This window comes from Limimaricola variabilis (assembly GCF_014195545.1).
GTDB classification, from domain to species: Bacteria; Pseudomonadota; Alphaproteobacteria; order Rhodobacterales; family Rhodobacteraceae; genus Limimaricola; species Limimaricola variabilis.
Window position 1 is genome coordinate 163152 of record NZ_JACIBX010000002.1, and the last position, 53740, is coordinate 216891.

Consider the following 53740-nt stretch of genomic DNA (forward strand, 5'->3'; position numbering starts at 1 on the left):
AGGTCCTGCTCAAGCTCGCGCAGGACTGCAACGACGCGCATCCCTTCGTGAAGACCTTCATGATCTCGGCCGAGCGCGGCCATGGCGCCGCCGACCTCAAGGCGTGGCTGGGAAGCCAGATGCCCGAGAGCCCGTGGCTCTACCCCGAGGACCAGCTCGCCGATCTGCCGCTGCGGATGATCGCCGCCGAGATGACGCGCGAGAAGCTCACCCTCCGGCTGCACCAGGAACTGCCCTACGAGCTGACGGTCGAGACCGAGAGCTGGCAGGAGCGCGACGACGGCTCGGCCCGCGTCGACCAGATGATCTACGTCGCCCGCGAGGGCCACAAGGGCATCGTGCTGGGCAAGGGCGGCGAGACCATCAAGTCGGTCTCCAAGGCCGCGCGTGAGGAGTTGTCGGAGTTCCTCGGCCGCAAGGTACACCTGTTCCTGCAGGTGAAGGTGCGCCCGAACTGGCTCGAGGAAAAGGAGCGCTACTCCGAGATGGGGCTCGATTTCCGCGACGGGAATGGCTGAGCCGCGGCTCGCCACCGGCATCTGGGTCTCGGCCTATCTCGCGCGGCTCCGGCTGCACGACATCCCCGCCTTCGTCACCGCCAAGGGCGACGAGACGGCGGGGGCGGTGCTGGTCAAGTCCAACACGCTCGACGGACAGGGGCGGCTGTTCCAGCGCAGCCTCGACCTGATGACCGGTGCGCGGGCCTGGATCACGCTGGCCGAGGGCGAGGAGGCCGAGGTCGATGCCAGCATCGAGCGGCAGCGGCGCTTCGACCCCGATCTGTGGGTGATCGAGGTCGAGGACCGGCAGGGCCGGACGCTTCTCGACGAGCCGGGGCTGGCCGATTAACTCCGGTCCGCCGCGCGCCAGCGGTCGAGGATGTGCCGCGCCACCATCAGGTCGAGATGCGCGCCGCCGCCGTTCTTAAACAGCGTGATCTCGTCCTCGCTCCCGCGTCGGAACAGCTTCGGCTCCGAGAACTCGGCCACAACGTCCTCGCGCGCAATCGCACCTGCCTCAAGCGGGATCTTCAGCTCGCCGATATGGTCGAGCGTGGTGGCGCGCGCATCGACGAAGATCCGCGCCCGCTGCAACGCCCGGTCGTCGGCCTCGCGCATGTGCGGGGTGAAGGCACCGATCAGGTCGAGATGCGTGCCGGGGCGCAGCCAGTCGCCCCGCACCACTGGCGCCTTCGCCATGGTCGCACAGGTAACGATATCAGCCCGGCCCACGGCCTGCTCCAGATCCTCGGCGATCTCGATATCCGGATGCTGCGCCTTGAGCCGCTCCGCCCCCTCGCGCGAGCGGTTCCAGACCGTGAAACGGGCTTCGGGGAAGGCCGCCCCGTAAGCCTCGCACAGCGAGGCGGCGACGTTGCCCGCGCCGACGATCAGGATCTCGCGACTGTCGGGCCGGGCCAGTTTCATCGCGCCTAGCAGGCTGTCGGCGGCGGTCTTCCACTTGGTGACGAGGTGAAAGTCCACCACAGCCTCCAGCGTGCCGTCCTTGTCCGACAGCAGGTTCACCGCGCCGTTGATGCTCGGGCCCTGGTTGCCCGGAAAGATCGTCGCGACCTTCACCGCGATGCCCAGCCCCTCGATCCACGCCGAGCGGTTCAGGAGCGTGTCCTCGCCACGGTAGAGGAATGTGTCGGTGACCTGCGCCGGCGGCAGATCGTGCCCAGCCTCGATGGCGCGGGCCATGGCGATCCAGTCGAGCTTCGCTTCGGCCTCGAAGGGGACGATCTCGGTCATGCGGCCTCCGCCTCGCTGAGCAGACCCTCGGCCACCAGCCGTCCGGCCAGCCCCTGGGGCCCGGTGAAGTGATGCACCTGCCAGCCGCGCGCTTGGGCGGCGGCGATGTTGTCGGCGCGGTCGTCGGTGAACAGGAGCCGCTCCGGCGCCACGCCGGTGTCGCGCTCCAGCCGCTCGTAGATCGGCGCGTCGGGCTTGGCCATGCGCAGATGCCCCGAGACGAACAGCGCGTCGAACTCGGCGAAGACAGGGTAGTGTGCGCGGGCGATCTCGAAGGTCTCGACCCCGAAATTCGACAGCGCGAAGACCGGCACGCCGCGCGCCTTCAGGGCCCGCAGCAGCCGGCCCGAACGCGGGATCTCCGGGCTCGCCATCTCGATCCAGCGGTCGTGCCAGAGCATGATCTCGGCGGTCCAGTCGGGATGCGCCTCGGCCAAGGCCGCGACCTGCCCGTGGAAGTTCTCGCCCAGATCGACGCGCTCGTTCATGCCATGCAGGTCGACCGTGGCGAACAGCTCGGCCCGCCGCGCTTCCCCGATCGCCGCGTCATAGACCCGCTCGGGGTTCCATTCGATCAGCACGTTGCCGATATCGAAGACAACTGCCTCGATGCTCATGCGCCCGCCTCCCGCGCCGCCTTGCGCAGCGCCCGTTCCAGCGCGTCGAGAAAGCGCGAGCGGTCGGCCTTGGTGAAGCCCTTGCCACCGCCCTGGCGGAACGGGTCGGCAGCGCGCAGGTCGGCCATCAGGTCGCGGGTGGCCAGCACATTGCCGATATTGGCCGCGGTCAGCGGCTCGCCATTGTGCTTGAGCACCTGTGCCCCCGCCTCGACGCATTTCGCGGCGAGCGGGATGTCATTGGTGATCACCACGTCACCCATCTTGGCGCGGTCGGCGATCCACATGTCGGCCACGTCCGGCCCCTCGGGGACGATCACCGTCTCGACATAGGGGTTCTGCGACGGGCGCAGCCCGCCATTCGAGACGATGGCCACCTGCACTTTGTGGCGCGTGCCCACCGTTTCGCACTCGGCTTTCACCGGGCAGGCATCGGCGTCGACATAGATCATGACCAGAGCGCCGCGGCGTGGAAGTCGACATGGTCCTCGATGAAGGAAGACACGAAGTAGTAGCTGTGGTCGTAGCCGCGCTGGAGCCGCAGCGTGCCGGGCTGGCGCCGCTCGGCCATGGCGCGGGCGAAATGCTCGGTGCCGAGCTTGTCGCCGAACTGGTCGGCGGTGCCTGTGTCCACCAGAAGCGGCCCGTCGAAGCCGGTCTTGGTCATCAGCAGCGTCGCATCGTGGCGCGCCCAGGCGGCCTCGTCCTCGCCAAGATAGGCGGTGAACTGGCGGCGGCCCCATTCGCTCTGGGTCGGGTGGCAGATCGGCGCGAAGGCCGAGACGCTTCGGTATCGCCCCGGCAACCGCATCGCCATGGTCAGCGCGCCGTGACCGCCCATCGAATGGCCGGTGATCGCCTGCCGTCCCTCGTCGATGGCGAACTGTCCCTCGAGCAGCGCGGGCAGCTCCTCGGCGACGTAGTCCCACATCTGGTAATGCCTGGCCCAAGGATCCTGGGTGGCGTTCAGGTAGAACCCCGCCCCCTGCCCCATGTCGAAGCCCTCGTCATCGGCCACGCCGGTGCCGCGCGGCGAGGTGTCGGGAAACACCAGCGCGATGCCCTGCTCGGCGGCCCAGCGCTGCGCGCCGGACTTGGTCATCGCGTTCTCATGGGTGCAGGTGAGGCCCGACAGGAACCACAGCACCGGCACCGGCCCCTCCTGTGCCTCGATGGGCAGGAACAGCCCGAAGGTCATCTCGGTGCCGGTGGCCTCGCTCTGGTGGCTGTAGACCCCCTGCACGCCGCCAAAGCAGGTGTTCTCGCTGATCGTCTTCATGTCGTCTCCGTATCCGCCGAGATCACGGTGAGGATCTCTTCGAGCGGTTTCTTGATCATGGCTGCCGCCGGAACGGTAGCGCCCTCGGCCGGGTGGCCCACCGCGAGGATCATCACCGGCTTCTCGGAGGCCGGGCGGTCGCAAAGATCGGTGAGGAATTTCATCGGGCTCGGCGTATGGGTGAGCGCCGAGAGCCCCGACAGGTGCAGCGCACCGATCAGGAAACCGGTGGCGAGCCCGACGCTCTCGGGCACGTAGTAATGCTTGTAGCGCGTGCCATCCGGCTTGGTGCCCCAGCGCTGGGCGAAGACCACGATCAGCCAGGGCGCGACGTCGAGATGCGGCTTGGAGGCGCCGGTGCCGATCGGCTCGAGCGCGGCAATCCACTCGTCCGGCGCGCCGCCCTCGTAGAAGGCGCGCTCCTCCTCCTCGGCGGCGGCACGGATCTGCGCCTTGAGGCCCGGATCCGAGATCGCGACGAAATGCCAGGGTTGCTGGTTCGCGCCCGAGGGCGCGCGCCCGGCGGTGGCGATCGCCGCCTCGATCACCGCGCGCGGCACAGGGCGGTCGCTGAACTCGCGGATGGTGTGGCGCGTCGCCATGGCGTCGAAATGCGCGCGCGCAGCCGCGAGGATGGCCTCGTCGGTCATCTCCGGTCGCTGCGGCAGCGGCGTGGCGCGGTACCCTGTCGTCTCGATGCTCATCGTGCCCTCCCCCTGCGAAGGGGCAGTCTCTCCAAAGCCATCGCCCGGCGCAACCCGGCTCAGCCGCCGCCGATCAGCACCCCAGCGGCAAAGACCAGCGCGCCGCCCAGCACCACCTGAAAGGCGGCCCGGAAGAAGGGCGTGTCCATGTAGCGGCTCTGGATCCAGGCGATCGCCCAGAGTTCGATGAAGACGACGACGATGGCGGTGATCGTGGCGGTCCAGAAATGCGGGATCAGGTAGGGCAGCGCGTGGCCGAGCCCGCCCACCGTGGTCATGATCCCGGTGGCCAGCCCGCGCTTCACCGGCGAGCCGCGCCCCGAGAGCTGCCCGTCATCGGAGGCCGCCTCGGTGAAGCCCATCGAGATACCCGCGCCGACGCTGGCCGCGAGCCCCACGAGGAAGGTGGTGTGCGTGTCCTGCGTGGCGAAGGCGGTGGCGAAGATCGGCGCCAGGGTCGAGACCGAGCCGTCCATCAGCCCCGCCAGCCCCGGCTGCACATAGGTCAGCACGAATTGGCGCCGCGCCGCGTGATCCTCCTCGACCCGCGCCGGGCCGGTCAGGTGCTCCTCCTCGAGCGCCCGCGCGGTGCTGCGATGCTCGGCTTCGGCGGCGGCGAGATCGCCCAAGAGCCGCCGCGTCGCCGCGTCCGAGGCACGGGCGGCGGCGCGGGCATAGAAGGCGCCCGCCTCGCGCTCCATCTCGGCGGCCTGTCCGCGGATCGCGTCGAGCCCGAGATTCTCGGTGAGCCAGACCGGGCGGCGGGTATGAAACCCCGCCACATGCTCGCGGCGCAGCAGGGGGATCGTCTCGCCGAAGCGGGCGCGGTGCAGCTCGATCAGCTGGCGGCGATGCCCGTCCTCCTCCTCCGCCATGCCCTCGAACACCGCCGCCGAGGCCGGGAAGTCGCCGCGCAGCCGGTCGGCATAGAGCCGGTAGATCCGCGCGTCGTCCTCCTCCGAGGAGATCGCCAAGGCCAGGATCTCCCGCTCGCTGAGATCGTCGAAGCGGCGGCGGGAGGTGAATCCGGGAATCATCGGGCGGCTCCTTTTAGAACGATTCCAATCTACGGGACGTCGCGCCGCTGACAAGTCCGGCGGCGCTGGCCGGGACCCGTCTGGCGGGCTACTGTCTCCGACAGCCTCAGGAGGACCGATGACCGCCCACGAACCCCGCATCCGCAAGGGCCGCAAGTACGACCAGGTGCTCGACGGCGCCCGAGAGGTGTTCATGGGCGCGGGCTTCGAGGGCGCCAGCGTCGACGACATCGCTCGGGTTGCGGGCGTGTCCAAGGCGACGCTCTACAGCTACTTTCCCGACAAGCGGCTGCTGTTTCTCGAGGTGATGCGTGTCGAATGCAGCGCCCAGGCCGGCACCGCGCTCTCCGCGATCGACACGACCCGGCCGGTGCGCGAGGTGCTGTGCGAGACGGCCGAGCGGATCATCGGCTTCTACACCTCGGAGTTCGGGCTGCGAATCTTCCGAATCTTCGTCGCCGAGAGCGCGCGCTTTCCCGATATCGGCCGCGCCTTCTACGAGACCGGGCCGCAAATGGGCCGGCGCTACCTGATAGGCTTTTTCGAGCAGGCGATCGGGCGCGGCGAGCTGCGCATCGATGATCTCGCGCTCGCCGCCGACCAGTTCTACGAGCTGTGCCGGGCCGATCTCTTCGCCCGGGCGATCTTCTGCGTCTCGGACGATTTCTCGCAGGCGGAGCGCGACCGCGTGGCCCAGGGCGCGGTCGACACCTTCCTCGCCCGCTACGGCGGTTAGTCCTTGCGCCGCACCTGCAGCTGGTTGCCCTGCTTGCGGGTCTCGAAGCGCTTGAGCTCCAGCACCAGCTCCGACAGCTTGCGCTTGCCATAGCTGCGCACGTCGAAATCGGGGTTGTCGGCGGTGATGTACTGGCCGATCGGCCCGAGCGGATACCACTCGTCGTCATCCTGCTCGATCTTGTCCATGGCGCGCAGGATCAGCGGCACCGCCTCGAGCGGCGACTTCTTGCCCGTCGGCGCGGCCGGCGTCTCGCCCGGCGCGGCGTCGGCCTTGGCGGCGACCGGCTCGTCCATGATGTTCTCGATCAGCACGAAGCGGTTGCAGACGTTGCGCAGCGATTCCGGTGCCTTGGCCTCACCGATGCCGATCACGTCGAGCCCCTGCTCGCGGATCCGGTTGGCGAGCGCGGTGAAGTCCGAATCCGACGACACCAGCACGAAGCCGTCGAAGCGGCCGGTGTGCAGGATGTCCATCGCATCGATCACGAGACCGATATCGGAGGCGTTCTTGCCCTTGGTGTTGGCGGTTTCCTGATGCGCCACCAGACCCAGCGCGCGGACGTTGTCGGCCCAGCCGCGCAGCCGCTCGGCCGACCAGTCGCCATAGACCCGGCGCAGCGCCGGCTCGCCGAAACTGGTGATCTCCTTGAGGATCGGCTTGGCGAAGCGCGCCGGGATGTTGTCGGCGTCGATCAGCACGGCGTAGAGCGGGCGGGTCTCGGGCATGTCGGGCCTCCTTCGGTGATTGTATCGGCCATCGCCCTCCTGAGGCCCACCGTCAAGTCGAAGCAATCGGCAAGATCCGAACGAAACATGAACATTTTGTTTGCGAGACTCGGGCAGGCGGGCGTAGCCTTTCCGCACGGTCCTTGGCGGATCGGCAAGGAGGAATGGATCATGAGTTTCATCGACGGATTTGTCGCCGCGGTTCCGAGCGACCGCAAGGACGACTACATCGCCTTCTCGCGCGAAAGCTGGATGCTGTTCAAGGAATTCGGCGCGCTGTCGATGCGCGAATGCTGGGGCAGCGACGTGCCGGATGGCGAGGTCACCTCGTTCCCGATGGCAGTGCAGAAGAAGCCGGAGGAGACGGTGGTCTTCTCGTGGATCGAATGGCCCGACAAGAGCAAGCGGGACGCCTGCATGGCCAGCATGGAAAACGATCCGCGATGGGAGGCGATGAGCCCCGACAAGATGCCCTTCGACGGCAAGCGGATGATCTATGGGGGCTTCGAGCCGGTGTTCGAGAGCTGAGAATTGATAGGTGGCCGGCCCGAACCGGCCACCTATGCGGGATCAGTAGACCACGACCGAGCGGATGCTTTCGCCCGCATGCATCAGGTCGAAGCCCTTGTTGATCTCGTCGAGCTTGAGCTGATGGGTGATCATCGGGTCGATCTCGATCTTCCCTTCCATGTACCAGTCGACGATCTTCGGCACGTCGGTGCGGCCGCGCGCGCCGCCGAAGGCGGTGCCCTTCCAGGTGCGGCCCGTGACCAGCTGGAACGGACGGGTCGAGATCTCGGCCCCGGCAGGCGCCACGCCGATCACCACCGAGACGCCCCAGCCGCGATGCGCCGACTCGAGCGCCTGACGCATCACCGTGACGTTGCCGGTGCAGTCGAAGGTGTAGTCGGCCCCGCCGATCAGGTCGCCGCGCCGCTTGGTCATGTTGACCAGATGCGCGACGATGTCGCCGTCGATCTCCTTGGGATTGACGAAATGGGTCATGCCGAACCGCTCGCCCCAAGCCTTGCGGTCGTTGTTGATGTCGACGCCGATGATCATGTCGGCGCCCGCCAGCCTGAGCCCCTGGATCACGTTGAGGCCGATGCCGCCCAAGCCGAACACCACCGCCGTGGAGCCCACCTCGACCTGCGCCGTATTGATCACCGCGCCGACGCCGGTGGTGACGCCGCAGCCGATGTAGCAGATCTTGTCGAAGGGCGCGTCCTCGCGCACCTTGGCGAGCGCGATCTCGGGCAGCACCGTGTGGTTGGCGAAGGTCGAGCAGCCCATGTAGTGCAGGATCGGCGTACCGTCGGTCATCGAGAAGCGCGAGGTGCCATCGGGCATGAGGCCCTGACCTTGGGTGCCCCGGATCGAGGTGCACAGATTGGTCTTCTGGCTCAGGCAGGACGGGCACTGGCGGCATTCGGGCGTGTAGAGCGGGATGACGTGATCGCCCTTCTTGAGCGAAGTGACGCCTTCGCCCACCTCGACCACCACGCCCGCGCCCTCATGGCCGAGGATTGCGGGAAACAGACCCTCGGGATCGGCGCCCGAAAGGGTGAATTCGTCGGTGTGGCAGATGCCGGTGGCCATGATCTCGACCATGACCTCGCCGGCCTTCGGGCCTTCGAGATTGACGTCCATGATCTCGAGCGGCTTGCCCGCCTCGAGGGCGACGGCGGCACGTGTGCGCATGGGATGACCTCCGTGATGGGACGCGCCGAGAGGCGGCGCGCCTTTGGCGCGAAGCGTCGCGGAAAGCGTGGGCAAGATCAATGGCGCAGCCCCTTGTGCAACGGCGCGCAGCGGGTCAGGCTCGGCCCATGCGATACCTGATCCTGCCCCTCCTGCTCGCCGCCTGCGCGCCATTGGCGCAGGCTCCCGCGCCCGCTCCGACCCCTGCCCCGGCAGACCCCGGGACATGCGGCGCCGATGCGCGTCAGCACCTGGTCGGCGCGCCCGTCACCGCGCTGGAACGCGAGCTGATCCTCGGCCCGGTGCGGATCATCCGTCCCGGCGACGCGGTGACCATGGATTTCCGCCCCGACCGGATCAATTTCGAGATCGACGCGCTGGAGCGGATCGCGCGGGTCTATTGCGGCTGAAACGAGAGCGGCCCGGACGCGGATCAACCGCGCCCGGGCCGTATCGAGTTTGCGAGCAGGCGCCGCCCCGCCGCGGATCAGGTGGGGGCTGTTATCACCGCCTTGAGGCGATCGCCTGCCGCTGAACTCTTTGTGCCGGGCAAGCGCGGCGCGCATGCGGTGCACCGTGGCCACGCCGGGGGTGATTTCGCGGCATTCGCGTGGCGCCGCGCCACGTGATGCCCGCGAGGCTTGAAAAGCGCCGGCGCGCGCGTAACTCTGAAAGCATGACGCTGCAGCCGCCGACGCCGTTTCCCGGCCGCCTGCCAGAGCAGGTGGCCTTTCACCGGACCGAGCTGGGGCCGATCCTGTCGGTTTATGGCCGCATGGTCGCCGCCGGAGAGTGGCGCGACTACGCGATTTCCTCGCTGCGCGACATGGCGGTCTTCTCGGTGTTCCGCCGCACCGCCGAAACGCCGCTCTACCGCATCGAGAAACGCCCCCGTCTGCGCCATCGGCAGGGACAGTTCGCGGTGCTCGGCCCCGACGGGCAGGTGCTGCGCCGGGGCGACGAGCTGGCGCAGGTGCTCAAGGTCTTCGACGCGCGCCGCTTCCGGGTGATCGACTGAAGGCTCAGAGCCTGCGGCGATGGGTCACCGGCCCGCCGCCCTGCGCCTCGATCCTGAGCGCGGCCTTGCGCGCATCCTCGTAGGTCACGGCCATGGCATGTCCGTTGGCGTGGATGATCGTCTCGGCATCAACCATCAGCGCCACGTGCCCCTTCCAGAACCACAGGTCGCCGCGCTGCGGCGGCTCGTGCTCGACATCGCGGCCCAGCGCCTGCTGCAGGTCGCTGTCGCCCGGGCAGGGCAGGCCGCAGGCCAGCAGCGCCGCCTGCACCAGCCCCGAGCAATCGATGCCCAGCCGCGAATTGCCGCCCCAGAGATAAGGCGTTCCGAAGAACATCTGCGCCACCGTCACCGGGTCGGAAAAGGGGCGGTCGATCTCACGCAGATGCTTCTTTGGGATGAAGCCCTCGGGCGTCTCGAACAGCTCGCGCCGCTCGTGCAGCACGGTGATCCGGCTGCCGAAGCTCAGATGCGCGAGGTCGGGCGACTTGATGCTTTCCTCGGCATAGAGATGCGTCGCGGGCGTGGCGACGAGATGGGTCGCCGCGCGCGGCGCGTCCAGCGCGGCCGCGTCGACATAGCCGCAATAGCCGTCGCGCGCGGCGCGGATGAAGGCATGACCCGCGCGCCGCTCGAACACCTCGACGGCCTCGCCCATCAGCAGTTGCCGGTCGCGCGCGCCCTCGGGCGCGGCCAGCAGGTCGAGAACCGGGCGCGCCACCCGCGCGCCCTCGCCCGTCACGTAGCGTTCGGCTGGCACCCGCCCGGCCAGTTCCAGCGCGGCGACGCGGCCATTGGCCGGGGTCAGGCGGCGGTCCGGACCGCTCATCCCAGCCCCAGCAGTTCGGGCATCGCCTCGAACAGCGCCCGCGCACCCATGCCGACGCCGCCCTTGGGCCGGGCCGGGGCAGGCTTGGGATTCCAGCCATAGATGTCGAAATGCGCGTAGCGGACGGGTTCCGCGAAGCGGCGCAGGAACAGCGCGGCGGTGATCGAGCCCGCCATGCCGCCCGAGGGCGCGTTGTCGAGATCGGCGATGCCCGGCTCGATCATGCTCTCATAGGGGGCGTGGAACGGCATCCGCCAGACCGGGTCGGCCACCCGCGCGGCGGCGCGGGCGATGGCCGCCGCGTCGTCATCCGCATCGGTGTAGAACGGCGCGAGATCGGGCCCGACCGCGACCCGCGCCGCCCCGGTGAGCGTCGCCATGGAGATCATCAGGTCGGGCTCTTCCTCGGCCCCGAGCGCTAGTGCATCCGCCAGCACCAGCCGCCCCTCGGCATCGGTATTGTTGACCTCGACCGACAGCCCCTTGCGGGAAGCGAGGATGTCGCCGGGGCGGAAGGCATCGGCCGAGACCGAATTCTCCACCGCCGGGATCAGCACCCGCAGCCGGATCTTCAGCCCCAGCGCCATGATCATCCGCGCCAGCCCGAGCACGGTGGCGGCGCCGCCCATGTCCTTCTTCATCAGCCCCATCGAGGCGCCCGGCTTGAGGTTGAGCCCGCCGGTATCGAAGCACACCCCCTTGCCGACCAGCGTCAGCGTCGGGCCGCTCTCACCCCAGCGCATGTCGATCAGCCGGGGCGCGCGATCGGTGGCGGCGGCCCGGCCCACGGCGTGGATCAGCGGAAGGTCACGCGCGATCAGCTCCTCGGCCGGGGTGGTCTCGATGGTGGCGCCGAATTCGCCCGCCAGCGCCTCGGCGGCGGCCTGCAGCTCGGCCGGGCCCATGTCGGCGGCGGGGGTGTTGATCAGGTCACGGGTCAGCGCCTCGCCCGCCGCGATGGCGCGCAGGCGCTCGGCATCGATCCCGTCGGGCGCGACGAGCCGGGCCTTCGGCGCGGACTGCTTGGCATAGCGGTCGAAACGATAGCTCTCCAGCAGCCAGCCCAGCGCCGTCTCGCGGGCAAGGTCGGGGGCCGTGGCCGGGTCGAGCGCATAGACCCCCTCGGGCAGCTTGGAGGCGGCGCCCGCGGCGACGAAGCGGCTGCGAGCCTGGGCCCGGTCGTCGCCAAGGCCCACCAGCGCGCCCCACAGCCCACCCGCAGCGTCGGGCAGCGCCAGCACCGCGCCCGCGCCGGCCTTGAAACCCTGCGCCTCGGCCCAGCGGCGCGCGCCCTCCGGCAGCCCGGAGAGCGTCGCGTCGAGATCCTCGGGCGTCACCAGCCGCAGCGGCAGCGCGTTCTCCCGGTCGGTGGCGAAATCCTGCATCGGCATGGCACGGCTCCTCAGTTCGATCGCCGGGAGACTGGCCCCCCGCCACCGCGACCGCAAGCCGGATCGCGCGTCAGCCGGCGCGCCCGAGCGCCGCCTGCGCCCCCGCGCCGCAGCGCCCGAGCCGCGCCACGGTGGCGCCGAGCGCGGCGGCGTCGCCGCGCGCCGCGCAATCCTCGACGCTGGCGGCGACATGCGCCATCTCCGACAGGCCGAGCCGCGTCGCCAGCCGCCGCAGCCCGCGCGCGTCGGCCCGCAGCCGGGCAAAGGCGCAGGCGGCAAGGTTGCCCTCCAGCCGGACCAGCCGCGCCGCCAGCTCCTCGGCCGGGGCCGGGCGTCGTCGCACCGCCCCCAGCGCGGAAAGCAGCCGCACCCGCAGCACCGCCTCCGGCGGCGGTTCGGGCAGCGGCATCAGCGGGGCGAGCGCGTGCGGGATCGGGCGTGTGTCGGAACAGCTCATGAGCGGAGCCTAGGCCGCAATGGGTTTGGAAAGCGTTGCGGCCGCGACGAGATAATTCTCGAATTCACGTGCGTTTCCGCCTATCTGCCTCGAAGACGACGCATGGAGAACCCGATGACCCTCGCAAGCCCCCTGCCCGACTATCTCGTGAACCGCTATCACGGCTGGAAGGCCACGCGTTACGCCGAGAACCGCAGCTGGTACCAAAAGCTCGCCAGCGAGGGCCAGCACCCCCGCGCCATGGTGATCTCCTGCTGCGACAGCCGGGTGCATGTCACCTCGATCTTCGGCGCCGATCCGGGCGAGTTCTTTTTGCACCGCAACATCGCCAACCTGGTGCCGCCCTACGCGCCCGACGGCAACCAGCACGGCACCTCGGCGGCGATCGAATACGCGGTGACCGCGCTCAAGGTGCCGCATCTGATCGTGATCGGCCATTCGAGCTGCGGCGGCGTGAAGGGCTGCTACGACATGTGCGAAGGCCACGCCCCCGCGCTCGAGGAGAAGACCAGCTTCGTCGGCCGCTGGATGGACCTGCTGCGGCCGGGCTATGCGCGGCTGCCCGAGGGCACCGACGAGGAGCGGGTCGCGGCGCTCGAAAAGCAAGGCGTGCTGATCTCGCTCGAGAACCTGCTGACCTTCCCCTATGTGAAGGAGGCGGTCGAGGAGGGCCGGCTGTCGCTGCACGGTCTTTGGACCGATATCGGCGCCGGCGGGCTCGAGTGCTACGACCCCGAGCGCGGCGGCTTCGTGCCGCTCTGAGCGCCGCGCCGCGTGGCCCGGAACACGGGCTGCGCGGCGAAGATCACCAGCATGATCCGCACCAGGTGCAGGACCGAGACATAGGCGACGTCCTGCCCCATCGCCAGCGCCAGCAGGCTCATCTCGGTCAGCCCGCCCGGCGAATAGCCCAGAAAGCTGAGCGACAGCGGCAGCCCGGTGATCGCCGTCAGCGCGGCGGCGGAGACCACTGCGACGGCGATCATCGCCACCGATGACAGCGCGCCGAGCGACAGGTCGCGGCCGATCTGCGCCGCGCTCACCCCGATGAAACGGCAGCCGATCACCGTGCCGATCACCACCTGCGCCACCACGATCAGCGCGCCGGGCGGGGCGACCGAGACCAACCCCACCAGATGCAGCACCCCGCTCAGGATCATCGGCCCGGTGACCTGCGGCGCCGGCAGCCGCAGCCATTTGCCCAGCGGCACCCCGGCCACGGCCGCGGCCCCCAGCAGTGCCCAGTCGAGGAGGCTCAGCGCCGCGGCCGGCGCGCCGCGCGCCACCTCGCCGGAATCGACGTCGAGCGCGGTGCCGTAGAACAGCACGACGAACAAGATGACGAGCAGCACCCGCGCGGCATGGGCCAGCGCGATGCGCTTTTCGTTGCCGCCCGCCGCGCCGCCGAGGATCAGCATGTCGTTGAGCCCGCCCGGCATCGCCGAGAAGAAGGCAGTCACCGGGTCGTAGCGCCCGACCCGGCGATAGACGGCATAGGAGACCAGCGCCGTCACCACCAGAAAGGGCGGCAGCAGGGCGAGGCTCGCGGCGTAGCGTCCGGCCGTGTCGAACATCTCGGGCCGCAGCGCCGAGCCGAGCATCACGCCGATCACTGGGATCACCAGCGGGCGCAGCCGGTCGGGCCCGCGAACCGGCAGCGCCAGCACCGCCGCCAGCGTGTTGCCGATCATCGGCCCCAGCATCCAGGGCAGCGGCATTCCCGACAGCGCGGCGAGCCAGCCCGACAGGGCGCCGATGGTCAGCGCGAAGACGGCGCGGCGCCCGGGCACGAGGCCGCGCAGATACATGACGACATCATCCATATTCGTCTGCTTAGCCCCGGCGCAGGCAAAGGTGTAGGGGGTCAGCCGCCCATCTGCCTTTGCCGCTCGGCATAGCGGGCGCGGTCCTCGTCGCTGCGCGCCTCGATGCAGCCGGGGCAGGAAATGCCCTCGACATAGGCCGGATCGCGCATCGCCTCGGGCGAGACCGGCATCCGGCAGGCCCGGCACAGCACGTGGGAGCCTGGCTCCAAGCCGTGGCCCACCGCCACGCGCTCGTCGAAGACGAAGCATTCGCCGCGCCACAGGCTCTGCTCCTGCGGGACCTCTTCGAGATATTTCAGCACGCCGCCCTTGAGGTGATAGACCTCGTCGATGCCTTGCGCCTTGAGGAACGAGGTCGACTTCTCGCAGCGGATGCCGCCGGTGCAGAACATGGCGATGCGCTTGCCCGCCAGCTTGTCGGCATTGGCCGCCCACCAGTCGGGAAACTCGCGAAAGCTCGTGGTGCCCGGATCGACCGCGCCCTCGAAGCTGCCCACCGCGACCTCGTAGCCGTTGCGAGTATCGATGGTGACGACGTCGGGGGCTGAGATCAGCGCGTTCCACTCGGCCGGCGCGACATGGGTGCCGACATGGCCCCGGGGATCGACGCCGGGCCGGCCCATGGTGACGATCTCGCGCTTGAGCCGGACCTTGAGGCGGCGGAAGGGGGCGGCCTCGGCGGCGCTCTCCTTCCAGTCGAGCCCTGCGAATCCCGGCCAGCCGCGCAGATGCGCGATCAGATCGAGGATCGCTTCGCGCCCGGGCGCGGCGACGGTGCCGTTGATTCCTTCCTGCGCGAGGATCAGCGTGCCGATGATGCCACGCGCGGCGCAGAACTCAAGCAGCGCCTCGCGGCGCGCGGGCGCGTGCGGCAGGGCGGCGAAGTGATAGAGGGCGGCAACGGTGAACATGGCGCGAGGGCTTAGGCCCGCGCGCGGCGCGGCGCAAGGCCGCGCCGGTCACACCAGCCTGAGCCCCGGCTCCTCGACCATCTGCCCGACCAGCGCCGCCGGGTAGCCCGCCGCGCGCAGCTCGGCCAGAAGCCGCTCCGCATCCGCGGCATCGACGGCGGCGAGCAGCCCGCCCGCGGTCTGCGGGTCGAACATCAGGTCGGTGCGGGCGCCGCCCGCCCCGATCACCACCGCGCCCGCCCCGGCCATGTTGTCGGCAAACAGCGTCGAGCGGGTCCCCGCCTCGGCCAGTTCCAGCGCGCCCTCCATCAGCGGCACCTCCGCGACGCGCAACTCGGCGCCGCAGCCCGAGGCCTCGCAGATCCCCGACAGGTGGCCCGCGAGGCCGAAGCCGGTCACGTCGGTCATCGCCTGCGCGCCGGCGAGGATCTCCGACGCCCGCCCCTGCGGCTGCACCATCGCCTCCCAGGCGCGGGCCACCACCGGGCCGGGGGCGCTGCGCGCCATCTCCGCGGCCATGATCGTGCCCGAGCCGATCGGCTTGGTCAGGATCAACGCCGCACCGGGGCGTGCCCCGCCCAGCGTCACCGGCTCGCGCTCGCAAAGCCCGGTGACGGTGAAGCCCACGGTCAGCTCGGAGCCCAACGAGCTGTGCCCGCCCAACAGATGCGCGCCGGCCGCGTCCAGCACCTCGCGCGCGGCGCGCATGATCTCGGCCATGGTCCGGCGCTGCATCTCGGCGCTCATGCGCGGCAGGATCAGGCTCACCGTCGCGGCCTGCGGGCGCGCCGCCATGGCCCAGATGTCGCCCAGCGCGTGGATCGCGGCGATCCGGGTCATCAAGTCGGGATCCTCGACCATGGCGCGGAGATGGTCGGTGGAGATCACCTGCCGCGCGCCGCCCGTCACGATCAGCCCGGCATCGTCGCCGGGCAGCGCCACCACGTCCGCGCGCGATTGCGCCGGCAACCCGGCCAGCGCCTCGCGCAGCGCGCCGCGCCCGACCTTGGCGCCGCAGCCGCCGCACATCGGCTTGTCGCCAAGCGCCTCGCGCACGCCTTCGGCGACCGGGTCGGGCAGCCTGGCATTCCCCATCTCGGGCAGATCCGACAGCTTCTGCATGAAACGGCGGTCGATCCGGTCCTTCCAAAGCCAGAGCGCCGGGTGGGCCACGGCACGGCCCCATTTCTCGGCCATCGCGGACTTGCCGCCCAGCGAGACCAGCTTGAGATAGTCCTTCTGCGGCCGATAGTCCCGCATCCGCCCGCCCGAGAGCGCCGCGCGCAGATTGTCGAACAGCACCGGCGCCTGCCGCACCGCGTAGACCCCGGCCTTGGGGCGCGGATCGAATTCCATATGGGCGCAGTCGCCGGTGGCAAAGACCTGCGGCGCGCTGCTCTGCAGGGTCGGACCGATCTCGACAAAGCCCTCGGTCAGCACGAGGCCACTCTGCGCGAGCCAGCCCTGCGGCCGCGCCCCTGCCGCGCCGATGGAGAAGTCGGAAACCACCTTACGCCCATCATCAAGCGTCACGCGATCGGCCGCCACCCGCGCCACGCCCGCGCCCTCGATCACCTCGATGCCGAGCCGTTCCATGCGCTCCAGCACGAGGGCGCGGGCGCTGTCGGACACCGCACCCAGCACCCGGTCCTTCTCGATCAGCGTGACGCGCGCCTCGCGGTGCCGCAACCCGTGGGCCGCGGCCATCACCAGTTCGGCCCCCGCGACACCGCCACCGATCACCGCGACCCGGGCCGGGCCTTCGCCCGCGCGAAACACCGCCCAGTCGCGCGCCAGACGGCCCAACGGCTTGGCTGGGACGCCATGCTCGGCGAAGCCCGGCAGGCCGGGCATCTCGCTGGTGACGCCGATATCGAGCGAGGCGGCGTCGAAGCCGACGCGCCGGTCACCCACCGTCACCTCGCCCGCCACGGGGTCGAGGTGGCTGGCCCGCCCGAGGATCAGCCGCGCCCCGGCAAAGCGCGCCAGCCGCACGAGGTCGATCTGCGGCGTGGCGGCGTCGTAATGGCCCGCCACGAAGCCTGGCAGCATCCCCGAATAGGCGGTGAGCGGGCCGGGATCGATGAGCGTCAGCCGCACACCGGGCAGCGGGTTCATGCCCCAGCGCCGCAGCAGCAGCGCATGGGCGTGACCGCCGCCGATCAGCACGAGGTCGCGGGTCAGGGGAATGAGGGGCGTCATGGGTGGGGATCTATCGCCCCGCCCGGCCCTGCGCCAGACGGCTCACGGCACCAGCCAGCTGCCCTGCCAGCCCTCCTCGCGCTCGAAACGGGCGCGGCGGTGGGTTTCGCCCAGATGCAGCGCCTCGACGCGCAGCACGCGGGCGCGCAGCACCGCGAAGCGGGCCGGGCGCGGGTTGGGATGCCAGGCGTCATGGGCGGCGATCGGCGTGCCGGGCGGCGGCACCGCCCCGTAGCGCGCGCGGGCATCGTCGGGGACCTCCTCCCACAGCGCCTTCTCCTCCTCATGCGGCAGCCGCACGACATGGGCCCGCATCCTGACCTGCAGCGCGACCTCGGCGTCCCAGAACTGGATTGCGGCGCGCGGCGCGTCGGTGAGTTGCAGCACCTTGGCCGCGTCCGCGTCGGAATGGATGTCGAGCGTCCATTCCCCGGGATCGAAATCGCGCAGCACCATCGAGCGGGCCGAGGGCCAGCCTTCGGCGTCCCGGGTCGCCAGCACCGGCAGCCGCGCGGCCGCGTCGCGGTCATGCAGCCCCGCCTCGATCCGTGTCCGCACCAGCTCCAGCAGCTCCGCCAGCGTCGTGATGTCACTCATATCCCGTCATCTCCAGATAACCCTGCCCCTGATGGCTCCCCGTCACCACGACCGGCCCCTCCCAGTAGGGTGGGGTCAGCGCGTTCCAGGCGGCCGCGTTCAGCGCCTCGACCTCGATCTCGACGCCCTCCTCCGGCAGCCGCACCGCCCAGCGCACCGGCAGTTCGGCCGCGCCGAGCCGCGTCGTCTCCAGCGGTTCGGCCGCAAAAGAGCCGACATAGGGCGTCAGCCGCCCGTCCGGCGCGATCCAGCTCGCATAAGTGTAGCCTTCATCTTCGCCTTCGCGAAGCCGGAAGCCCATCAGCTTGGCGCCGCCCTCGAATGAGAGCGAGAACCAGTCCCAGCCGGTCTGCCGCTCCGACAGCGGCTGCGACGACCATTCGTGGTCGAACCAGGCGGAGCCGGTCAGTTCGACCGCTCCTTCGGGCAAGGTGAGCGTGCCGGCGATGTCGAAAAAGGGCTGAGAGTAGTAGTAACTCGCCTGCCCCTCGGCAGATTTGACGGAGTAGCCCTCATCGCCGTGCAGCACGAGCGGGCCGCGCGCCTCAAGCCGCATGTCATAGGCGAAGTCCGGGCCGGAAGCGGCGAGGTTCAGCGCCTCGAAGCGCTCACCCGCCATCCGCCAGTCGTCGATCCAGGCCTCGAAGGGCGTGACCGTCACCCCGGCCTGGCCGATGCCGCCGCGCGCCAACCGCTCGGTGAAGAGGTGGGTGTCGGCGGTGGTGACGGCGGCGTGGCCGAGCCAGAGCTGCGGGCTCTCCCAGCCATCCCCTTCGCGCGGCGCCAGCGCCGAGCGGAACAGCGTCCATTGCAGCCCGTAGGGCGTGCCATCGGGATCGGTCAGATTCGCGGTGAGGTACCACCATTCGATGCGGTAGGCGGGATGGGCGCCGTGATCGGCGGGAAAAGACAGCACCGTATCGGGTTCGGGCAGGGCGAACTCCCCGGCGGTCCCGCCGAGACCGGCGAAGCCCTGCGCCTGCGCCGTGGCCGGAAGCGCCAGCAGGATAAACAACCTAACGTTCATGCGCGAAGACCCCCAGCAGCGCGGCGGGCGGAGTGCGGGCGAGCCGGATCGCCGGCCAGAGCGCGGCGAGCCCGGCGGCGAGCAGCGCGAAAAGCCCCAGCCGCGCGTAATCCCATGGGAAGGCGGTCATCGGCAGCCGCCAGCCGAAAGCCGCGACATTGACCACCGCCAGCAGCACCCAAGCCAGAGCCAGCCCCACGGGGAGCGCCACCACCGCCGTCAGAGCCGCCAGCAGCACCGCGCGCCCCATCTCGAGCGCCGCCAGCCGCCGCCTGGTCAGCCCCAGCGCCCAGACCGGGGCGAGCTGCGGCAGCCGAAGCGCGGCCAGCGTGAGCAGCGACATCAGCATCGCGAAGCCCGCCACGGCGAGCGTCAGCACGTTGAGCGCCGCCGTCACCGCGAAGGTGCGCTCGAAGACCTGCATCGAGAAGCGCTTGACCGCCGCCTGATCAGTGATCGCCCCCTCGGGCAGGCCCATCCCGGTCAACGCGGCACGGATCTCGGGCACCTCCGCAGGGTCGAGCCTAAGGCCGAAGCGGCGCGGCACGATCTCGGGCTGCAGCTGCGCGAACAGCGCCTCGGTGACGATCACCTGTCCCAGCGGGTTGCCGTAATCGCCATGGATGCCCAGCACCGGCAGCGCCGTCTCGGGGCCGAGCCGGACCGGGTCGCCCAGGGACAGGCCGGCGCGGCGCGCGAGCTGTTCGCTGACCAGCACGCCCTCCCCGGCGGCGAGCCTTTCCCATGGCCGCTCGGTCGCGCGCAGCAGGCGCCAGTTCTCCGGATAGGTCGGATCGGGCCGGGCGAGGTTCAGCTCGGTCGGAATACCTTCGACCTCGATCTCGACCGAGGCCAACGGCAGCACGGCGCGGATGCGCGGCGCGAGCAGCGCCTCGACCGCGCGGGCCTGTGCGTCGTCGGCGGTCTCGACATAAAGCTCTGGCGCGAGGCGCTGGTCGAGGAACTCGGCGAATGTCGCGCGGAAGGAGCCGACCATGGTCGAGACGCCGATATTGGCGGCCATGGCCAGCATCAGCGCCATCAGCGCCAGGGACAGGCCGGGAAGCTGCTGGCGCGTATCGGCCCAGAACCACTGCATCAGAGGCCCGTGGGCCAACCGCGCGGCGAGGCCCAGCGCCGCGCCGAGCAGCAAGGGCAGCGCCAGCGCCGCACCGATCAGCCCAGCCCCCAGGAGCGCAAAGCCCGCGACCAGCCCCTCCCCCCAGACCGCCAACCCGGCGGCCAGAAGCAAAAGCGCCAGCGCCGCCGCGCCCTGCCCGCGCGCCATCCGCGCCTCCGCCATGGCCCAGGCCCGTCGCCCGCCCGCCGCCAGGAGCGGCATGGTGGCGATGCGCCATAGCGCCGCCCCCGCGGCCAATCCGGTGCCCAGCACGGCGATGCCCAGCCCCGACAGCCACCAGGCGGGGCGCAGCGCCAGCCCGCCCGCCACATCCGCGCCGTAGAGCCCGCGCAGTGTCGCCGCCACGTCCGGCAACAGTCGCGCCGCCAGCAGCCAGCCCAGCCCGACGCCGATCACCCCCGCAACCAGCGCGAAGGCCAGAAGCTCCAGCAGCATCAGCGCCACGAGGCGGCGCAGCGGCACGCCCAGCGCCCGCAGCGTGCGGATCACCGGACGACGCTGCTCGAAGGCGAGGCCCACCGCTCCGTGGACGATGAAGATCCCGACCGCGAAGCACAGAAGACCGAAGGCGGTGAGGTTGAGGTGGAAGCTGTCGGTCAGCCGGCCGACCTCGGAGCCGGGCTGTGGCGGGCGCAAAACGAGGTCCGGCGCGATCTCGGCCAGCTCGGGGCGCCCGATCGGCTGTTCCGGCGCCACCAGCAGCGCGTCGATGCTGTCGCGCTTCAGGAGCCGCAGCGCCAGCGAGATGTCGGTGAGCGCGGTGCCCGGCGCGACGTCGGGCGCGAGCACCGGCTCGGCGCCGGTTTCGGGCAACGCCGCCAGCACCTCGGCCCGGCCGAAGATCTGCCCCGCCCCGCCGAGAAAGGCGGAGATGTCGGCTTCTTCGGCCGCCGGGCCGATGCCGCCGGGGGCGGTCAGCGGGTCTATCCCCACCAGCCGGACCCCGCCTAGCCGGCCCTGCACCACCGGGCTGACCAACCAGCCGGCGCGGCGCAGCGCGACGTATTGCGCTTGCGTCACCTCGCCGCCCGTCGCCGCCTCGATCCGGGCGAAGCGCCCCTCGCCCAGCGTCGCGGCGGCGGCGTCGTAGCTGGCGCGGGCCTCGGCGTTGATCGCCTGCACCCCGGACCACAGCCCGGTGGCCAGCGCCAAGCCGGCGATCAGCGTGAAGAGCTGCAGCGGCGCGCGCCGCCAATGCGACAGCAACGCGTGGAACACCGCCCCGGTCACGCGATCCGCCCGGCATGGAGGTGCAGCCGCCGTCCCATCCGCGCTGCGTGGTGCTGCGAATGGGTGACCATCAGCAGCGCCGCACCAGTCTCTGCCACCAGCTCCAGCATGGCGCCGAGCACCTCCTCGGCGGTCGCCTCGTCGAGATTGCCGGTCGGCTCGTCCGCCAGCACCAATGCCGGACGCGCCGCCAGCGTTCGAGCGATGGCGCAGCGCTGCTGCTGCCCGCCCGAGAGCTGTTCGGGATACTTGGCCAGATGCGGTGCGAGGCCAAGCCGCTCGGCCAGCGCCGTGGCGCGGACGGGCTCGTGCCGCCCCGCGATGCGGGCCTGAAAGGCGATGTTGTCGCCCACGGTGAGCGAGGGGATCAGGTTGAACTGCTGGAACACGACGCCGACCGTGCCGCGCCGGAGCGCCGCCCGGCCGCTGTCGTCGAGGGCGGTCACCTCCGTCCCGGCGACCTCGATCCGGCCGCGATCGGGCCGGTCCAGCCCACCCACCAGATGCAGCAGCGTCGACTTGCCCGAGCCGCTCTCGCCGGTGAGCGCGAGGCTCTCGCCCGCCGCCAGATCGAGATCGACGCCGCGCAGCACCGGCACCGGCCCCTCGGCCCCGGCAAAGCTCTTGTGAATGTCGCGCAGGCGCAGGAGCATGAGCGCCAAGCTAAGCCGATCCGGAGCCCGGGAAACAGCCGTATCGCGCGGCCGAAAGCGGGCGAAAGAAAATCTCGAAAACGCGGGAACCCGAATACCACCGCCGCGTTGAAATCACTATGCCCGCGAAACCGGGCATTCACGATCCGGGGACCGAACGCCTTGACCACCACCGACCCGACGTTGCGGACCCGCCTGAAGCGGGACCTGGCAGCGCGCCACGCCCGGCTCGACACGCTCTTCTCCAGCTTCGATCTCACCACCCGGCCGGGGCTGACGGGGTTCCTCGCCGCGCATCGCGCCGCCTTTGCGGCGATACGCCCGGCACCGGGCGGGCTGACCGGGCCCGCGCTGCTGACCCGGATGATCGATGCGATCGACGCCGATCTCGCCACACTGGACGCCGTGGCCCCGCCCCCGCTGGCGCCGCTTCAGCTGACGCGCCCCGAAGCGCAGGATTACGTGCTGCTCGGCTCGCGGCTGGGCAGTCAGCTGCTGCGCCGGCGCTGGGCGGCGGCGACGGACCCCGCGCTGCAAGACGCCGGGCGCTATCTGACGCTGCCGCCGCTCACCGGGCAGTGGCGGCGTTTTTGCGACGGCGCCGAAGCACTTGGCGGGTCGGGCACCGGGTCCGATGCCATCATCGCCGAGGCGGGCGCGCTGTTTGACCTCTTCGTGACCGCGGGTCATGCTGCGTGCAAGCCGCCCTGCCTCAGCCCCGAATGGACCACCTGAATGACCGCTTCCCCCGCTCCACATTCGGTGGATCTCAGCAATTGCGACCGTGAGCCGATCCAGTTCCTCGGCCATGTGCAGCCCTATGGTTGCCTGCTCGCCGTTTCCACGGATTGGGCGGTGCAGCATGCCTCGGCCAATACCGGCGCCATGCTGGGGCTGGAGACCGAGCCGGTGGGCACGCAACTGGGCGAGCTGTTCCCGGGACAGGTGGTGCATGACCTGCGCGGCAGGGTCCAGATGCTGGGCCATGGCAGCGGTGCGGCGCGGATCTACGGGCTCGACCTCATGGGCGACGGCCGTGCCTTCGACGTCTCGGTGCATATGTCGCAGGACCTCTATGTCTTCGAGTTCGAGCCCAAGGAGCAGTCCGCGGCGCGCGACGAGATGGCACTGGTCCAGCCGCTGATCGCGCGGGTCCGCCGCCGCCCCGAGATCGACGCCATGGCGCGCGAGGCGGCGCGCGCCGTGCGGGCCATGACCGGCTTCGACCGGGTGATGATCTACCAGTTCCAGCGCGACGACAGCGGCCGGGTGATCGCCGAGGCGGCGGCACCGGGGCTGACACCGTTCCTCGGGCTGCGCTTTCCGGCCAGCGACATCCCCTCGCAGGCACGCGCGCTCTATGTCCGCAACCCGATCCGGCTGATCCGCGACGTCGATGCGGAGCCGCAGCCGATCGAACCGGCGCTGACCGGGGCGGGCCAGCCGCTCGACCTTTCGATGTCGGTCACCCGGGCCGTCTCCCCGATCCACCTCGAATATCTGCGCAACATGAACGTCGCGGCCTCGATGTCGGTGTCGATCCTGCGCGATGGCGAGCTGTGGGGGCTGATCGCCTGCCATCACGGCGCGCCGCATGCGGTGGATTACGAGAAGCGTTCGGCGGTGGAGCTGTTCACCCAGCTGCTCTCCTACGAGATCGCCGCCGTCGAGAACGCCGCCGAGCGCGCCAGCGTGGCACGGGCGCGGGTGCTGCACGGCACCTTGCTGTCGCGGATGACCGACGGCGCGGCGATCGCCGACAATTTCGGCACCATCGCGCAGGAGATCGGCGAGGTGATCCCCTTCGACGGGATGGCGATCTGGATCAACGACCGCTTCCACGCGGTGGGCGCCACCCCCACCGAGGAGGAATTCACCGGTCTGCAGCGCCACCTCGCCCGCAGGCAGGCCCGGCAGGTGCATTCCAATGACCGGCTGGTCGACGAATACCCGCCCGCGGCGGCCTTTGCCGAGCGCGCCGCCGGCATGCTCGCCCTGCCGATCGGGCGGGGCCTGCGCGACTACATCGTGCTGTTCCGCCGCGAGCAGATCCAGGACGTGACCTGGGCGGGTGATCCGGCCAAGCCGGCGCAGCCCGGACCCAACGGGCTGCGGCTCACGCCGCGCAAGAGCTTCGAGGCCTGGACCGAGACCGTGCGCCAGCAAAGCGCGCCCTGGACCGACAGCGAGATCGCCGCCGCCGAGATCCTGCGCATCACCCTGCTCGAAGTGGTGCTCAAGATCGCCGACGACTCGATCGCCGAGCGCAAGCGCGCGCAGGAGCGTCAGGAGCTGCTGATCGCCGAGCTGAACCACCGGGTGCGCAACATCCTCAACCTGGTCCGCAGCCTGGTGTCGCAAAGCCGCGCCGAGGCGAATTCGGTGGCCGAATACGGCCGCGTGCTCGACGGCCGGATCGACGCGCTGGCGCGGGCGCATGACCAGCTCACCACCGCCCAGAAGGACGGCGCCTCGCTGCGCGCGCTGATCGAGACCGAGATCGACGCCTTCGTCGCCGACCGCGCGACCCGGCTGCGGATCGAAGGCGCCGACGTGGCGCTGTCGACCGAGGCCTTTTCGACCCTGGCGCTGGTGGTGCACGAGCTGGTCACCAACGCCGCGAAATACGGGGCGCTGCGGGACGGGCATGGCCGGGTCGAGGTGCGGCTGCGGCGCGAGGCCGACGGGACGCTCGGGATCGAGTGGCGCGAACGCGGCGGCGCGCCGCTCCGCGCCTCCCAGGGCAGCGGTCGCGGCTTCGGCACCACGGTGATCGAACGCTCGGTGCCCTTCGAGCTGGGCGGCGAAGCCGAGTTGCGCTTCGCGCTGACCGGGGTCGAGGCGCGGTTCCGGATCCCGGCGCGCTTCGTCTCGGACGCGGCGCCGCGCGGCAAGGAGCAGGAGGCCGAGGATCTGGCCGGTGGCGCAGCCGACGCGCCGCGCCTTTCGGGCCGGGCGCTGATCGTCGAAGACAACATGATCATCGCGATGGACGCCTCCGACATCCTGACCGAGCTGGGCTGCGAGGCGGTGGAGACCGCCAGCGGCGTCGGCGCGGCGCTGCGCCTGATCGAGGCGCAGCAGTTCGACATCGCGCTGCTCGACGTCAATCTCGGCCACGAGACCTCGGTGCCGGTGGCGGAGGTGCTGCGTGCGCGGGGGGTGCCCTTCCTGCTCGCCACCGGTTACGGCGCGACCGAGGACATCGCCGCCGCCTATCCCCCGGCCCCCACCATCAAGAAGCCCTTCACCAAGCGCAGCATGCGGCAGGGATTTTCGAAGCTTCTGGCGGAGTCCGCGGCGTGATCGGCTCTGGACGCCGCCTGCGCGGCGCGGCAGTCTGCGCCGGCAATCGGCAAAGGAGAGACGGCATGGCGGGATTCACGGCGCGCAAGGCGGCACTGGCGCTCATCGGGGCGGCGACGCTGGCAGGTTGCGAGGCCGCCTCGCTTGCGCCCACGCCGGTCGACCAGGAGGTGCCGATGGCCTTCCCGCAATGCCTGTCGCGGATCGAGGAAACGGCGGCGCGGATCGGCCAGGAGCCCGCCGTGCTGGCCGAGACCTCCGAGATCCGCATCGTCCGCTTCAACGACGAGGGCGAGATCGTCACCGTGAGCTGCGACGCGCTCGGCGGGCGGATGGTGGTGCAGACCCGGCCCGCCCCGGCGGCCGCCCCTGCCGCGGCGATCTGAACCGGACGCGCCGATGCCGGAGAACCCAGACGCCTTCGAGATCCCGGCATGGGTCGACGACCGGCTGGTCCCGGTCGACAAGCTCGAGGTGCATCGGCGCGGGCTGCGCCACCCGGCGGTCAGCGTCTTCGTGATCTGGCAGGGCGAGACGCTGCTGCAGCAGCGCGCGGCGGCCAAGTACCACACCCCCGGGCTGTGGACCAACAGCTGCTGCACCCACCCGCTCTGGGGCGAGGCGCCCGAGGAATGCGCGCGACGGCGGTTGGGCGAGGAACTGGGATTGCACGACCTGCCGCTGCAACCGGCGGGGCAGATCGAATACCGCGCCGATGTCGGGGCCGGCCTGATCGAGCACGAGCTGGTCGAGGTCTTTGTCAGCCGCCCGGCGGCCCGTCCCGAACCGCGCCCCGATCCGGCCGAGGTTCAGGACACTATTTGGATCGCGCCCGAGGCGTTGCGTGCCGACTTGGCGGCGCGACCCGGCCGCTACACCCCCTGGCTGGGTGTCTACATGCGGCAGCCGGGCCTACTGGGCTGACGCCCTATTGCTGTGCTTCGGCCGACTCGGCCGGGGCGAGGCCCGTCAGATAGGCATAGATATCGGCGGCATCCTTGGCATCGCGCACCCGGTAGGCCATCTTGCCGCGCGCCCGCCGGTCGTCGAGTTCGGCCCGCAGCCAGGCGGTCGGATCCATGACATAGGCCACGAAGCGCTCCTCGTTCCATTCGACGCCGCGCTCGCCCAGCGCGGTGATCGCGTCGCCGTAGCGGAATCCCTCCACCGAACCCAATTTCCGGCCTTCGAGGCCGTGCAGGTTGGGACCGGTCCGGGCATTGCGCCCGGCGAGCACGCGGCCGTCCTCGTCGCGCACCACGTGACAGGCCACGCATTGCCGGCCGAACTGCAACTCGCCATTGGCGATATCCTGCGCCGCGACCGGTGCCGCACCGAGCCCCAGCCCGGCCAAGGCCAGCGCCGCGCCTCTAGACAGCAAATCCATCGAGATCTCCTTGAACCCGTAAGTGACCGTTGCCCCAGTCAGTCTAGCAGATACAGGCTCCGGCCGGGGCTTCCAATCCCCGGCGCGACACGGGATCGTGTCGTCACTCCGCACGCCCCTCCGTCGTCACCGCTCCCTGCCACAGACCCGGGTCGGCGGTCACGAAGCCGCATTCGTGCAAGGACAGCCGCGCGTCGCGGCCCAGCGCCGGGATCGCGTGGTCGAGCCCGCCACGCAGCCGCGCGAAGCTGTGCCCCAGAGGCTCCAGCCGGCCGCCATCGCTGGCGCGCAACCGCGCCGTCTCGACCAAGCGGGGCCGCGCGTCCGGCAGGGTGAGCCGGTTCAGCGGCACCACCATCCAGGCCGGGGTGAAGCCGAGGTCGAGATCCTCGCCCTGCACCGGCGCCTGCCCCTCGAGCGCGAAGCCCGCCCCCTCACGCGATATCCGGTAGGCCACCGGCGCCTGACCGCGCAGCCCGGTCACGTCGGCGCCGAGGCAGCGCCAGTCGGAATCGCAACGCAGCGCGTAGTCGAGCGCGACCTCCTCGCCCGCCTCGTCCCAGCGCGCATGACCCATGATCAGCCAGCCCTCGTCGAGCCGGGCGAGACGGCAGCGATCGGTGCCGTCGCGGTCGAGCCTGTGCCAGATCACGCTGGCGACGGTGGTGCCGGTCATCGCGGAAACCTCCTGCGGCGTTCGCCCGATGCTGGCATGGCCCCGGCCATCCTGTCCACGATTCTAGGCACTTGCCGGGCAGGCCCGGCCTGCCTAGCCTCCCGGTCATGACCCCGCCCTTCCGCCCCCGCGCGATAGGAGAAATCGCCATTCGCTGCGCCGATCCGGCACGCATGGCCCGGTTCTACGAGGAGGTGATCGGGCTGGAACGACTCTCCGGCGCGGATGATGACCCGATCATCTTTCTCAAGGTCGCCGAGGGCCATGCCGGCCATACCGCCGTGATCGCGCTCTTTGCCCATGACGCGGGCGGCGTGGCGGTGCCCGCACCCGCAGGTACGCCCGAGACCGGCGCACGCTCCTCGCTGCATCATATCGCGCTGTCGATGGACTACGCCGAGCAGGACAAGGTGGTGGCGTGGTACGAGCGGATCGGTCAGGCCTACCGGGTCCAGCATTTCGGCTGGATCGGCTGGCGCGGCGTGTTCACCACCGATCCCGAGGGCAACACGGTCGAGTTGGTGGCCTATGATTCCTCGGAGCTTTCCTCGAAGACCTGAAGAAAGGCCGCGCCGAACCGCTCGGCATGGCGTGGGCCGAGCAGCCGCTCCATGTCGGCCATGTCGCGCGGCCGGGCGGCGGCCACGCGTGCCAGTTCCTTGGCCGAGCAGCTCATCGGCTTGTCATGGCCCTCTGGCCCGCGCAGCAGCTCCGCCTGCGTCGCCATCAGCCGGTCGTAGAGCGAGCCCGCGCCGCGCGTGGCAAGCTTGCGCCGGGCCGGGTGGATTTCCTCGACCGCCCCGGTGATGACCGCGAGGAATTCGCGCCCGTAGCTTTCGAGCTTCTTGGCGCCCACGCCGCCGATCCGCGCCATTTCGTCGAGATTGGCGGGTTTGCGCTCGGCCATCTCGATCAGGGTGCGGTCGGTGAAGATGATGTAGGCGGGCAGGCTCGCCGCCTCGGCCAGCGCGCGCCGCTTGGCCTTGAGCGCCGACAGCAGCGGCGCGTCCTCCTCCGACACCATCTCGCGCACCTTGGGGCCGGAGCGGGCGGATTTGATTGTGTCCTTCCTCAGCGTGATGCTCTCCTCGCCGCGCAGGATCGGCCGCGCGGCTTCGGTCATCCGGAGCGCGCCGTGGCGTTCCGGATCGGGGCGCATCAGATCGCGGCCCATGATCTGCCGGAAGATCGCCTGCCACTGGGCCTTGGAATGGCCCTTGCCGACGCCGAAGGTCGGCAGGTCCTCGTGGCCGCGCTGCTTCACCTTGTCGGTGGCGTTGCCCATGACAATGTCGATCAGGTGCCCGGCGCCGAAGCTTTCGCCGGTGCGCAGCGCCGCGGAGAGGGCCATGCGCACCGGCTGCGTGGCGTCGAATGTCTCGGGCGGCTTGTCGCACAGGTCGCAATGGCCGCAGGGCTCGCCCGGCGCCTCGCCGAAATAGGCGAGCAGCACCTTGCGGCGGCATTCCAGCGCCTCGGCGAGACCGAGGAGCGCATTGAGACGGCCGTGATCGGCGGCCCGACGCTCGGGCGGGGCGAGCCCCTCGTCGATCTGCTGGCGCCGGTAGCGGATGTCGTCAGGGCCGTAGAGCGTCAGGGTCTCGGCCGGCGCGCCGTCCCGGCCGGCGCGGCCGATCTCCTGGTAATAGGCCTCGATGGATTTCGGCAGGTCGGCATGGGCGACCCAGCGAATGTCGGGCTTGTCGATCCCCATGCCGAAGGCGACGGTGGCCGCGACGATGAGACCGTCCTCGCGCTGGAACCGGGTCTCGGCGTCGCGCCGGTCCCCGGCCTCCATGCCGCCGTGATAGTGCAGCGCCGAATGCCCCGCCTCGCGCAGCGCAGCGGCCAGCGCCTCGGTCTTGGCGCGGGTGCCGCAATAGACGATGCCCGACTGCCCCCGCCGCCGGTCGGCGAAGTCGAGGATCTGGCGGCGCGGCCCGTCCTTGACCGCGAAGGCGAGGTGGATGTTGGGCCGGTCGAAGCCGCGCAGGAAGGTCTCGGGCTGGCGGCCGTCGAACAGCTTGCGGGTGATCTCTTCGCGGGTCTCGGCATCGGCGGTGGCGGTGAAGGCGGCGAGCGGCACGCCGAGCTGCCGCTTCAGATCGCCGATACGCAGGTAGTCGGGCCGGAAGTCGTGGCCCCACTGGCTGACGCAATGCGCCTCGTCGACCGCGATGAGAGAGGCGCCCGCGCGCTGCAGGAGCGGGACCGTGGCGCCGGAAGCCAGACGCTCGGGCGCGATGTAGAGAAGCTTGAGCCGCCCCTCGCGCAGGCTCTCGAGCACGGCATCGGTCTCTTCGGGCGTGTTGCCGGAGGTGAGCGCGCCCGCCTCGACACCGGCCTCGCGCAGCCCGCGCACCTGGTCGCGCATCAGGGCGATCAGCGGCGAGATCACCACCGTCACGCCGTCGCGCATCAGCGCCGGCAGCTGGTAGCACAGCGACTTGCCGCCGCCGGTGGGCATGATCGCGAGCACGTCGTGCCCGGCCGCCACCGCCGCGACGATCTCCTCCTGCCCGGGGCGGAAGGCGTCGAAGCCGAAAACGTCGCGCAGGTGGCTCACCGGGCTCATCTGGATCGTGCCTCGTTGGGACGGCGGCCGCGCCCCATCCGGCCCGGCCCTTCGGTTACTTCTGGCTCATGGCGCGGCAGGCGCCGCGCCGGGCGGCACGATCAGTAGAAGGCGGCGACGTTGTTCCGCAGCACGATCTCGATGGCGTAGATACCGACCAGCACGACCAGCGGCGCGAGGTCGAGCCCGCCCATCTGCGGCAGGATGCGGCGCACCGGGGCGTAGAGCGGCTCCAGCAGGCGGGTCAGACCGTCCCAGACCTGGGCCACGAAGGGCTGGCGCAGGTTCAGAACCTGGAAGCTGATCAGCCAGCTCATGATGAAATGCGCGAAAATGAAGAAGGTCGCGATGTCGAGGATCAACATCAGGATCTGAAAGAGCGAGGTCATGGCGGTCCGTCCGGGGCTTCTGGGGTCGCCAAGACAGGTAAGGAGCGAAGCCCCCGAGAGCAATCCCGAAGGGCCCCAACGCGACGATCGGTCCCCGCGTCACCCGTTGACCTTCGCGTCACCCTCGCGCAGCCTGCGCCGCGATCCTCGCCACGGAGTTTTCGATGTATCCCTTCGTCCGCATGTTCTGGCAGTTCTGGCGCCACCGGGGCGACGCCCCGCTGCCCATCACCGGCACGCATGAAAGCCGCCACGTCGTGATGCCGTGGGATCTCGACTTCTGGAACGAGCTGAACAACGGCCGGACGCTGACGCTGTTCGATCTGGGCCGGATGCCGCTGTCGAAGCGGATCGGCGTGATCGGCGCGCTGAGAAAGCAGGGCTGGGGCATGGCCGTGGCCGGCGTTTCGGTGCGCTACCGTCGCCGGGTGCAGGGCTTCGCGAGGCTGACCATGCGGTCGCGCGCGATCTGCTGGGACGACCGCTATGTCTATACCGAGCAGGGGATGTTCCGCGGCGATGGCGAATGCACCAGCCACGCGCTGGTGCGGCTGGCGATCACCGACCGCAAGCGCGGTGGCGTGGTCAACCCGGCGCGTCTGATGGAGGTGCTGGGCCAGGACCCGGCCTCGCCGCCGATGCCCGACTGGATCGCCGACTGGGTGCGCGCCGAGGCCGAGCGGCCCTGGCCCCCGATGGCGGATGCCAGCCCCGCGACCGACACTCTCGCCGCCTGAACGGCAGCGGGCGGGCGCCGGGCGCCCACCCGCTGGGTCGGACCGCTCAGCGGCCCTTCTTCTCTCCGAGCGAAAGCGGCTTGGCCGCGCCGGAATTCGCCGTGGCCAGCACCTTCGGCTTTTCCTGCTTGGGCTTCTTCGCTTCGCGGTTGCCGCGCTTGTTGTCGCCTTTTCCCATCACGATCTCACAGGCTGAAAGGACCGTCCGGCGACAGGCCGGACGGATCGTCCCGATGCAAATCAAGGTTGCCTGACGAAAAGGTCAGGGCGGTGATCCTGGCAGGGCGCGCGGGGTCCTTTGGGACCGTATCGCGCGCAAGTCGAATCTACGCCCGCGCCCGGCGCCCCGCAAGCGCGCTCATGCGCGCTGCCCCGCCTCGTGACGCGGCGTTCGGGCCGCGCTCGGCCACCGATGCGCCGCCGATGGCCTGCCGCGCTTGCCCCGCCCCCCGCCGCCCTGTCAGATCCGCCGCGACAGGCGCGAGGGGACCGGCATGGCGACGAAGAAGCGGATCTGGGGCTGGATGATCTTCGACCTCGCCCAGCAGCCCTATGCCACGCTGGGCCTGACCTTCATCTTCGGCCCCTATTTCGCCGCCATCGCCACCGCGCGCTTTGCCCGCGAGGGGATGGGCGCGTCCGAGGCCGACGCGGCGGCGCAATCCCTGTGGGGCATGGGCCAGACCGTCGCCGGGCTGGTCATCGCCTTTACCGCACCGGTGCTGGGCGCGCTGGCCGATGCCTCGGGACGGCGGATGCCGTGGATCGCCGGCTTTTCGGTGATCACCGTGCTTTGCGCGGCGGGGCTGTGGGTGCTGACCCCGGACGGGTCGATGCTGATCCCGGCGCTGGTGCTGTTCTTCGCGGGCTTCGTCGCCGCCGAATCGGCCACCAACGTCAACAACGCGCTGCTGCCCTCGCTGGCCACCGGTCCGATGATCGGCCGGATCTCGGGCTCGGGCGCGGCGCTGGGCTATTGGGGCGGGGTGGTGTCGCTGATCCTGATGCTGCTGTTTCTTGCCGAGAACGAGGCGGGGGTGACGCTCCTCGGCAAGCCGCCCGCCTTCGGTCTCGACGCGGAGGCGCGCGAGGGCACCCGTGCCGTCGGGCCGGTGATCGCGCTGTGGTACGCGGTGTTCATCATCCCCTTCTTCGCCTGGGTGCGCGACGCAGGTCCCAAGACGCGCGATCCGGTCGGCCCGCGCGCGGTGGCGGCACGGCTGCGCGAGACGCTGCGCGACGTGATCCACAGGCCCAGCCTGGCAGCGTTTCTCGGCGCGTCGATGCTCTACCGCGACGCGTTGGCGGCGGTTTATGCCTTTGGCGGGCTCTACGCGACACTGGTGCTGCGCTGGTCGGTGATACAGATTGGCGTGTTCGGCATCATCGGCGCGGTCTCTGCGGCGATCCTCACCTTTGCCGGGGGGCTGGCGGATGCGCGGCTCGGCCCCAAGCCGGTGATCCGCGCCGCGATCTGGATCCTGATCGCGGTCTGCCTGCTGGTCGTCTCGATGACCCGCGACAGCCTGTTCGGCATGGCCCTGCCCGCCGGCTCGACCCTGCCCGACCTGCTGTTCTACCTCTGCGGGGCGCTGATCGGCGGCGCCGGCGGGGCGCTCTACTCGGCCTCCCGCAGCCTAATGGTGCGCCATGCCGACCCGGCGCGGGCGACCGAGGCCTTCGGCCTGTTCGCGCTGTCGGGCCGGGCCACGGCCTTTCTCGCACCAATGGCAATCACGCTCGCCACATGGATGAGCGGATCGGTGCGCGCCGGGCTCGTGCCGGTGATCGTGCTGTTTGCTCTGGGGCTGTTTCTGCTAGGGTGGGTCAACAAGAACGGAGACCGAGCAGAATGATCCGCCCCCTCTTCGCCGCCCTGATGGGGATCGGCCTCCTCGCGGCTTGCGAGCGCGAGGCCCCCGCCCCGCGCGCGGTCGTATCGACCCACAACACCAGCGACACGCGCGTCGCCAAGCAACTTTTCGGTCATGTCTCGACGGCCTCGTCGCAGCGCTCCGAATCGATCGGCTTCTACTCCAAGGGGTGCCAGGCCGGTGCCGCGCAGCTGCCCGAGACCGGGCCGACCTGGCAGGCGATGCGGTTGTCGCGTAACCGGAACTGGGCCCAGCCCGAAACCATCGACTTCATCCAGGATCTGTCGCGCAAGGCGGCCGCCCTGCCGGGATGGAACGGCATCTATGTCGGCGATATGAGCCAGCCGCGCGGCGGCCCGATGCTGACCGGCCATGCCAGCCACCAGACCGGCATCGACGCCGACATCTGGCTGCGCCGGACCGACCGTCTGAACCTGTCGGTGGCCGAGCGCGAGGCGATCTCCTCGACCGACATGCAGGCCCGCGGTGGCGCCTATACCAACGCCAACTGGACGCCGCAGCACATGGCGCTGGTCAAGGCCGCGGCCTCCGACCCGCGCACCGCGCGGATCTTCATCTTCCCGGGCGCCAAGGTGGCGATGTGCGACGCCGAGACCGGCGACCGCGCCTGGCTCTCCAAGGTCCGGCCCTGGTACGGCCACAACACCCATTTCCATGTCCGGCTGAACTGCCTGCCCGGTGACCCGTCCTGCGAGCCGCAGGATCCGCCGCCGCCGGGCGACGGCTGCGCCGAGGCGCGTGAGTGGCAGGCCAACATCCTGAACCCCAAGCCCGCGCCGCCAGCCGATCCCGACGCCCCCGAGCCCGAGCCCAAGCGCGAGATCACCATGGCCGACCTGCCCGCCCAATGCGCGGCCGTGCTGGCGAGCGACTGATCCGATGAAAGCACTCGTACTCGCGGCCCTGCTCACCGGCGGGGCCTCCGACCAGCAGCGCGCCGACTACATCGGCAGCCATGTCTGGCCGACCACCGAACACCATTCCGGCGGCTTCTCGGCGATCGAGACCGACGGCACCGGCTTCGTCGCGCTGAGCGACCGGGCGCGGATCTTCGACGGCCGTTTCGAACGCGACGCCGAAGGCCGGATCACCGGCATCGAGATCCTGCATGACGACCCGCTGCGCTCGGGAAGCGAGGGGATCATGACCGGCAGCCTCGCCGACAGCGAGGGGCTGGCGATCGGCCCGGACGGGCGGCGCTGGATCTCCTTCGAGGCGCGGGCGCGGGTGCGCTCGGAGACCGGCCCGGACGGGCCCGAGCTGCTGCCCCGGCCGCAGGCCTTCCGCGACATGCAGTTCAACAGCGCGCTCGAGGCGCTGGCGATCGACGAGGCGGGCGCGCTCTACACCATCCCCGAACGCTCCGGTCGGCTCGACCGGCCCTTTCCGGTCTATCGCTGGAAGGACGGCGAATGGAGCTTGCCGTTCAGCCTGCCACGACGCGGCGCCTATCTCGTCACCGGCGCGGATTTCGGCCCCGACGGCAAGCTCTACCTGCTCGAGCGCGATTTCGCGGGCATCGGCTTTCGCAGCCGGGTGCGGCGTTTCGCGCCCGACGGCACCAGCGAGGAGGTGCTTCTCGAGACCGGTCTGGGGGTGCATGACAACCTCGAGGGGATCTCTGTCTGGCGCGACGATCTGGGCCGAATTCGGCTCACCATGATCTCCGATGACAATTTCCGCTTTTTCCAACGCACCGAGATCGTCGAGTACGCGCTCGACGAATGAGCTGTCCGCGATCGGCCACACTTCGCCTTCCGCCGCGTAATGTCACATAAATTTCTGTTTGACGATCGCCCATCCCGTGCCAGCTTTGGATCAGGCGAAACCAACTGAAAGGAGGTGATCCAGTGTCGAGAAGGGTATTGGAGAAATGTGTCGGGACAGCTTGGGAGGCGCGCGGCTGAGGCAGCCCTCGGGCGCACACCCCCCAGGTGGATCACGGTCTAACCGACCCACCTCCTGATCTTCGAAGGGTCGTCCCCCATTCGCCGGGGACGGCCCTTTTTGTATGTCCGCGCAGGGCAGGCTATCTCGGGGGCGAGAGCTTTGGAGACAGGCATGCTGAGGATCGACGACCGTATCACCATCGAGGATTGGGAGCTGACCGAGCAGTTCACCCGCGCGTCCGGCCCCGGCGGCCAGAACGTCAACAAGGTGAGCACCGCGGTGGAGCTGCGCTTCGAGGCGGAGCGCTCGCCCAACCTGCCCGACCCGGTCAAGCGGCGGCTGAAGCGGCTGGCGGGGCGGCGCTGGACCAATGACGGCGCGGTGGTGATCTTCGTGCAGGACACCCGCCACCAGCCCCGCAACCGCGAGATCGCCCGCGAGCGGCTGGCCGAGCTGATCACCAAGGCGACCGAGGTGCCGAAGCGCCGGATTCCGACCAAGCCGACCAAGGGAAGCGTCAGGCGGCGGCTGGAGGCGAAGAAGCAGCGGGGCGAGGTGAAGGCGCTGCGGCGCGACCCCTAGCTTCGGATCTTCCCATGGGCGCCGGGGCGATGCGCTGGGGCTCAGGCTGGCGCTCCCGGTTTTCGGCAGACCCTCAAAACACCCTGAACGTCTGCGTCGTCAGCGTCCGCTCGATCCCCTCGATGCCCATCAGGTGCTCGTTGAGATACATGCCGATATCCTCGCCCTCGGGGACGTAGATCTTCACCAGCAGGTCGAAGGCACCCGAGGTCGAATACAGCTCGGAGTGGATCTCCTTGAGCGCGATGGCGTCGGCCACCTTGTAGGTGGTGCCGGGCTTGCAGCGGATCTGGACGAAAAGCGGGAGCGACATGGCGGACCTCAGACGGTGACGGGGATGGGGGATTGCGGGCCGACGTCGAAGACGCGCTTGTAGCGGGCGATCTCGTCCGCCGGGCCCATCGCCTTCTCGGGGTTGTCGGAGAGCTTCACGGTGGGCCGCCCCTCGGCCGCCACCGCCTTGCAGACGAGGCTGAAGGGCGCCAGCGCGTCGCCGGCCAGCCCCTTGAAGTCGTTGGTCAGCATCGTGCCCCAGCCGAAGCTCACCTTCACGCGGTCCGAGAAGCGGGCATGCAGTTCGAGGATCTTCTCGGCGTCGAGCCCGTCGGAGAAGATCACCAGCTTCTCGCGCGGGTCCTCGCCGCGGTCCTGCCACCAGCGGATCGCCGTCTCGGCCCCGGTCGCGGGATCGCCGCTGTCGATGCGGATGCCGGTCCAGCCGGCGAGCCAGTCGGGCGCGCGCTCGAGGAAACCTTCGGTGCCATAGGTGTCGGGCAGGATGATGCGCAGGTTGCCCTCGTGCTCGTCATGCCAGTCGGCCAGCACCTTGTAGGGCGCCTCGGCCAGCTCGGCGTCGCTGTCGGCGAGCGCGGCATAGACCATCGGCAGCTCGTGCGCGTTTGTGCCGATCGCCTCGAGATCGCGGTTCTTGGCGATCAGGCAGTTCGAGGTGCCGGCAAAGCTCGTCCCCATGCCTTCGAGCATCGCCTGCACGCACCAGTCCTGCCACAGGAAGGAATGGCGGCGGCGGGTGCCGAAATCGGCGATCCTGAGGCCCTGGGTGCCGCGCAGCCGCTCGACCTTCTCCCAGGTGCGGGTCATGGCGCGGGCATAGAGCACCTGCAGCTCGAACCGGCCCATGTCGTTGAGCACGGCGCGCGAGCGCAGCTCCATCAGCACGGCGAGCGCCGGAATCTCCCACAGCATCACCTCGGGCCAGGCGCCCTCGAAGGTCAGCTCGTATTGCCCGTCGCGCTTCTCGAGATGGTAGGGCGGCAGGCGCAGCCCCTCGAACCACTCCATGAAGTCGGGGCGGAACATCTGCCGCTTGCCGTAGAAGGTGTTGCCCCTGAGCCAGGTGCTTTCGCCACGGGTGAGCGAGAGCGAGCGGATATGGTCGAGCTGCTCGCGCAGCTCGCCCTCATCGATCAGCTCGGCAAGGCGGATCGACTTGGTGCGGTTGATCAGGCTGAAGGTGACCTGCGTGGTCGGGTGGTTGCGAAACACCGACTGGCACATCAGCAGCTTGTAGAAATCGGTGTCGATGAGCGAGCGGACGATCGGGTCGATCTTCCACTTGTGGTTCCAGACGCGGGTCGCGATGTCCATCAGCCCAGCACCACGCCGGCGTCACCCATCGCCTGCCGCGCCGCGCCAAGGCTGCCGTCGAGGTCGATCCCGCGCGAGAGGCTCTCGATCACCGTGACCGCGTAGCCGAGCTTCGCCCCGTCGAGCGCGGAGTAGTTGACGCAGAAATCGGTGGCGAGACCGACCAGCGTGATCGCGGTGATGCCGCGCTCGGAGAGGTATCCGTGCAGGCCGGTCGGGGTGGCGCGGTCGTTCTCGAAGAAGGCCGAGTAGCTGTCGATCTCGCGGCGAAACCCCTTGCGGATGATCAGGTCGGCATCGAGGCGCAGGTCAGGGTGGAAGGCGGCACCCTGCGAGCCCTGAACGCAATGATCGGGCCAGAGCACCTGCGGGCCATAGGGCATCTCGGTCATCGTCATCGGCGCCGCATCGTCATGCTGGCTCGCGAAGGAGAGGTGGTCGGCCGGGTGCCAGTCCTGCGTCAGCACCACGGCGCGAAACTCGTCCATCAGCGCGTTGATGCCCGGAACGATCTCGTCGCCGCCCTGCACCGCGAGCGCGCCGCCGGGGCAGAAGTCGTTCTGCATGTCGATGACGATCAATGCCTCGTTGGCGGGGCGCATGGCTCTCTCCTCAGCTCTGTGCCACCGAGGTAAGCCCCTCGCCTGCCTGCGTCAAATGCCGCGCATGGCCGCCGCGATGGCATCGGCCGCCCGCTCGAGCCCGGCCGCGTCGAGCGTCTCGGCCTCGACCCGCGCCGCGAAGACCGGCGCATGCGCCGCGCGGGAGCGGGCATAGGCGGGGTCGTAATGCTCGACCATCAGCGCGGCCGAAAGCTCGACCATGCGGCCCTCGGCCAGCAGCTTCTGCCAGCCATCGACCACCTCGTGACCGCGATGCGCGCGCAGCTGGTCGAGCAGATGCGACAGCCGCGCAGGGTCGGCGCTGACATCCTCGTATTGCCGGGCGAGGAACGCGGCGCGCGCCTCGATCGGCGCGGTGATCTCGATGCGCGGCGCACGGGTCATCAGCGCCCAGAGCGAGGGCGGCAGGGTGATCCGGCCGATCTTGGAGCTTTCGGCCTCCACCAGCACCGGGCGGGTGGGGTCGAGCCGGGCGAGGCCTTCGGCGAGCCGGCTCTCGAAGCCCTTCTGCGCCGGCTGCTCGTCGGGATCGCCGCCCAGCAGCGAGCCGCGATGATGGGCCAGCCCCTCGAGGTCGAGCACCTGCCCGCCGCGCGCCTCGACCAGCGGCAGCAGCGCCGTCTTGGCGGTGCCGGTAAAGCCGTCGAGCAGCACGAAGCGATGCGGCAGCGGCGTCTCGTAAAGCGCGTCATGCACCAGGCGGCGCCAGGTCTGGTAGCCGCCCTCGACGACCTCGGCGCGCCAGCCGATCTGGGTCAGGATCGAGGCGAAGGAGTTCGACCGTTGCCCGCCGCGCCAGCAATAGACCAGCGGCTTCCAGCGATACTCCCGGTCCGCCAGCGGCCCCGAGATGTGCGCGGCGGCGTTCTTGGCCACCAGCGCTGCGCCGATCTTGCGCGCATCGAAGGGCGAGACCTGCTTGTAAATCGTGCCGACCTCGGCGCGCTCGGCGTTGGACAGCACCGGCAGGCTGATCGCGCCCGGGACGTGGTCCTCGGCGTATTCGGCGGGGCTGCGCACGTCGATCACGTCGTCGAAGCCGTGGTCGAGAAAGGCGGGAATGGTGTCGAAGCGGGTGCTCATGCGAGCCTCTCTACAGGTGCGGTGCCGGGGCGGGAAGCGGCGTCCCCGGCCGATGGGGCGGGATCTGCGTATTTGAAGAATGGTGAAGAGGGGGGCGCGCTTCTCGTTCGACGGTCCGCAGATGTGCGGTGCGTTCGTCGGGGTCCGGAACGACAAAGGGGCCGCGGCATCCGCCGCGGCCCCCTGCCCCGTCCCTTGCGGGCGGATTATTCCTCGACGTCGAAGGTCAGCGCCTTGACCTGCTGGAACTTGCCGGTGTCGCGCAGCTTCTGCAGCACCTCCTCGGAGACCGCTTCGTCGGCGTAGAGGATGGCGATCGCCTCGCCGGCGCGCTGGTTGCGGCCCAGGGTGAAGTTGGCGATGTTGACACCGTTCTCGCCCATCATGGTGCCCAGCACGCCGATGATGCCCGGCACGTCCTGGTTGGTGGTGTAGACCATGTGGCGGCCGATCTCGGCGTCGATGTTGATGCCCTTGATCTGGATGAAGCGTGGCTTGCCGTCCGAGAACACCGTGCCCGCGACCGAACGCTCGCGCTTGTCGGTGACCACGGTGACCTTCACGTAGCCCTCGAAGGTGCCGGACTGGTCCTGCTTGGTGGTCGAGATCTGGATGCCGCGCTCCTTGGCGATCACCGGGGCGGAAACCATGTTCACGTCCGGGTTCACCTTGCGCATGATGCCCGCGACCAGCGCCGAGTTCAGCGCGGCGAGGTTCATCTCCGAGACCACGCCGTCATAGAGGATGTTGATTGCCTTGACCGGCTCGTCGGTCATCTGACCGATGAAGTTGCCGAGGTGGCCCGACAGGCCGATCCACGGCCCCATGATCTTCGCCTCTTCGGCCGTGATCGAGGGCATGTTGATGGCGTTGGTGACGGCGCCGGTCAGCAGGTAGTCGGACATCTGCTCGGCCACCTGCAGGGCGACGTTCTCCTGCGCCTCGGTGGTGGCGGCGCCCAGATGCGGGGTGACCACGACGTTGGGCAGGTTGAACAGCGGCGAGTTGGTCGCCGGCTCCTCGGCGAAGACGTCGAAGGCGGCACCGGCGACGCGGCCCTCGGTGATCGCCTCGGCCAGCGCCGCCTCGTCGACGAGGCCGCCGCGGGCGCAGTTGACGATCCGCACGCCCGGCTTGAGCTTGGCGATGTTCTCCTTGGAGAGGATGTTGCGGGTCTGGTCGGTCAGCGGCACGTGCAGCGTGATGAAGTCGGCGCGCTTCAGCAGCTCGTCCAGCTCCAGCTTCTCGACGCCGATCTCGGTGGCGCGCTCTTCCGACAGGAAGGGATCATAGGCCACGACCTTCATCTTCAGGCCATGCGCGCGGTCGATCACGATCGAGCCGATGTTGCCGGCGCCGATCACGCCCAGCGTCTTGCCGGTGACCTCGACGCCCATGAAGCGCGACTTCTCCCACTTGCCCGCATGGGTCGAGGCGTTCGCCTCGGGGATCTGGCGCGCCACGGCCATCAGCATCGAGATCGCGTGCTCGGCGGTGGTGATCGAGTTGCCGAAGGGCGTGTTCATCACGATGATGCCCTTCTTCGACGCGGCCGGGATGTCGACGTTGTCGACGCCGATGCCGGCGCGGCCGATGACCTTGAGGTTGGTGGCCTTCTCGATCAGCTTCTCGGTCGCCTTGGTGGCCGAGCGGATCGCGAGACCGTCGTAATTTCCGATGATCTCGGCGAGCTTTTCCTTGTCCTTGCCGAGCTTCGGCTGGAAATCGACCTCGATGCCGCGATCGCGGAAGATCTGCACGGCGGCGTCGGAGAGGGCGTCGGAAATGAGAACCTTGGGCATGGAATGCTCCTGTGGCGGTCGGACGGGAGGCGTCCGGGGAAATGGGAGAGCGGGGCGCGCCGTCGCGCGCGCGCCCCGAAGGGGATCAGGCGGCTTCGGCCTGCGCCGCGATCTCGGCCTCGAAGGCCCAGTCGAGCCAGGGCATCAGCGCCTCGAGATCGGCGGTCTCGACCGTGGCGCCGCACCAGATGCGCAGGCCGGCCGGGGCGTCGCGATAGGCGCCGATGTCGAGGGCCACGCCCTCCTTCTCGAGCCGCTTGGCCACGGCCTTGGCAAAGGCGGCCCCGTCCTTGATGCGCTCATCGGTGAACTTCAGGCAGACCGAGGTGTTCGAGCGGGTGGCCGGGTCCTCGGCGAGGTTGGCGATCCAAGGACGTGCGTCGCAGAAATCCCAGATGACCTTGGCATTGGCGTCGGCACGGGCCTTCAGCCCCTCCAGCCCGCCGACCTCGCGGCCCCAAGCCAGCGCGACGAGGTAATCCTCGACGCAGAGCATCGACGGCGTGTTGATCGTCTCGCCCTTGAAGATGCCCTCGATCAGCTTGCCGCCCTTGGTCATGCGGAAGATCTTCGGCAGCGGCCAGGCGGGGGTGTAGCTCTCCAGCCGCTCGACGGCGCGGGGGCTCAGGATCAGCATGCCATGCGCGGCCTCGCCGCCCATCACCTTCTGCCAGGAGAAGGTGGTGACGTCGAGCTTGTCCCACGGCAGCTCCTGCGCGAAGGCGGCCGAGGTGGCGTCGCAGATGGTCAGGCCCGCGCGATCGGCCGGGATCGCATCGCCCGAGGCCACGCGCACACCGGAGGTGGTGCCGTTCCAGGTGAACACGACGTCGGTGTCGTAGTCGATCGAGGCCATGTCGACGATCTGGCCGTAATCGGCGGTCTTCACCTCGGCGTCGATCTTCAGCTGCTTCACGACATCCGTGACCCAGCCCGCGCCGAAGCTTTCCCAGGCGACCATGGTGGCCTTGCGGGCGCCGAGCATCGACCACATCGCCATCTCGACGGCACCGGTGTCCGAGGCGGGCACGATGCCGATGCGGTAATCGGCGGGGATGCCGAGGAGCTCGCGCGTTTCTTCGATCGCGGCGGCGAGCTTCGACTTGCCGATGGCGGCGCGGTGCGAGCGGCCGAGCGGCGCGTCGGAGAGCTTGTCGAGGCTCCAGTGGGGGGGTTTGGCGCAGGGGCCGGAGGAGAATCGCGGATTCGACGGACGAACGTCCGGAGTCGTGCTGACCATTGCTGGTATCCTTGCAGATAAGCGCCTCTCGTTGGGGAGAGGTGTCCCGTCGCCGCAGATACGCCCCTCGACGCGCTTTCACAACGGGGAAATTGCCGTTAAGGCACCGCCAAACGTCGCAAGCGGGCCATCCCGCGCCACTATCGGAAACTTTTCCCCATGCTCACCGCGCTCCTTCTCTCCGCCCCCGGTACCCAGCTCGATCCGATTCTCGCCGAGAACCTGCGCAGTGCCTGGGGCGGCAGCGCGCTCGACTGGCTGTCGCCGGGCGAGGCGGTGGAATTCGGCCTCCCGGCGTGGCCGGACAATCGATGGGACGTCTGGGCCGATCTGCAGCAGGCGCGCGTCGATCTGGTGATCCAGCGGACCGACGGACGCCGCAAGAAGATGCTGCTCGCCGACATGGACAGCACGATGATCCAGCAGGAATGCATCGACGAGCTGGCCGCCGAGGCGGGCGTGGGCGAGCGCGTGGCCGAGATCACCCGGCGCGCGATGAACGGCGAGCTGGATTTCGAGGGCGCGCTGATCGAGCGCGTGGGCCTGCTCAAGGATCTCGACGAGGCGGTGATCGCCCGCGTGCTGTCGGAGCGGATCACCCACATGCCGGGTGGTCGCGAGCTCATCGCCACGATGAAGGCCAATGGCGGCTACGCGGCGCTGGTCTCGGGCGGTTTCACCGCCTTCACCGAGAACGTGGCCGAGGCGCTGGGCTTTCACGAGCATCGCGCCAACACGCTGCTGGCCGCGGGCGGCAAACTCACCGGCGAGGTGGCCCGCCCGATTCTCGGCCGGGAGGCCAAGGTGCAGGCGCTGCACGAGATCACCGCGCGGCTGGGAATCACCCCGGATGACGTCATCGCGGTGGGCGACGGCGCCAATGATCTCGGCATGCTCGGCCTCGCCGGGACCGGGGTGGCGCTGCACGCCAAGCCGGTGGTGGCCGAGCAATGCGAGGTCCGTGTGAATCACGGCGACCTGACGGCGCTGCTCTACATCCAGGGCTATCGCCGGGAAATGTTCGCCATTTGATCTTGCGCGACTCGGTTCGTGGCCCGACACTGACGCAGGGGCAGACCCGCCCCGCGTCACCTGGGAGGACGACATGACCGGCAAGCGTTTCATGTATATCTACCACGGCAACGGGATGGGCCCGCCCGAGAGCGAGGAAGCGGGCCGCGAGGCGATGGCCCGCTGGCAGGGCTGGATGGACGGCATCCGCGACAACATCGTCGACGAGGGGGCCCCCGCCGGAAAATCGCACACCGTGAGCCAGAGCGGCGTGACCCATGACGGCGGCGCCAACCCCGTCTATGGCTACACGCTCGTCACCGCGCCCGACATCGACGCGGCGATCGCCATGGCCAAGGACTGCCCGATGGTCGCCGATGGCGGCAGCGTCGAGGTCTGCGAAGCGATCCAGATGTAAATCGGCCACCGTGGCGTTGCGCTGACGCCACGGTTCCGCCCGGCGGTTTTCGCCGGGCGCTTTGCGCGGATATCCGCGCAAAGACGTGAGCGCGCGGGGCTTTCACAAAGCCGGGGAATCTTGGTAAGCCTCTGGCCATCGAGTTGAACCCGCCCCTTCCAGTCGAAAAGGCGCCGGGGGCATCCAAGAGGCCAGACAGCTGGAGGCTGCTACATGATGTCACGACTTTTCCGCGCGTTCGGGTCCCTGACGGCAGGTGCGCTCATCGCCGCCGCCACGAGCGCCGTCGCGCAGGAGGCGTCGAACCGCGTCGCCGCAGAGACCGACTGGAGCGTGTTTCAGGAAACCGATCCGGTCGAATGCTTCGGCGTCTCGGCCCCCAAGAGCCAGCTCAACACCAAGGACGGCCAGCCCGTCACCGTGAACCGCGGCGAGACGCTGCTCTTCGTGTTCTATCGCCCGGCGCAGGGCGTGAACGGTCAAGTGACCTTCACCGGCGGCTATCCCTTCGCGTCCGGCTCGACCGTGACGCTTGAAGTCGGCGGGCAGGACTTCCAGCTCTTCACCGAAGGCGACTGGGCCTGGCCCGCGACGCCGCAGGACGACGCGGCCATCGTCGCGGCGATGAAGCGCGGCGCCGAAGCCGTGCTCACCGGCGTGTCCGGCCGCGGCACCCAGACCAAGGACACCTTCTCGCTGCTGGGCTTCACCGCGGCCGTGGACGAGGCCGCCAAGCGCTGCACCAGCTGATCCACCGCCCTTCCGGGGCGGCCCCATGACATGAGAGCGGGTCCGGTTTTCCTTGATGACCGGGCCCGCTTTCCCATATGAGCCGGGCAGCCCCGGCCCCGAGGTACCCCCGATGACCGCCCCCGTCACACCGACCGCCCCCATCACCCAGGACGTCCACACCATCCCGCGCAAGGCGCCGGAAGGTCCGACCAACCTCGTCGGCCTGCGCCGCGAGGCGATGCGCGATGCGCTGATCGCGGCCGGCACGCCCGAAAAGCAGGCGAAGATGCGGGTGAACCAGATCTGGCAGTGGATCTACCACTGGGGCGTGCGCGATTTCGACGCGATGACCAACCTCGCCAAACCCTATCGCGAGCTGCTGGCGCGCAACTTCGTCATCTCCCTGCCCGAGATCGTCTCCAAGCAGGTCTCCTCCGACGGCACCCGCAAGTATCTGGTCCGGATCGCCGGCGGCCACGAGGTCGAGACGGTCTACATCCCCGAAGAGGATCGCGGCACGCTGTGCATCTCCAGCCAAGTGGGCTGCACGCTGACCTGCTCGTTCTGCCATACCGGTACCCAGAAGCTGGTCCGCAACCTGACCCCGGCCGAGATCGTGGGCCAGGTGATGCTGGCGCGCGACGACCTCGGCGAATGGCCGCAGCCGGGCGCGCCCAAGGACGAGACGCGGCTTCTGTCGAACATCGTGCTGATGGGCATGGGCGAGCCGCTCTACAATTTCGAGGGCGTGCGCGACGCGATGAAGATCGCCATGGATGGCGAGGGCATCGCCCTGTCGCGCCGTCGCATCACGCTGTCGACCAGCGGCGTCGTGCCCGAGATCGCGCGCACGGCCGAAGAGATCGGCTGCATGCTCGCCGTCAGCTTCCACGCCACCACCGACGAGGTGCGCGACAAGCTGGTGCCGATCAACAAGAAGTGGAACATCGAAAAGCTGCTCGAGGCGCTGAAATCTTATCCCAAGCTGTCGAACTCCGAGCGCATCACCTTTGAATACGTGATGCTCAAGGACGTGAACGACAGCGACGAGGATGCGCGCCGCCTGGTCAAGCTGATCGAGGGCATCCCGGCCAAGATCAACCTGATCCCCTTCAACGAATGGCCCGGCTCGCCCTACCAGCGTTCGTCGAACAATCGCATCCACGCCTTTGCCGACATCATCTACAAGGCGGGCTATGCGAGCCCGATCCGCACGCCGCGCGGCGAGGACATCATGGCCGCCTGCGGCCAGCTCAAATCCGCGACCGAGCGCGCCCGCAAGAGCCGCGCCGAGATCGCGGCCGAAGTACAGGGATAAGGCGCCGGACCAACCGGGCGCCATCAGGGGGAGAGAGCGGTGAAGATCAAGCTCAACGGGATCGAGTTCGAGGTCACGGCGGTGGAGCCCGCCCTGCGGGAGGCGATCCTCGGCGATCCGGTGATCGCCAAGGCGGTCTGGCGCGACGTCTATGCCTGGGACGCGGCCGCGCAGGAGGGCAAGAACACCGGCCCCGTGACCCAGAACGGCGCGATCCCGCTGGCCAACGGCCTCTCCTTCTTCGTGCCCAAGGGCGAGGGCGCCGAGAAGAACGAGAGCGCCTCGCGCACCTCCGGTGAGCGGTTCCTCAAGGCGCTGAACGTGAAGTCGACCATCGACGTGCTCAAGGCGATGGCGCGGCTTCTGGGCATGCCGCAGAAGATCCTGCCCAAGGAGTTCGACCCGCTCCGCCCGGTGGCCTCCTTTACGGTGAAGATGCATGTCGAGCACTCGGTGCTGCGGCTCCGCAACGCCAGTCGCAACCTGCAGGCCTATCTGCTAGTGCCCGGACAGATCGGCTTTCACCACGAGATCACGGCGATCCACGACCAGGCGGGCTATGACGCGCTGATCGCCGAAAAGCCCGAGCTGAAGACGCTGACGCCGCTCTTCCTGGTGCCCGCGCGCACCAAGGCCAACCGCGAGATGCGCGCCACCGCGCTGATGGCGCAGACCCGCGACCTCGCGGAGCAGGCCAAAGGCAAATCCGTCGAGGAGCTGCCGGAAGCGCTGCGCATCGGTCGCAACCAGGCCGAGCTGCGGATGCTGGCCCAGGCCGCGAACCAGGCGCGCCAGGGTCAGACCGGCGCCAAGCCCCGCGCCACCGCCTGAGGAACCGCCACCCGACTGGCCAGTTGGCCGTGCATCCCCGAAGCGGAGGCACGGCCATGAGCTATTCGACAGGTGACAAGGTGACGTGGAACTGGGCCAACGGCACCGGTAGCGGCAAGATCACCAAGGTCTACACGCGCAAGATCACCCGCACGATCAAGGGCTCCGAGATCACCCGCAACGCCAGCGAGGACGAGCCCGCCTACCTGATCGAGCAGGAGGATGGCGACGAGGTGCTCAAGAGCGGCTCCGAGCTATCCAAGGCCTGAGGGCGCGACGGGTCAAACCAGCCGGGCGCGCAAGCTCGGAAGGGTCAGGCGGAGCGCGGCGCGCCCCGCCCTCACCCTGCCGCGAAGACGCTCCTTCGCGGCGGAGCGTTATTCCGCCCGGCCGGGGATATGCTCGCGCCGCTCGCCCGCATGGGTCCAGCTGCGCATCGCCTCGAAGGCCTCGTCGGCGGTTTCCACGAACTTGAACAGCTGCAGGTCCTCCTCGGCGATGGTGCCGGCCTCGGCCAGCGCCTCCCAGTTCACGATCTTCTCCCAGAAGGCCCGGCCGAAGAGCAGGAAGGGCACGCGCTTCATCCGCCCGGTCTGGATCAGCGTCAGCGTCTCGAACAGCTCGTCGAGCGTGCCGAAGCCGCCGGGGAACACGCAGACCGCCTTGGCGCGCATCAGGAAATGCATCTTACGGATCGCGAAGTAGTGGAAGTTGAACGCCAGCTCCGGCGTGACATAGGGGTTGGGCGCCTGCTCGTGCGGCAGCACGATGTTGAGCCCGACCGAGCGGCCGCCCGCCTCCTCCGCGCCGCGGTTGCCCGCCTCCATCACACCCGGGCCGCCGCCCGTCACGATGACGTTCTCGCTGCCGCCGGTCTCAAGCGACCATTCGGTGACGCGCCGCGCGAAGAGCCGCGCCTCCTCGTAGAACGCCGACAGCTCCGCCAGCGTCTGGGTCCGCGCCGTGTGCTTCTTGGCGGGCTCGGGAATCCGCGCGCCGCCGAACAGCACCACGGTCGAATGCACCCCGGCCTCGTTCATCAGCAGCTCGGGCTTGAGAAGTTCGAGCTGCCAGCGGACCGGACGCAGGTCGTCACGCAGCAGGAAATCCTCGTCGGTGAAGGCCAGCCGGTAGGAGGGAGAGGTGGTCTGCGGCGTCTGCGGGACCTGCCCTGCGGTGCGCTGGTCCTCCTGGCTGTCGCGCATCAGGTGTCGTCTGTCCTTGGTCATGCCGGTCCCTTACCCTAGGGCGCGTTGCGCCGATTACCGCATCCGGTCTATAGCCGCCTGCGAGCCGCATCACAAACCGGAGCCCATCCCATGGCCGATACCGACACCGCCCAGCTCGAAACCGCGATCGAGGCCGCCTGGGAGGCGCGCGACACGATTACCCCCGCCACGGGTGGCGAAACCCGCGAGGCGATCCTCGACACGCTGAACGCGCTCGACAGCGGCGCGCTGCGCGTCGCCGAAAAGCGCGGCAACGACTGGCACGTGAACCAGTGGGCCAAAAAGGCGGTGCTGCTGGGTTTCCGCATCAAGGACATGGAGATGCAGGCCGGTGGCCCGCAGGGCGGCGGCTGGTGGGACAAGGTCGACAGCAAGTTCGCTGGCTGGGGCGAGAACCGCTGGCGCGATGCGGGCTTCCGCGCGGTGCCCAACGCGGTGGTCCGCAAATCGGCCTATATCGCGCCCGGCGTGGTGCTGATGCCGTCCTTCGTCAATCTCGGCGCCTATGTCGATTCGGGCACGATGGTCGACACCTGGGCCACGGTCGGCTCCTGCGCCCAGATCGGCAAGAACGTGCACCTGTCGGGTGGCGTCGGCATCGGCGGCGTGCTCGAGCCGCTGCAGGCCGACCCGACCATCATCGAGGACAACTGCTTCATCGGCGCCCGTTCCGAGGTGGTCGAGGGCTGCATCGTGCGCGAGGGCTCGGTGCTCGGCATGGGTGTCTATATCGGCAAGTCGACCAAGATCTTCGACCGCGAGACCGGCGAAGTCAGCTATGGCGAGATCCCGCCCTACTCGGTCGTGGTCTCGGGCTCGCTGCCTTCCAAGGGCGGCGTGAACCTCTACTGCGCCGTGATCGTCAAGAAGGTCGACGCCCAGACCCGCTCCAAGACCGGCATCAACGAGCTGCTGCGCGACTGAGCCGCGGCGCAACGACCATCGGAGAAGGGGCGCCACGGCGCCCCTTTTTGGTATCAATGGCACCGGATTCGCGAAACCGGCCCGATGGGCGGAACCCCGTTCCCGCCCATGCGCTTGGGCCGCCATGATCCAGAACCTGCCCCTTCCGCTTCTTCTGGTCGCCTTCGCCCTTGCTGCAGCGGCCGTCATCTTCTCCTCGATCCGGGCCACGCGGCTGGCCGACATCATCGCCGACCGGACCCGGATGGGTGAGGCGATGGCAGGCGGGATCATCCTCGGCGGCGCGACCTCGCTGGCCGGTGTGGTGGTCTCGGTCAACGCCGCGCTGAACGGCGACGCTTCCTTCGCCTTCTCGAACGCGGTGGGCGGAATCGCGGCGCAGACCCTGTTTCTCGCCATCGCCGACCTGATCTACCGGCGCGCCAATCTCGAACATGCCGCGGCCGAACCGGCCAACCTGTTCCAGGCGGTGATGCTGATGATCCTGCTCAGCCTGCCGCTCTGCGCCATCGCCGGGCCCGAGGTCGCCTATTTCGGCGTGCACCCCGTCTCGGTGGCGCTGTTTCTCACCTATCTCTACGGCGTGCGCGTCTCGGCCCAAGTCTCGGAGAAGCCGATGTGGCGGCCGGTGATGACCTCCGAGACCCGCACCGACGAGCCCGAGGATGACGACGAGGCGGGCCGCTCCGTCACCGGCCCGGCGCTGCGCTTCGCGGCTCTGGTCGCGGTGATGGGGTTGGGCGGCTTCGTGATCGCGCAGGTCGGCAGCACCTTCATCGAACGCTTCGGGCTGCGTTCGAGCCTCGTCGGCTCGCTGATCACCGCCGTCGTCACCTCGCTGCCCGAATTCGTCACCACCATCGTCGCGGTGCGGCGCGGCGCGCTGCAACTCGCCGTGGGCGGCATCATCGGCGGTAACACCTTCGACACGCTGTTCCTGGTGATCTCTGACGTAAGCCTGCGCGAGGGGTCGCTCTACCACGCGGTCGGCACCACCGACCTCTACTGGCTCGGCACCGGGCTGCTGATGACCGGCATCCTGCTGGCCGGCCTGATCGCCCGACAGCGCGAGGGTCCGGCCCGGATCGGCTTCGAAAGCGTCGCGATGCTCGCGGTTTATGGGATCGCGGCCACGATCGAAGTGCTGAACGGATAGGTTCGGAACGCAACCTCACCTTCGCGTGTTCACGCTTGGAAGGACCGGGCATGCCGGTCGGAATATTGGAGTGGACGACATGACGGGTGTGGGCTGGTTCATGACCATCATCATCGGCGCGATCGCCGGATGGCTGGCCGAGAAAGTGATGAAGGCGGATATGGGCCTTCTGATGAACATCATCATCGGGATCCTCGGCGCGATCCTGTTCAACTGGCTGCTGAGCCTGATCATGGGCGAGGCGCTGGTCGGCTGGCTCGGCTCGCTGATCGCGGGCTTCATCGGCGCCTGCATCCTGATCTTCCTGGCGCGGCTGGTGCGCGGCAAACGCGCCTGACGCTTCGAACGACGACGCCTTCGGACCCCGCGCCGGCAACGGCGCGGGGTCTTGCGTCCGGGGCGCTTGGGTGCCACCTGCAGGCCCAGCAGATGGAGGGCGCCATGGCCGAGAAGAAGGACAAGCCGAAGCGCGAGCAGCAGGTCTACACGCTGCTGGTCGAGGTCGGCCGCAAGAACGGTGACGGGCTGCCCGAGGGCGCGACCGGCGCCGCGCTGATGTGCTATGCCTCGGGCGTGGACGAGGCCGAGGCGGTGCGCGAGACCGTGGCCATCCTCAAACAGGCCGATCTCGCGCCGCTCGACGTCACCGGCTACGGCACGCTCGACGAGCGCCTCGCCGAGGGCCACGATATCGACGAGGAGGAGCGCGCGCTGATGGGCCGCGCCCTCGAGGAGAACTCGGTGATCGTGGCGCAGATGACCCCCTTCTACGAGGACGCCAAGGGCGGCTCCGACACGGTGCACTGACCGCGCCGAGTGGGCGAGATTGAAACCATGCCCGCCCCGCGCTACCCCTTCGCCAATCGAAGGAGTGACCGGATGCCCCAGACCATCGACCCCGCCGACCTGACCGCGCGGCTGATCCGCTGCCCCTCGGTCACGCCCGAGGAGGGCGGCGCGCTGGTGTTGCTGCAGCAGGAGTTGGAGGCGGCCGGGTTCGACTGCACCCGCGTCGATCGCGGCGATGTCGCCAACCTCTTCGCCCGCTGGGGTGAGAAGGGTGCAACCAAGACCTTCGGATTCAACGGTCACACCGACGTCGTCCCGGTGGGCAATCGCGACGACTGGTCGGTCGATCCCTTCGGTGCCGAGGAAAAGGACGGCCAGCTCTATGGCCGGGGCGCCTGCGACATGAAATCGGGCCTCGCGGCCTTCGTCGCCGCCGCCATCGACTTCGTCCGGGAGACGCCCCCCGAGGGCGCGGTGATCCTCGCCATCACCGGCGACGAGGAGGGCGAGGCGCGCGACGGCACGACCGCGCTGCTTGACTGGATGAATGATGCGGGCGAGCGGATGGATGTCTGCCTCGTGGGCGAGCCGACCTGCCCCGAGACCTTCGGCGAGATGATCAAGATCGGTCGGCGCGGCTCGCTCAACGCCTTTCTCACCGTCACCGGGGTGCAGGGCCATTCCGCCTATCCGCACCGCGCCAACAACCCGATCCCGGCGATGGCGCGGCTGGTCGATCACCTGTCGAGCCACGCGCTCGACCAGGGCACCGAGCATTTCGACGCCTCGACGCTGGCCGTGGTGACCGTCGACACCGGCAACCCGGCCACCAACGTGATCCCGCGCCAGTGCCGCGCCACGCTCAACATCCGCTTCAACGACCTGCACAGCGGCACCAAGCTGACCGAATGGCTGCGCGCCGAGGCCGATTGGGTGGCCGAGGAATTCGGCGTCGAGATCGGGCTCGAGGTGAAGATCTCTGGCGAGGCCTTCCTGACCCCGCCGGGCCGGCTGTCGGAACTGGTGGCGGGCGCCGTCGAGGCCGAGACCGGGCTGCGCCCGGCGCTGTCGACCACCGGCGGCACCTCGGATGCGCGCTTCGTGAAGGCCCATTGCCCGGTGGTCGAGTTCGGCCTGGTCGGCCAGACCATGCATCAGGTCGACGAGCGGGTGGAGATCGCCCAGATCCACCGATTGAAATCGGTCTATGCCCGCATCCTCAAGGACTACTTCACGTGAAACACGAGATCACCGAGACCACCGACCTCACCCATTGCCACGCGCTGCGCCGCACCGTCTTCATCGAGGAGCAGAACGTCTCCGAAGCCGACGAGATGGACGGGCTCGACGCCGAGGCGATCCACCTGATCGCCACCTGCGACGGCAAGCCCGCCGGCACCGCACGGCTGCTGATCCGCGGCGAAACCGGCAAGATCGGCCGCGTCGCGGTGCTGCGCGAGCATCGCGGCACCGGGCTTGGCGCCGCGATCATGCGCCAGGCCGAGGAGGCGCTGCGCTCGCGGCCCGGCGTCACCCGGCTCTACCTCTCGGCCCAGACCCAGGCCCTGCCCTTCTACGAGAAGCTCGGCTACACCGCCTACGGGCCGGAATACGACGATGCCGGCATCCCGCATCGCGACATGGAGAAGCGGCTCGACCACTGAGGCTTCGCCACGTGATCGCGTGACGACCCCCCATGTGCGTGCTACCTGCTGCGCATGAACAGATTGCCCTCCCGCGAGGAGATCCTGCAGTGGATCTCCGACAACCCGACCCAGACCGCCAAACGCGACATCGCCCGTGCCTTCGGCATCAAGGGCGCGGCGCGGATCGACCTCAAGCGCCTGCTGCGCGATCTCGAGGATGAGGGGCATCTCCAGAAGAAACGCCGGACCTATCGCGACCCGGACCGGCTGCCGCCCGTCTCGGTGCTCTCGGTGCTGCCGCCCGATCCGGATGGCGATCTCTGGGCGCGGCCGCTGGAGTGGCATGGCGAGGGCGCCGAACCGACCGTCCTGATCCTGCCCCGCGAGAGCGATGCGAGCCTGGGCGCGGGCGACCGCATCCTCGCCAAGCTCACCGCCACCCCGGGCGAGGATCAGGACTACACCGCGCGGCTGATCCGCAAGATCGGCACCAACCCGCTGCGCATCCTCGGCATCTTCAAGAAGAGCTCCGAGGGCGGACACATCATGCCGATCGACAAGGGCGTCGACAAACAGTGGATCGTCCCCGCCGGGGCCGAGCACGGCGCCAAGGACGGCGAGCTCGTGGAGGCCGAGCAGTCGGGCCCCAAGGGCCGGCTCGGCCTGCCCAAGGCGCGCGTGACCTCGCGGCTCGGCGATCCGTCCGCCCCGCGCGCCGTCTCGCTGATCGCGATCCACCAGCACGGCATCCCCGACCATTTCCCCGACGCGGTGCTGGCCGAGACCGACAAGATGAAGCCCGCCGGTCTCAAGGGCCGGGTGGATCTGCGCGAACTGCCGCTCGTCACCATCGACCCGTCGGATGCGCGCGACCATGACGACGCGGTGCTGGCCCAACCCGACGACGCGCCCGACAACGAGGGCGGCCACGTCCTCTGGGTCGCGATCGCCGACGTCGCGCATTACGTCACGCCGGGCTCCGAACTCGACCGCGAGGCGCGCAAGCGCGGTAACTCCACCTATTTCCCGGACCGGGTGGTGCCGATGCTGCCCGACCGGCTCTCCGGGGATCTGTGCTCGCTGCATGAGGGCGTGCCGCGCGCGGTGATCGCGCTGCGCATCCGCATCGACGCCGAGGGCCACAAGCTCGACCACCGCTTCGAACGGGCGCTGATGCGCTCGGCCGCTTCGCTCTCCTACGAGGAGGCGCAGGAGGCCATCGACGGCCAGCCCAGCGACCGCGCCGCCACCCTGCTCGACACGGTGCTGCGCCCGCTCTGGGCGGCCTATGCGGCGCTGGTGAAGGCCCGCGACCGGCGCCAGCCGCTGGAGCTCGACCTGCCCGAGCGGCGGATCGAGCTGAACGAAATGGGCCAGGTGACCTCGATCTCCTTCAAGGACCGGCTCGACGCGCACCGGCTGATCGAGGAATTCATGGTGCTGGCCAATGTCTGCGCCGCCGAGACGCTGATCGCCAAGCGCACGCCGCTGCTGTTCCGCGTCCATGAGGAGCCCAACCCCGACAAGCTCGACGCGCTGCGCGAGGTGGCCAAGGGGGCGGGGCTGGTGCTGGCCAAGGGGCAAGTGCTCAAGACCGCGCATCTCAACCGGCTGCTGGCCCAGGCCGAGGGCACCGAGACCGACGAGCTGATCAACCTCGCCACGCTGCGCTCGATGACCCAGGCCTATTACAACCCCGAGAATTTCGGGCATTTCGGCTTGGCGCTCGCCAATTACGCCCATTTCACCTCGCCGATCCGGCGCTACTCCGACCTGATCGTGCATCGCGGCCTGATCTCGGCCCATGGCTGGGGCAAGGACGGGCTTTCGCCGGTCGACATCGAACAGCTCGACGCCACCGCCAAGCAGATCTCGGACACCGAGCGCCGCTCGATGCTGGCCGAGCGCGACACCACCGACCGCTACCTCGCCGCCTTCATGTCCGACCGGATCGGCGCGGAGCTTCCCGGAAGGATCAGCGGCATCGCCCGCTTCGGTGTCTTCGTGAAGCTCGATGAGACCGGCGCCGACGCGCTGGTGCCGATCCGCTCGCTG

60 protein-coding genes (2 of these 60 only partly in view) are annotated in these 53740 nt (G+C 69.5%); 30 read left to right on the top strand and 30 right to left on the bottom strand.

Annotated elements, in window-relative coordinates; all coding sequences use genetic code 11:
• Both era and FHS00_RS03855 read left to right on the top strand, forming a co-directional pair.
• Positions 1-518, top strand: partial view of a GTPase Era gene (gene era / locus FHS00_RS03850; protein WP_246391033.1) — the 3' portion only. The gene continues 514 nt to the left of window position 1, outside the view; only the last 518 of its 1032 coding nucleotides appear in the window; the start codon falls outside the window, past its left edge; the stop codon is at positions 516-518.
• Entirely contained in the window at positions 511-849 is a 339-nt protein-coding gene (locus FHS00_RS03855) for a DUF1491 family protein (RefSeq protein ID WP_183470060.1), read from the top strand. The genes era and FHS00_RS03855 overlap by 8 nt, the downstream gene beginning before the upstream one ends.
• Here FHS00_RS03855 and FHS00_RS03860 read toward each other — a convergent pair.
• Genes FHS00_RS03860 through mbfA form a run of 6 tightly spaced genes read right to left on the bottom strand, consistent with a single transcriptional unit; the run spans position 846 to position 5391 of the window.
• Positions 846-1754 carry an ornithine cyclodeaminase family protein gene (locus FHS00_RS03860; RefSeq protein WP_183470062.1) on the bottom strand — a complete coding sequence of 303 codons (909 nt, stop codon included), beginning with the start codon at positions 1752-1754 and terminating at the stop codon, positions 846-848. The two genes, FHS00_RS03855 and FHS00_RS03860, sit on opposite strands and share 4 nt — an antisense overlap.
• On the bottom strand, positions 1751-2371 hold the full coding sequence (locus FHS00_RS03865) for an HAD family hydrolase (RefSeq protein WP_183470064.1): 621 nt from the start codon (positions 2369-2371) through the stop codon (positions 1751-1753). The genes FHS00_RS03860 and FHS00_RS03865 overlap by 4 nt, the downstream gene beginning before the upstream one ends.
• Positions 2368-2823 carry a YaiI/YqxD family protein gene (locus FHS00_RS03870; RefSeq protein ID WP_183470066.1) on the bottom strand — a complete coding sequence of 152 codons (456 nt, stop codon included), beginning with the start codon at positions 2821-2823 and terminating at the stop codon, positions 2368-2370. The genes FHS00_RS03865 and FHS00_RS03870 overlap by 4 nt, the downstream gene beginning before the upstream one ends.
• Positions 2820-3650, bottom strand: a complete 831-nt coding sequence (gene fghA / locus FHS00_RS03875; RefSeq protein ID WP_183470068.1) for an S-formylglutathione hydrolase — start codon at positions 3648-3650, stop codon at positions 2820-2822. The genes FHS00_RS03870 and fghA overlap by 4 nt, the downstream gene beginning before the upstream one ends.
• The gene (locus FHS00_RS03880) at positions 3647-4354 is read right to left on the bottom strand and encodes a nitroreductase family protein (protein WP_183470070.1); all 708 of its coding nucleotides are present in this window, start codon (positions 4352-4354) and stop codon (positions 3647-3649) included. Before FHS00_RS03880 ends, fghA begins: the two co-directional genes overlap by 4 nt.
• A gap of 59 nt (positions 4355-4413) precedes the next feature.
• Positions 4414-5391 carry an iron exporter MbfA gene (mbfA, locus tag FHS00_RS03885; protein ID WP_183470072.1) on the bottom strand — a complete coding sequence of 326 codons (978 nt, stop codon included), beginning with the start codon at positions 5389-5391 and terminating at the stop codon, positions 4414-4416.
• Between the two features lie 118 nt (positions 5392-5509).
• Between mbfA and FHS00_RS03890 the strand changes: the two genes are divergently transcribed.
• Complete coding sequence (locus tag FHS00_RS03890) at positions 5510-6127, top strand: TetR/AcrR family transcriptional regulator (RefSeq protein ID WP_183470074.1); 618 nt, start codon at positions 5510-5512, stop codon at positions 6125-6127.
• On the opposite strand, the gene FHS00_RS03895 is transcribed toward FHS00_RS03890, so the two are convergent.
• Positions 6124-6855 (bottom strand): NYN domain-containing protein, encoded by a 732-nt coding sequence (locus FHS00_RS03895; RefSeq protein WP_183470076.1) that lies wholly within the window; start codon positions 6853-6855, stop codon positions 6124-6126. The genes FHS00_RS03890 and FHS00_RS03895 overlap by 4 nt on opposite strands.
• A gap of 171 nt (positions 6856-7026) precedes the next feature.
• Here FHS00_RS03895 and FHS00_RS03900 point away from each other — a divergent pair, with 171 nt between their 5' ends.
• Entirely contained in the window at positions 7027-7383 is a 357-nt protein-coding gene (locus tag FHS00_RS03900; RefSeq protein ID WP_183470078.1) for a DUF1428 domain-containing protein, read from the top strand.
• Positions 7384-7425: 42 nt separating this feature from the next.
• Here the strand turns inward: FHS00_RS03900 and FHS00_RS03905 are convergent, their stop codons facing one another.
• Positions 7426-8556 (bottom strand): S-(hydroxymethyl)glutathione dehydrogenase/class III alcohol dehydrogenase, encoded by a 1131-nt coding sequence (locus tag FHS00_RS03905; RefSeq protein WP_183470081.1) that lies wholly within the window; start codon positions 8554-8556, stop codon positions 7426-7428.
• Positions 8557-8684: 128 nt separating this feature from the next.
• On the opposite strand from FHS00_RS03905, the gene FHS00_RS03910 reads away from it, so the two are divergent.
• Both FHS00_RS03910 and FHS00_RS03915 read left to right on the top strand, forming a co-directional pair.
• The gene (locus tag FHS00_RS03910) at positions 8685-8966 is read left to right on the top strand and encodes an I78 family peptidase inhibitor (RefSeq protein ID WP_183470083.1); all 282 of its coding nucleotides are present in this window, start codon (positions 8685-8687) and stop codon (positions 8964-8966) included.
• Positions 8967-9232: 266 nt separating this feature from the next.
• Positions 9233-9574 (top strand): DUF2794 domain-containing protein, encoded by a 342-nt coding sequence (locus FHS00_RS03915; protein ID WP_183470085.1) that lies wholly within the window; start codon positions 9233-9235, stop codon positions 9572-9574.
• A 4-nt stretch (positions 9575-9578) separates the two neighbouring features.
• Here FHS00_RS03915 and FHS00_RS03920 read toward each other — a convergent pair whose 3' ends face one another.
• From FHS00_RS03920 to FHS00_RS03930, 3 genes are all read right to left on the bottom strand, one after another.
• Positions 9579-10403, bottom strand: a complete 825-nt coding sequence (locus tag FHS00_RS03920) for a C40 family peptidase (RefSeq protein ID WP_183470087.1) — start codon at positions 10401-10403, stop codon at positions 9579-9581.
• Positions 10400-11794 carry a leucyl aminopeptidase family protein gene (locus FHS00_RS03925; RefSeq protein WP_183470089.1) on the bottom strand — a complete coding sequence of 465 codons (1395 nt, stop codon included), beginning with the start codon at positions 11792-11794 and terminating at the stop codon, positions 10400-10402. Before FHS00_RS03925 ends, FHS00_RS03920 begins: the two co-directional genes overlap by 4 nt.
• 70 nt (positions 11795-11864) lie before the next feature.
• Entirely contained in the window at positions 11865-12251 is a 387-nt protein-coding gene (locus FHS00_RS03930; RefSeq protein ID WP_183470091.1) for a hypothetical protein, read from the bottom strand.
• 114 nt (positions 12252-12365) lie between these two features.
• On the opposite strand from FHS00_RS03930, the gene FHS00_RS03935 reads away from it, so the two are divergent.
• Positions 12366-13013 (top strand): carbonic anhydrase, encoded by a 648-nt coding sequence (locus FHS00_RS03935; RefSeq protein ID WP_183470093.1) that lies wholly within the window; start codon positions 12366-12368, stop codon positions 13011-13013.
• Here FHS00_RS03935 and FHS00_RS03940 read toward each other — a convergent pair.
• The 7 genes from FHS00_RS03940 to FHS00_RS03970 are packed head-to-tail and all read right to left on the bottom strand — an operon-like array spanning position 12977 to position 21838.
• Complete coding sequence (locus FHS00_RS03940) at positions 12977-14074, bottom strand: AbrB family transcriptional regulator (RefSeq protein ID WP_246391036.1); 1098 nt, start codon at positions 14072-14074, stop codon at positions 12977-12979. The two genes, FHS00_RS03935 and FHS00_RS03940, sit on opposite strands and share 37 nt — an antisense overlap.
• A gap of 41 nt (positions 14075-14115) precedes the next feature.
• A complete protein-coding gene (gene trhO, locus FHS00_RS03945) occupies positions 14116-14988 on the bottom strand; it encodes an oxygen-dependent tRNA uridine(34) hydroxylase TrhO (protein ID WP_183470095.1) in 873 nt (290 codons plus the stop codon).
• A 48-nt stretch (positions 14989-15036) separates the two neighbouring features.
• Positions 15037-17190: a selenide, water dikinase SelD gene (gene selD / locus FHS00_RS03950; protein ID WP_183470097.1), complete on the bottom strand. Its 2154-nt coding sequence runs from the start codon at positions 17188-17190 to the stop codon at positions 15037-15039.
• A 42-nt stretch (positions 17191-17232) separates the two neighbouring features.
• On the bottom strand, positions 17233-17787 hold the full coding sequence (locus tag FHS00_RS03955) for a pyridoxamine 5'-phosphate oxidase family protein (protein WP_183470099.1): 555 nt from the start codon (positions 17785-17787) through the stop codon (positions 17233-17235).
• Positions 17780-18814: a lipocalin-like domain-containing protein gene (locus FHS00_RS03960; RefSeq protein ID WP_183470101.1), complete on the bottom strand. Its 1035-nt coding sequence runs from the start codon at positions 18812-18814 to the stop codon at positions 17780-17782. The genes FHS00_RS03955 and FHS00_RS03960 overlap by 8 nt, the downstream gene beginning before the upstream one ends.
• Entirely contained in the window at positions 18804-21185 is a 2382-nt protein-coding gene (locus FHS00_RS03965) for an FtsX-like permease family protein (RefSeq protein ID WP_183470103.1), read from the bottom strand. Before FHS00_RS03965 ends, FHS00_RS03960 begins: the two co-directional genes overlap by 11 nt.
• On the bottom strand, positions 21182-21838 hold the full coding sequence (locus tag FHS00_RS03970; protein ID WP_183470694.1) for an ABC transporter ATP-binding protein: 657 nt from the start codon (positions 21836-21838) through the stop codon (positions 21182-21184). The genes FHS00_RS03965 and FHS00_RS03970 overlap by 4 nt, the downstream gene beginning before the upstream one ends.
• 162 nt (positions 21839-22000) lie before the next feature.
• Between FHS00_RS03970 and FHS00_RS03975 the strand changes: the two genes are divergently transcribed.
• From FHS00_RS03975 to idi, 4 genes are all read left to right on the top strand, one after another.
• Positions 22001-22573: a heme oxygenase-like domain-containing protein gene (locus FHS00_RS03975; protein WP_183470105.1), complete on the top strand. Its 573-nt coding sequence runs from the start codon at positions 22001-22003 to the stop codon at positions 22571-22573.
• Positions 22574-25144, top strand: coding sequence for an HWE histidine kinase domain-containing protein (locus FHS00_RS03980; protein ID WP_183470107.1), 2571 nt, complete (start codon positions 22574-22576; stop codon positions 25142-25144).
• Positions 25145-25209: 65 nt separating this feature from the next.
• A complete protein-coding gene (locus FHS00_RS03985) occupies positions 25210-25530 on the top strand; it encodes a hypothetical protein (protein WP_183470109.1) in 321 nt (106 codons plus the stop codon).
• Positions 25531-25543: 13 nt separating this feature from the next.
• Positions 25544-26068: an isopentenyl-diphosphate Delta-isomerase gene (gene idi / locus FHS00_RS03990; protein WP_183470111.1), complete on the top strand. Its 525-nt coding sequence runs from the start codon at positions 25544-25546 to the stop codon at positions 26066-26068.
• 4 nt (positions 26069-26072) lie between these two features.
• On the opposite strand, the gene FHS00_RS03995 is transcribed toward idi, so the two are convergent.
• Positions 26073-26531, bottom strand: a complete 459-nt coding sequence (locus FHS00_RS03995; protein WP_183470114.1) for a c-type cytochrome — start codon at positions 26529-26531, stop codon at positions 26073-26075.
• Between the two features lie 103 nt (positions 26532-26634).
• Positions 26635-27207 carry a putative glycolipid-binding domain-containing protein gene (locus FHS00_RS04000; protein WP_183470116.1) on the bottom strand — a complete coding sequence of 191 codons (573 nt, stop codon included), beginning with the start codon at positions 27205-27207 and terminating at the stop codon, positions 26635-26637.
• Positions 27208-27314: 107 nt separating this feature from the next.
• Here FHS00_RS04000 and FHS00_RS04005 point away from each other — a divergent pair, with 107 nt between their 5' ends.
• Positions 27315-27767, top strand: a complete 453-nt coding sequence (locus FHS00_RS04005; RefSeq protein ID WP_183470118.1) for a VOC family protein — start codon at positions 27315-27317, stop codon at positions 27765-27767.
• On the opposite strand, the gene recQ is transcribed toward FHS00_RS04005, so the two are convergent.
• Both recQ and FHS00_RS04015 read right to left on the bottom strand, forming a co-directional pair.
• Complete coding sequence (recQ, locus tag FHS00_RS04010; RefSeq protein WP_183470120.1) at positions 27734-29782, bottom strand: DNA helicase RecQ; 2049 nt, start codon at positions 29780-29782, stop codon at positions 27734-27736. The genes FHS00_RS04005 and recQ overlap by 34 nt on opposite strands.
• A 101-nt stretch (positions 29783-29883) precedes the next feature.
• The gene (locus tag FHS00_RS04015) at positions 29884-30171 is read right to left on the bottom strand and encodes a YggT family protein (RefSeq protein WP_183470122.1); all 288 of its coding nucleotides are present in this window, start codon (positions 30169-30171) and stop codon (positions 29884-29886) included.
• A gap of 164 nt (positions 30172-30335) precedes the next feature.
• Here FHS00_RS04015 and FHS00_RS04020 point away from each other — a divergent pair, with 164 nt between their 5' ends.
• Positions 30336-30908: an acyl-CoA thioesterase gene (locus FHS00_RS04020; RefSeq protein ID WP_183470124.1), complete on the top strand. Its 573-nt coding sequence runs from the start codon at positions 30336-30338 to the stop codon at positions 30906-30908.
• A gap of 46 nt (positions 30909-30954) precedes the next feature.
• Here FHS00_RS04020 and FHS00_RS17850 read toward each other — a convergent pair whose 3' ends face one another.
• Positions 30955-31086 (bottom strand): hypothetical protein, encoded by a 132-nt coding sequence (locus FHS00_RS17850; protein ID WP_021692379.1) that lies wholly within the window; start codon positions 31084-31086, stop codon positions 30955-30957.
• Positions 31087-31402: 316 nt separating this feature from the next.
• On the opposite strand from FHS00_RS17850, the gene FHS00_RS04025 reads away from it, so the two are divergent.
• From FHS00_RS04025 to arfB, 4 genes are all read left to right on the top strand, one after another.
• A complete protein-coding gene (locus tag FHS00_RS04025) occupies positions 31403-32764 on the top strand; it encodes an MFS transporter (RefSeq protein ID WP_246391039.1) in 1362 nt (453 codons plus the stop codon).
• Positions 32761-33678: a penicillin-insensitive murein endopeptidase gene (gene mepA / locus FHS00_RS04030; RefSeq protein ID WP_183470126.1), complete on the top strand. Its 918-nt coding sequence runs from the start codon at positions 32761-32763 to the stop codon at positions 33676-33678. The genes FHS00_RS04025 and mepA overlap by 4 nt, the downstream gene beginning before the upstream one ends.
• 4 nt (positions 33679-33682) lie before the next feature.
• Positions 33683-34531 carry an esterase-like activity of phytase family protein gene (locus FHS00_RS04035; protein WP_183470128.1) on the top strand — a complete coding sequence of 283 codons (849 nt, stop codon included), beginning with the start codon at positions 33683-33685 and terminating at the stop codon, positions 34529-34531.
• 333 nt (positions 34532-34864) lie between these two features.
• Positions 34865-35275: an alternative ribosome rescue aminoacyl-tRNA hydrolase ArfB gene (gene arfB, locus FHS00_RS04040; protein ID WP_183470130.1), complete on the top strand. Its 411-nt coding sequence runs from the start codon at positions 34865-34867 to the stop codon at positions 35273-35275.
• A 73-nt stretch (positions 35276-35348) separates the two neighbouring features.
• Here arfB and FHS00_RS04045 read toward each other — a convergent pair whose 3' ends face one another.
• The 6 genes from FHS00_RS04045 to FHS00_RS04070 all read right to left on the bottom strand — a co-directional run bounded on the left by FHS00_RS04045 (position 35349) and on the right by FHS00_RS04070 (position 41631).
• Positions 35349-35588, bottom strand: coding sequence for an Lrp/AsnC ligand binding domain-containing protein (locus FHS00_RS04045; RefSeq protein ID WP_085895107.1), 240 nt, complete (start codon positions 35586-35588; stop codon positions 35349-35351).
• Positions 35589-35596: 8 nt separating this feature from the next.
• A complete protein-coding gene (pncB, locus tag FHS00_RS04050) occupies positions 35597-36886 on the bottom strand; it encodes a nicotinate phosphoribosyltransferase (protein ID WP_183470698.1) in 1290 nt (429 codons plus the stop codon).
• Positions 36883-37485, bottom strand: coding sequence for a bifunctional nicotinamidase/pyrazinamidase (gene pncA, locus FHS00_RS04055; RefSeq protein WP_183470132.1), 603 nt, complete (start codon positions 37483-37485; stop codon positions 36883-36885). The genes pncB and pncA overlap by 4 nt, the downstream gene beginning before the upstream one ends.
• A gap of 51 nt (positions 37486-37536) precedes the next feature.
• Entirely contained in the window at positions 37537-38589 is a 1053-nt protein-coding gene (gene mnmH / locus FHS00_RS04060; RefSeq protein ID WP_183470134.1) for a tRNA 2-selenouridine(34) synthase MnmH, read from the bottom strand.
• 206 nt (positions 38590-38795) lie between these two features.
• Positions 38796-40391, bottom strand: a complete 1596-nt coding sequence (gene serA / locus FHS00_RS04065) for a phosphoglycerate dehydrogenase (protein WP_183470135.1) — start codon at positions 40389-40391, stop codon at positions 38796-38798.
• A gap of 85 nt (positions 40392-40476) precedes the next feature.
• Positions 40477-41631, bottom strand: coding sequence for a phosphoserine transaminase (locus FHS00_RS04070; RefSeq protein ID WP_183470137.1), 1155 nt, complete (start codon positions 41629-41631; stop codon positions 40477-40479).
• A 159-nt stretch (positions 41632-41790) separates the two neighbouring features.
• Between FHS00_RS04070 and serB the strand changes: the two genes are divergently transcribed.
• From serB to FHS00_RS04100, 6 genes are all read left to right on the top strand, one after another.
• Positions 41791-42663, top strand: a complete 873-nt coding sequence (serB, locus tag FHS00_RS04075; protein WP_183470139.1) for a phosphoserine phosphatase SerB — start codon at positions 41791-41793, stop codon at positions 42661-42663.
• 73 nt (positions 42664-42736) lie between these two features.
• Positions 42737-43060, top strand: coding sequence for a YciI family protein (locus FHS00_RS04080; RefSeq protein WP_183470141.1), 324 nt, complete (start codon positions 42737-42739; stop codon positions 43058-43060).
• Positions 43061-43273: 213 nt separating this feature from the next.
• On the top strand, positions 43274-43810 hold the full coding sequence (locus tag FHS00_RS04085; protein ID WP_183470143.1) for an invasion associated locus B family protein: 537 nt from the start codon (positions 43274-43276) through the stop codon (positions 43808-43810).
• A 112-nt stretch (positions 43811-43922) separates the two neighbouring features.
• Entirely contained in the window at positions 43923-45110 is a 1188-nt protein-coding gene (rlmN, locus tag FHS00_RS04090) for a dual-specificity RNA methyltransferase RlmN (RefSeq protein ID WP_183470145.1), read from the top strand.
• Positions 45111-45149: 39 nt separating this feature from the next.
• Positions 45150-45941 (top strand): hypothetical protein, encoded by a 792-nt coding sequence (locus FHS00_RS04095; protein ID WP_183470147.1) that lies wholly within the window; start codon positions 45150-45152, stop codon positions 45939-45941.
• 56 nt (positions 45942-45997) lie between these two features.
• On the top strand, positions 45998-46210 hold the full coding sequence (locus FHS00_RS04100; protein ID WP_183470149.1) for a hypervirulence associated TUDOR domain-containing protein: 213 nt from the start codon (positions 45998-46000) through the stop codon (positions 46208-46210).
• 108 nt (positions 46211-46318) lie between these two features.
• Here FHS00_RS04100 and FHS00_RS04105 read toward each other — a convergent pair whose 3' ends face one another.
• Positions 46319-47170, bottom strand: coding sequence for an LOG family protein (locus FHS00_RS04105; protein ID WP_183470151.1), 852 nt, complete (start codon positions 47168-47170; stop codon positions 46319-46321).
• A gap of 90 nt (positions 47171-47260) precedes the next feature.
• Between FHS00_RS04105 and dapD the strand changes: the two genes are divergently transcribed.
• From dapD to rnr, 7 genes are all read left to right on the top strand, one after another.
• A complete protein-coding gene (gene dapD / locus FHS00_RS04110; protein WP_183470152.1) occupies positions 47261-48094 on the top strand; it encodes a 2,3,4,5-tetrahydropyridine-2,6-dicarboxylate N-succinyltransferase in 834 nt (277 codons plus the stop codon).
• Positions 48095-48218: 124 nt separating this feature from the next.
• Positions 48219-49250 carry a sodium:calcium antiporter gene (locus FHS00_RS04115; protein WP_183470154.1) on the top strand — a complete coding sequence of 344 codons (1032 nt, stop codon included), beginning with the start codon at positions 48219-48221 and terminating at the stop codon, positions 49248-49250.
• Between the two features lie 79 nt (positions 49251-49329).
• Positions 49330-49587 (top strand): GlsB/YeaQ/YmgE family stress response membrane protein, encoded by a 258-nt coding sequence (locus tag FHS00_RS04120; protein WP_183470700.1) that lies wholly within the window; start codon positions 49330-49332, stop codon positions 49585-49587.
• Positions 49588-49691: 104 nt separating this feature from the next.
• The gene (locus tag FHS00_RS04125; RefSeq protein WP_183470156.1) at positions 49692-50057 is read left to right on the top strand and encodes a hypothetical protein; all 366 of its coding nucleotides are present in this window, start codon (positions 49692-49694) and stop codon (positions 50055-50057) included.
• A gap of 72 nt (positions 50058-50129) precedes the next feature.
• A complete protein-coding gene (dapE, locus tag FHS00_RS04130; RefSeq protein ID WP_183470158.1) occupies positions 50130-51278 on the top strand; it encodes a succinyl-diaminopimelate desuccinylase in 1149 nt (382 codons plus the stop codon).
• Entirely contained in the window at positions 51275-51703 is a 429-nt protein-coding gene (locus FHS00_RS04135) for a GNAT family N-acetyltransferase (RefSeq protein WP_183470160.1), read from the top strand. The genes dapE and FHS00_RS04135 overlap by 4 nt, the downstream gene beginning before the upstream one ends.
• A 54-nt stretch (positions 51704-51757) precedes the next feature.
• On the top strand, positions 51758-53740 hold the 5' portion of the coding sequence (rnr, locus tag FHS00_RS04140) for a ribonuclease R (protein WP_183470162.1). 282 nt of this gene lie beyond the right edge of the window; only the first 1983 of its 2265 coding nucleotides appear in the window; the start codon lies at positions 51758-51760; its stop codon lies off the right edge, out of view.

What these genes read in the sequence shown, in the direction of transcription:
- FHS00_RS03855 (WP_183470060.1), top strand. Translation starts at nt 511, where the DNA reads ATGGCTGAGCCGCGGCTCGCCACCGGCATCTGGGTCTCGGCCTATCTC.
- FHS00_RS03860 (WP_183470062.1), bottom strand. Translation starts at nt 1,754, where the DNA reads ATGACCGAGATCGTCCCCTTCGAGGCCGAAGCGAAGCTCGACTGGATC.
- FHS00_RS03865 (WP_183470064.1), bottom strand. Translation starts at nt 2,371, where the DNA reads ATGAGCATCGAGGCAGTTGTCTTCGATATCGGCAACGTGCTGATCGAA.
- FHS00_RS03870 (WP_183470066.1), bottom strand. Translation starts at nt 2,823, where the DNA reads ATGATCTATGTCGACGCCGATGCCTGCCCGGTGAAAGCCGAGTGCGAA.
- fghA (WP_183470068.1), bottom strand. Translation starts at nt 3,650, where the DNA reads ATGAAGACGATCAGCGAGAACACCTGCTTTGGCGGCGTGCAGGGGGTC.
- FHS00_RS03880 (WP_183470070.1), bottom strand. Translation starts at nt 4,354, where the DNA reads ATGAGCATCGAGACGACAGGGTACCGCGCCACGCCGCTGCCGCAGCGA.
- mbfA (WP_183470072.1), bottom strand. Translation starts at nt 5,391, where the DNA reads ATGATTCCCGGATTCACCTCCCGCCGCCGCTTCGACGATCTCAGCGAG.
- FHS00_RS03890 (WP_183470074.1), top strand. Translation starts at nt 5,510, where the DNA reads ATGACCGCCCACGAACCCCGCATCCGCAAGGGCCGCAAGTACGACCAG.
- FHS00_RS03895 (WP_183470076.1), bottom strand. Translation starts at nt 6,855, where the DNA reads ATGCCCGAGACCCGCCCGCTCTACGCCGTGCTGATCGACGCCGACAAC.
- FHS00_RS03900 (WP_183470078.1), top strand. Translation starts at nt 7,027, where the DNA reads ATGAGTTTCATCGACGGATTTGTCGCCGCGGTTCCGAGCGACCGCAAG.
- FHS00_RS03905 (WP_183470081.1), bottom strand. Translation starts at nt 8,556, where the DNA reads ATGCGCACACGTGCCGCCGTCGCCCTCGAGGCGGGCAAGCCGCTCGAG.
- FHS00_RS03910 (WP_183470083.1), top strand. Translation starts at nt 8,685, where the DNA reads ATGCGATACCTGATCCTGCCCCTCCTGCTCGCCGCCTGCGCGCCATTG.
- FHS00_RS03915 (WP_183470085.1), top strand. Translation starts at nt 9,233, where the DNA reads ATGACGCTGCAGCCGCCGACGCCGTTTCCCGGCCGCCTGCCAGAGCAG.
- FHS00_RS03920 (WP_183470087.1), bottom strand. Translation starts at nt 10,403, where the DNA reads ATGAGCGGTCCGGACCGCCGCCTGACCCCGGCCAATGGCCGCGTCGCC.
- FHS00_RS03925 (WP_183470089.1), bottom strand. Translation starts at nt 11,794, where the DNA reads ATGCCGATGCAGGATTTCGCCACCGACCGGGAGAACGCGCTGCCGCTG.
- FHS00_RS03930 (WP_183470091.1), bottom strand. Translation starts at nt 12,251, where the DNA reads ATGAGCTGTTCCGACACACGCCCGATCCCGCACGCGCTCGCCCCGCTG.
- FHS00_RS03935 (WP_183470093.1), top strand. Translation starts at nt 12,366, where the DNA reads ATGACCCTCGCAAGCCCCCTGCCCGACTATCTCGTGAACCGCTATCAC.
- FHS00_RS03940 (WP_246391036.1), bottom strand. Translation starts at nt 14,074, where the DNA reads ATGGATGATGTCGTCATGTATCTGCGCGGCCTCGTGCCCGGGCGCCGC.
- trhO (WP_183470095.1), bottom strand. Translation starts at nt 14,988, where the DNA reads ATGTTCACCGTTGCCGCCCTCTATCACTTCGCCGCCCTGCCGCACGCG.
- selD (WP_183470097.1), bottom strand. Translation starts at nt 17,190, where the DNA reads ATGACGCCCCTCATTCCCCTGACCCGCGACCTCGTGCTGATCGGCGGC.
- FHS00_RS03955 (WP_183470099.1), bottom strand. Translation starts at nt 17,787, where the DNA reads ATGAGTGACATCACGACGCTGGCGGAGCTGCTGGAGCTGGTGCGGACA.
- FHS00_RS03960 (WP_183470101.1), bottom strand. Translation starts at nt 18,814, where the DNA reads ATGAACGTTAGGTTGTTTATCCTGCTGGCGCTTCCGGCCACGGCGCAG.
- FHS00_RS03970 (WP_183470694.1), bottom strand. Translation starts at nt 21,838, where the DNA reads ATGCTCCTGCGCCTGCGCGACATTCACAAGAGCTTTGCCGGGGCCGAG.
- FHS00_RS03980 (WP_183470107.1), top strand. Translation starts at nt 22,574, where the DNA reads ATGACCGCTTCCCCCGCTCCACATTCGGTGGATCTCAGCAATTGCGAC.
- FHS00_RS03985 (WP_183470109.1), top strand. Translation starts at nt 25,210, where the DNA reads ATGGCGGGATTCACGGCGCGCAAGGCGGCACTGGCGCTCATCGGGGCG.
- idi (WP_183470111.1), top strand. Translation starts at nt 25,544, where the DNA reads ATGCCGGAGAACCCAGACGCCTTCGAGATCCCGGCATGGGTCGACGAC.
- FHS00_RS03995 (WP_183470114.1), bottom strand. Translation starts at nt 26,531, where the DNA reads ATGGATTTGCTGTCTAGAGGCGCGGCGCTGGCCTTGGCCGGGCTGGGG.
- FHS00_RS04000 (WP_183470116.1), bottom strand. Translation starts at nt 27,207, where the DNA reads ATGACCGGCACCACCGTCGCCAGCGTGATCTGGCACAGGCTCGACCGC.
- FHS00_RS04005 (WP_183470118.1), top strand. Translation starts at nt 27,315, where the DNA reads ATGACCCCGCCCTTCCGCCCCCGCGCGATAGGAGAAATCGCCATTCGC.
- recQ (WP_183470120.1), bottom strand. Translation starts at nt 29,782, where the DNA reads ATGAGCCCGGTGAGCCACCTGCGCGACGTTTTCGGCTTCGACGCCTTC.
- FHS00_RS04015 (WP_183470122.1), bottom strand. Translation starts at nt 30,171, where the DNA reads ATGACCTCGCTCTTTCAGATCCTGATGTTGATCCTCGACATCGCGACC.
- FHS00_RS04020 (WP_183470124.1), top strand. Translation starts at nt 30,336, where the DNA reads ATGTATCCCTTCGTCCGCATGTTCTGGCAGTTCTGGCGCCACCGGGGC.
- FHS00_RS17850 (WP_021692379.1), bottom strand. Translation starts at nt 31,086, where the DNA reads ATGGGAAAAGGCGACAACAAGCGCGGCAACCGCGAAGCGAAGAAGCCC.
- FHS00_RS04025 (WP_246391039.1), top strand. Translation starts at nt 31,403, where the DNA reads ATGGCGACGAAGAAGCGGATCTGGGGCTGGATGATCTTCGACCTCGCC.
- mepA (WP_183470126.1), top strand. Translation starts at nt 32,761, where the DNA reads ATGATCCGCCCCCTCTTCGCCGCCCTGATGGGGATCGGCCTCCTCGCG.
- FHS00_RS04035 (WP_183470128.1), top strand. Translation starts at nt 33,683, where the DNA reads ATGAAAGCACTCGTACTCGCGGCCCTGCTCACCGGCGGGGCCTCCGAC.
- arfB (WP_183470130.1), top strand. Translation starts at nt 34,865, where the DNA reads ATGCTGAGGATCGACGACCGTATCACCATCGAGGATTGGGAGCTGACC.
- FHS00_RS04045 (WP_085895107.1), bottom strand. Translation starts at nt 35,588, where the DNA reads ATGTCGCTCCCGCTTTTCGTCCAGATCCGCTGCAAGCCCGGCACCACC.
- pncA (WP_183470132.1), bottom strand. Translation starts at nt 37,485, where the DNA reads ATGCGCCCCGCCAACGAGGCATTGATCGTCATCGACATGCAGAACGAC.
- mnmH (WP_183470134.1), bottom strand. Translation starts at nt 38,589, where the DNA reads ATGAGCACCCGCTTCGACACCATTCCCGCCTTTCTCGACCACGGCTTC.
- serA (WP_183470135.1), bottom strand. Translation starts at nt 40,391, where the DNA reads ATGCCCAAGGTTCTCATTTCCGACGCCCTCTCCGACGCCGCCGTGCAG.
- FHS00_RS04070 (WP_183470137.1), bottom strand. Translation starts at nt 41,631, where the DNA reads ATGGTCAGCACGACTCCGGACGTTCGTCCGTCGAATCCGCGATTCTCC.
- serB (WP_183470139.1), top strand. Translation starts at nt 41,791, where the DNA reads ATGCTCACCGCGCTCCTTCTCTCCGCCCCCGGTACCCAGCTCGATCCG.
- FHS00_RS04080 (WP_183470141.1), top strand. Translation starts at nt 42,737, where the DNA reads ATGACCGGCAAGCGTTTCATGTATATCTACCACGGCAACGGGATGGGC.
- FHS00_RS04085 (WP_183470143.1), top strand. Translation starts at nt 43,274, where the DNA reads ATGATGTCACGACTTTTCCGCGCGTTCGGGTCCCTGACGGCAGGTGCG.
- rlmN (WP_183470145.1), top strand. Translation starts at nt 43,923, where the DNA reads ATGACCGCCCCCGTCACACCGACCGCCCCCATCACCCAGGACGTCCAC.
- FHS00_RS04100 (WP_183470149.1), top strand. Translation starts at nt 45,998, where the DNA reads ATGAGCTATTCGACAGGTGACAAGGTGACGTGGAACTGGGCCAACGGC.
- FHS00_RS04105 (WP_183470151.1), bottom strand. Translation starts at nt 47,170, where the DNA reads ATGACCAAGGACAGACGACACCTGATGCGCGACAGCCAGGAGGACCAG.
- dapD (WP_183470152.1), top strand. Translation starts at nt 47,261, where the DNA reads ATGGCCGATACCGACACCGCCCAGCTCGAAACCGCGATCGAGGCCGCC.
- FHS00_RS04115 (WP_183470154.1), top strand. Translation starts at nt 48,219, where the DNA reads ATGATCCAGAACCTGCCCCTTCCGCTTCTTCTGGTCGCCTTCGCCCTT.
- FHS00_RS04120 (WP_183470700.1), top strand. Translation starts at nt 49,330, where the DNA reads ATGACGGGTGTGGGCTGGTTCATGACCATCATCATCGGCGCGATCGCC.
- FHS00_RS04125 (WP_183470156.1), top strand. Translation starts at nt 49,692, where the DNA reads ATGGCCGAGAAGAAGGACAAGCCGAAGCGCGAGCAGCAGGTCTACACG.
- dapE (WP_183470158.1), top strand. Translation starts at nt 50,130, where the DNA reads ATGCCCCAGACCATCGACCCCGCCGACCTGACCGCGCGGCTGATCCGC.